At 64.8% G+C, this 56,778-nt stretch carries 50 protein-coding genes, 1 tRNA gene and 1 pseudogene (1 of these 52 only partly in view); 21 read left to right on the top strand and 31 right to left on the bottom strand.

The window, feature by feature from the left end:
- The 6 genes from cobA to BSIN_RS01110 form a co-directional block, all read right to left on the bottom strand.
- On the bottom strand, window positions 1-688 hold the 5' portion of the coding sequence (gene cobA, locus BSIN_RS01135) for a uroporphyrinogen-III C-methyltransferase (protein WP_089339240.1). It extends 77 nt beyond the left edge of the window; only the first 688 of its 765 coding nucleotides appear in the window; its start codon is at window positions 686-688; the stop codon falls past the left edge of the window.
- A 51-nt stretch (window positions 689-739) separates the two neighbouring features.
- Window positions 740-2,056: a sulfate adenylyltransferase subunit 1 gene (locus BSIN_RS01130; protein WP_059520422.1), complete on the bottom strand. Its 1,317-nt coding sequence runs from the start codon at window positions 2,054-2,056 to the stop codon at window positions 740-742.
- 28 nt (window positions 2,057-2,084) lie between these two features.
- Window positions 2,085-3,050 (bottom strand): sulfate adenylyltransferase subunit CysD, encoded by a 966-nt coding sequence (gene cysD, locus BSIN_RS01125; protein ID WP_089339239.1) that lies wholly within the window; start codon window positions 3,048-3,050, stop codon window positions 2,085-2,087.
- A gap of 73 nt (window positions 3,051-3,123) precedes the next feature.
- Complete coding sequence (locus BSIN_RS01120; protein WP_089339238.1) at window positions 3,124-3,867, bottom strand: phosphoadenylyl-sulfate reductase; 744 nt, start codon at window positions 3,865-3,867, stop codon at window positions 3,124-3,126.
- A complete protein-coding gene (locus BSIN_RS01115; RefSeq protein WP_059520425.1) occupies window positions 3,864-4,406 on the bottom strand; it encodes a DUF934 domain-containing protein in 543 nt (180 codons plus the stop codon). Before BSIN_RS01115 ends, BSIN_RS01120 begins: the two co-directional genes overlap by 4 nt.
- A 24-nt stretch (window positions 4,407-4,430) precedes the next feature.
- Window positions 4,431-6,110, bottom strand: a complete 1,680-nt coding sequence (locus tag BSIN_RS01110; protein ID WP_089339237.1) for a nitrite/sulfite reductase — start codon at window positions 6,108-6,110, stop codon at window positions 4,431-4,433.
- Between the two features lie 217 nt (window positions 6,111-6,327).
- On the opposite strand from BSIN_RS01110, the gene BSIN_RS01105 reads away from it, so the two are divergent.
- The 5 genes from BSIN_RS01105 (at window position 6,328) to BSIN_RS01080 (ending at window position 12,173) form a co-directional block, all read left to right on the top strand.
- The gene (locus tag BSIN_RS01105) at window positions 6,328-7,269 is read left to right on the top strand and encodes a CysB family HTH-type transcriptional regulator (RefSeq protein ID WP_059520427.1); all 942 of its coding nucleotides are present in this window, start codon (window positions 6,328-6,330) and stop codon (window positions 7,267-7,269) included.
- Window positions 7,270-7,390: 121 nt separating this feature from the next.
- Window positions 7,391-7,475 (top strand) — tRNA-Leu (locus tag BSIN_RS01100).
- 1,216 nt (window positions 7,476-8,691) lie between these two features.
- Window positions 8,692-9,717, top strand: a complete 1,026-nt coding sequence (locus BSIN_RS01090; protein ID WP_089339235.1) for an alpha/beta hydrolase — start codon at window positions 8,692-8,694, stop codon at window positions 9,715-9,717.
- Window positions 9,714-11,087, top strand: a complete 1,374-nt coding sequence (locus BSIN_RS01085; protein WP_089339234.1) for a phospholipase D-like domain-containing protein — start codon at window positions 9,714-9,716, stop codon at window positions 11,085-11,087. The genes BSIN_RS01090 and BSIN_RS01085 overlap by 4 nt, the downstream gene beginning before the upstream one ends.
- Window positions 11,088-11,615: 528 nt before the next feature.
- Window positions 11,616-12,173 (top strand): Dabb family protein, encoded by a 558-nt coding sequence (locus BSIN_RS01080; protein ID WP_089339274.1) that lies wholly within the window; start codon window positions 11,616-11,618, stop codon window positions 12,171-12,173.
- Window positions 12,174-12,283: 110 nt separating this feature from the next.
- Here the strand turns inward: BSIN_RS01080 and BSIN_RS01075 are convergent, their stop codons facing one another.
- Window positions 12,284-14,473, bottom strand: coding sequence for a prolyl oligopeptidase family serine peptidase (locus tag BSIN_RS01075; RefSeq protein ID WP_159935870.1), 2,190 nt, complete (start codon window positions 14,471-14,473; stop codon window positions 12,284-12,286).
- A gap of 287 nt (window positions 14,474-14,760) precedes the next feature.
- Complete coding sequence (locus BSIN_RS01070) at window positions 14,761-15,645, bottom strand: alpha/beta fold hydrolase (protein ID WP_089339232.1); 885 nt, start codon at window positions 15,643-15,645, stop codon at window positions 14,761-14,763.
- A 114-nt stretch (window positions 15,646-15,759) separates the two neighbouring features.
- On the opposite strand from BSIN_RS01070, the gene BSIN_RS01065 reads away from it, so the two are divergent.
- On the top strand, window positions 15,760-16,647 hold the full coding sequence (locus tag BSIN_RS01065) for a LysR substrate-binding domain-containing protein (RefSeq protein WP_089339231.1): 888 nt from the start codon (window positions 15,760-15,762) through the stop codon (window positions 16,645-16,647).
- 224 nt (window positions 16,648-16,871) lie between these two features.
- On the opposite strand, the gene BSIN_RS01060 is transcribed toward BSIN_RS01065, so the two are convergent.
- Window positions 16,872-17,243 carry a copper resistance CopC family protein gene (locus tag BSIN_RS01060; protein WP_369828086.1) on the bottom strand — a complete coding sequence of 124 codons (372 nt, stop codon included), beginning with the start codon at window positions 17,241-17,243 and terminating at the stop codon, window positions 16,872-16,874.
- A gap of 154 nt (window positions 17,244-17,397) precedes the next feature.
- On the opposite strand from BSIN_RS01060, the gene BSIN_RS01055 reads away from it, so the two are divergent.
- Window positions 17,398-18,114: a pseudouridine synthase gene (locus BSIN_RS01055; RefSeq protein WP_089339230.1), complete on the top strand. Its 717-nt coding sequence runs from the start codon at window positions 17,398-17,400 to the stop codon at window positions 18,112-18,114.
- Between the two features lie 134 nt (window positions 18,115-18,248).
- Entirely contained in the window at window positions 18,249-18,440 is a 192-nt protein-coding gene (locus tag BSIN_RS01050; protein ID WP_089339229.1) for a hypothetical protein, read from the top strand.
- Here the strand turns inward: BSIN_RS01050 and BSIN_RS01045 are convergent.
- Window positions 18,433-19,540: pseudogene (locus BSIN_RS01045) on the bottom strand (NAD-dependent epimerase/dehydratase family protein). The gene BSIN_RS01050 and the pseudogene BSIN_RS01045 sit on opposite strands and share 8 nt — an antisense overlap.
- Before the next feature lie 29 nt (window positions 19,541-19,569).
- On the opposite strand from BSIN_RS01045, the gene BSIN_RS01040 reads away from it, so the two are divergent.
- Both BSIN_RS01040 and BSIN_RS01035 read left to right on the top strand, forming a co-directional pair.
- On the top strand, window positions 19,570-20,601 hold the full coding sequence (locus tag BSIN_RS01040) for a CDP-6-deoxy-delta-3,4-glucoseen reductase (protein WP_059569435.1): 1,032 nt from the start codon (window positions 19,570-19,572) through the stop codon (window positions 20,599-20,601).
- 301 nt (window positions 20,602-20,902) lie between these two features.
- Window positions 20,903-22,087 carry an acetylornithine transaminase gene (locus BSIN_RS01035; protein ID WP_069234879.1) on the top strand — a complete coding sequence of 395 codons (1,185 nt, stop codon included), beginning with the start codon at window positions 20,903-20,905 and terminating at the stop codon, window positions 22,085-22,087.
- A gap of 165 nt (window positions 22,088-22,252) precedes the next feature.
- On the opposite strand, the gene BSIN_RS01030 is transcribed toward BSIN_RS01035, so the two are convergent.
- From BSIN_RS01030 to BSIN_RS00995, 8 genes are all read right to left on the bottom strand, one after another.
- On the bottom strand, window positions 22,253-22,927 hold the full coding sequence (locus tag BSIN_RS01030) for a DUF2278 family protein (RefSeq protein WP_089339228.1): 675 nt from the start codon (window positions 22,925-22,927) through the stop codon (window positions 22,253-22,255).
- 187 nt (window positions 22,928-23,114) lie between these two features.
- Entirely contained in the window at window positions 23,115-23,831 is a 717-nt protein-coding gene (locus tag BSIN_RS01025) for an ABC transporter ATP-binding protein (RefSeq protein ID WP_059520451.1), read from the bottom strand.
- Window positions 23,831-24,604, bottom strand: a complete 774-nt coding sequence (locus BSIN_RS01020) for an ABC transporter ATP-binding protein (RefSeq protein WP_059520452.1) — start codon at window positions 24,602-24,604, stop codon at window positions 23,831-23,833. The genes BSIN_RS01025 and BSIN_RS01020 overlap by 1 nt, the downstream gene beginning before the upstream one ends.
- A 108-nt stretch (window positions 24,605-24,712) precedes the next feature.
- Complete coding sequence (locus BSIN_RS01015) at window positions 24,713-25,882, bottom strand: ABC transporter permease subunit (RefSeq protein WP_059520453.1); 1,170 nt, start codon at window positions 25,880-25,882, stop codon at window positions 24,713-24,715.
- A gap of 14 nt (window positions 25,883-25,896) precedes the next feature.
- On the bottom strand, window positions 25,897-26,847 hold the full coding sequence (locus BSIN_RS01010) for a branched-chain amino acid ABC transporter permease (protein ID WP_059520454.1): 951 nt from the start codon (window positions 26,845-26,847) through the stop codon (window positions 25,897-25,899).
- A gap of 224 nt (window positions 26,848-27,071) precedes the next feature.
- Complete coding sequence (locus BSIN_RS01005; protein WP_089339227.1) at window positions 27,072-27,419, bottom strand: hypothetical protein; 348 nt, start codon at window positions 27,417-27,419, stop codon at window positions 27,072-27,074.
- Window positions 27,420-27,699: 280 nt separating this feature from the next.
- The gene (ispH, locus tag BSIN_RS01000) at window positions 27,700-28,680 is read right to left on the bottom strand and encodes a 4-hydroxy-3-methylbut-2-enyl diphosphate reductase (protein WP_059520456.1); all 981 of its coding nucleotides are present in this window, start codon (window positions 28,678-28,680) and stop codon (window positions 27,700-27,702) included.
- A 2-nt stretch (window positions 28,681-28,682) separates the two neighbouring features.
- Complete coding sequence (locus BSIN_RS00995; protein ID WP_089339226.1) at window positions 28,683-29,138, bottom strand: FKBP-type peptidyl-prolyl cis-trans isomerase; 456 nt, start codon at window positions 29,136-29,138, stop codon at window positions 28,683-28,685.
- 139 nt (window positions 29,139-29,277) lie between these two features.
- Here BSIN_RS00995 and radC point away from each other — a divergent pair, with 139 nt between their 5' ends.
- The 4 genes from radC to nadB all read left to right on the top strand — a co-directional run bounded on the left by radC (window position 29,278) and on the right by nadB (window position 32,478).
- Window positions 29,278-30,075 carry a RadC family protein gene (radC, locus tag BSIN_RS00990; RefSeq protein ID WP_089339225.1) on the top strand — a complete coding sequence of 266 codons (798 nt, stop codon included), beginning with the start codon at window positions 29,278-29,280 and terminating at the stop codon, window positions 30,073-30,075.
- 213 nt (window positions 30,076-30,288) lie between these two features.
- The gene (gene rpmB / locus BSIN_RS00985; protein ID WP_004186391.1) at window positions 30,289-30,522 is read left to right on the top strand and encodes a 50S ribosomal protein L28; all 234 of its coding nucleotides are present in this window, start codon (window positions 30,289-30,291) and stop codon (window positions 30,520-30,522) included.
- 18 nt (window positions 30,523-30,540) lie between these two features.
- Window positions 30,541-30,708 (top strand): 50S ribosomal protein L33, encoded by a 168-nt coding sequence (gene rpmG / locus BSIN_RS00980; protein ID WP_004185395.1) that lies wholly within the window; start codon window positions 30,541-30,543, stop codon window positions 30,706-30,708.
- Between the two features lie 168 nt (window positions 30,709-30,876).
- Window positions 30,877-32,478 (top strand): L-aspartate oxidase, encoded by a 1,602-nt coding sequence (gene nadB, locus BSIN_RS00975; RefSeq protein WP_173678597.1) that lies wholly within the window; start codon window positions 30,877-30,879, stop codon window positions 32,476-32,478.
- A 267-nt stretch (window positions 32,479-32,745) separates the two neighbouring features.
- Here the strand turns inward: nadB and nadC are convergent, their stop codons facing one another.
- The 6 genes from nadC to purN form a co-directional block, all read right to left on the bottom strand.
- Window positions 32,746-33,630 carry a carboxylating nicotinate-nucleotide diphosphorylase gene (gene nadC, locus BSIN_RS00970; RefSeq protein WP_089339224.1) on the bottom strand — a complete coding sequence of 295 codons (885 nt, stop codon included), beginning with the start codon at window positions 33,628-33,630 and terminating at the stop codon, window positions 32,746-32,748.
- The gene (nadA, locus tag BSIN_RS00965) at window positions 33,627-34,769 is read right to left on the bottom strand and encodes a quinolinate synthase NadA (protein WP_089339223.1); all 1,143 of its coding nucleotides are present in this window, start codon (window positions 34,767-34,769) and stop codon (window positions 33,627-33,629) included. The genes nadC and nadA overlap by 4 nt, the downstream gene beginning before the upstream one ends.
- A gap of 303 nt (window positions 34,770-35,072) precedes the next feature.
- Window positions 35,073-36,269 carry a DesA family fatty acid desaturase gene (locus BSIN_RS00960; RefSeq protein WP_059520461.1) on the bottom strand — a complete coding sequence of 399 codons (1,197 nt, stop codon included), beginning with the start codon at window positions 36,267-36,269 and terminating at the stop codon, window positions 35,073-35,075.
- Window positions 36,270-36,422: 153 nt separating this feature from the next.
- Window positions 36,423-37,775, bottom strand: coding sequence for a mechanosensitive ion channel family protein (locus tag BSIN_RS00955; RefSeq protein WP_089339222.1), 1,353 nt, complete (start codon window positions 37,773-37,775; stop codon window positions 36,423-36,425).
- Between the two features lie 15 nt (window positions 37,776-37,790).
- Window positions 37,791-39,053, bottom strand: coding sequence for an RsmB/NOP family class I SAM-dependent RNA methyltransferase (locus tag BSIN_RS00950; RefSeq protein ID WP_089339221.1), 1,263 nt, complete (start codon window positions 39,051-39,053; stop codon window positions 37,791-37,793).
- A complete protein-coding gene (gene purN, locus BSIN_RS00945; RefSeq protein ID WP_089339272.1) occupies window positions 39,050-39,712 on the bottom strand; it encodes a phosphoribosylglycinamide formyltransferase in 663 nt (220 codons plus the stop codon). The genes BSIN_RS00950 and purN overlap by 4 nt, the downstream gene beginning before the upstream one ends.
- Before the next feature lie 124 nt (window positions 39,713-39,836).
- Between purN and BSIN_RS00940 the strand changes: the two genes are divergently transcribed.
- The 5 genes from BSIN_RS00940 (at window position 39,837) to dut (ending at window position 46,101) form a co-directional block, all read left to right on the top strand.
- Window positions 39,837-40,829 carry a bifunctional riboflavin kinase/FAD synthetase gene (locus BSIN_RS00940; protein ID WP_059520464.1) on the top strand — a complete coding sequence of 331 codons (993 nt, stop codon included), beginning with the start codon at window positions 39,837-39,839 and terminating at the stop codon, window positions 40,827-40,829.
- 113 nt (window positions 40,830-40,942) lie between these two features.
- Window positions 40,943-43,780: an isoleucine--tRNA ligase gene (ileS, locus tag BSIN_RS00935; RefSeq protein WP_089339220.1), complete on the top strand. Its 2,838-nt coding sequence runs from the start codon at window positions 40,943-40,945 to the stop codon at window positions 43,778-43,780.
- Complete coding sequence (gene lspA, locus BSIN_RS00930) at window positions 43,781-44,296, top strand: signal peptidase II (RefSeq protein ID WP_089339219.1); 516 nt, start codon at window positions 43,781-43,783, stop codon at window positions 44,294-44,296. It abuts the gene before it with no gap.
- A gap of 64 nt (window positions 44,297-44,360) precedes the next feature.
- On the top strand, window positions 44,361-45,572 hold the full coding sequence (gene coaBC, locus BSIN_RS00925) for a bifunctional phosphopantothenoylcysteine decarboxylase/phosphopantothenate--cysteine ligase CoaBC (protein WP_089339218.1): 1,212 nt from the start codon (window positions 44,361-44,363) through the stop codon (window positions 45,570-45,572).
- Window positions 45,573-45,654: 82 nt separating this feature from the next.
- A complete protein-coding gene (gene dut / locus BSIN_RS00920) occupies window positions 45,655-46,101 on the top strand; it encodes a dUTP diphosphatase (protein ID WP_059520468.1) in 447 nt (148 codons plus the stop codon).
- A gap of 69 nt (window positions 46,102-46,170) precedes the next feature.
- Here dut and BSIN_RS00915 read toward each other — a convergent pair whose 3' ends face one another.
- The 5 genes from BSIN_RS00915 to clpS all read right to left on the bottom strand — a co-directional run bounded on the left by BSIN_RS00915 (window position 46,171) and on the right by clpS (window position 52,030).
- Entirely contained in the window at window positions 46,171-46,953 is a 783-nt protein-coding gene (locus BSIN_RS00915; RefSeq protein WP_089339217.1) for a COG4705 family protein, read from the bottom strand.
- A 178-nt stretch (window positions 46,954-47,131) separates the two neighbouring features.
- Window positions 47,132-47,866: a hypothetical protein gene (locus BSIN_RS00910; protein WP_089339216.1), complete on the bottom strand. Its 735-nt coding sequence runs from the start codon at window positions 47,864-47,866 to the stop codon at window positions 47,132-47,134.
- Between the two features lie 64 nt (window positions 47,867-47,930).
- Complete coding sequence (locus tag BSIN_RS00905) at window positions 47,931-49,310, bottom strand: amino acid permease (protein ID WP_089339215.1); 1,380 nt, start codon at window positions 49,308-49,310, stop codon at window positions 47,931-47,933.
- Window positions 49,311-49,418: 108 nt separating this feature from the next.
- On the bottom strand, window positions 49,419-51,719 hold the full coding sequence (gene clpA, locus BSIN_RS00900) for an ATP-dependent Clp protease ATP-binding subunit ClpA (protein WP_069234892.1): 2,301 nt from the start codon (window positions 51,717-51,719) through the stop codon (window positions 49,419-49,421).
- Window positions 51,716-52,030 carry an ATP-dependent Clp protease adapter ClpS gene (gene clpS, locus BSIN_RS00895; protein ID WP_059520473.1) on the bottom strand — a complete coding sequence of 105 codons (315 nt, stop codon included), beginning with the start codon at window positions 52,028-52,030 and terminating at the stop codon, window positions 51,716-51,718. Before clpS ends, clpA begins: the two co-directional genes overlap by 4 nt.
- A 522-nt stretch (window positions 52,031-52,552) precedes the next feature.
- On the opposite strand from clpS, the gene BSIN_RS00885 reads away from it, so the two are divergent.
- Complete coding sequence (locus BSIN_RS00885) at window positions 52,553-52,759, top strand: cold-shock protein (protein ID WP_059520474.1); 207 nt, start codon at window positions 52,553-52,555, stop codon at window positions 52,757-52,759.
- A 127-nt stretch (window positions 52,760-52,886) separates the two neighbouring features.
- On the opposite strand, the gene BSIN_RS00880 is transcribed toward BSIN_RS00885, so the two are convergent.
- On the bottom strand, window positions 52,887-54,494 hold the full coding sequence (locus tag BSIN_RS00880) for a multicopper oxidase family protein (RefSeq protein ID WP_069234893.1): 1,608 nt from the start codon (window positions 54,492-54,494) through the stop codon (window positions 52,887-52,889).
- 172 nt (window positions 54,495-54,666) lie between these two features.
- Window positions 54,667-55,926 (bottom strand): NADP-dependent isocitrate dehydrogenase, encoded by a 1,260-nt coding sequence (icd, locus tag BSIN_RS00875; RefSeq protein ID WP_059520476.1) that lies wholly within the window; start codon window positions 55,924-55,926, stop codon window positions 54,667-54,669.
- Window positions 55,927-56,197: 271 nt separating this feature from the next.
- Between icd and BSIN_RS00870 the strand changes: the two genes are divergently transcribed.
- Window positions 56,198-56,778, top strand: a 581-nt coding sequence (locus tag BSIN_RS00870; RefSeq protein WP_143757256.1) for a pseudouridine synthase, incomplete at its 3' end; no start/stop codon positions are given.

Genomic DNA, 56,778 nt, shown 5'->3' with positions numbered 1-56,778 from the left:
CGCCGATCATTAACAAGCTCGGCTGAAGCGGATCGAGCCATGCATACGCCGCGCCCGCCGCCATCTCCGCGAGTGTCAGCGTGAGCGTGCGCTCGCGCGGCGTGCTGCAAGCCTCGACAATCGCCACCGGGGTCGAACCGGCGCGGCCCGCGTCGATCAACCGTTGCGCGATGCCGGGCGCACTGTCGCGGCCCATGTAATAGACGAGCGAATCAGCGCTGACCTGCTCGCGAATCTCGCCGCTGCCCGGCGCGCGGCTGTGCGTGGCGAACGCGACGCTGCGCGCGACGCCGCGCAGCGTCAGCGAGCGCTTGAGCGCGGCGGCCCCCGCGAGCGCGGCGGTAATACCGGGGACGATCTCGTAGTCGATCCCGGCCGCCTCGAGCGCGCGCATCTCTTCGTCCGCACGGCCGAACAGCATCGGATCGCCGCCCTTCAGGCGCACGACGAGCGCATGCTCGCGCGCCGCGTCGACGAGCTGCTTGTTGATGAAATGCTGCGCGCTCGAGCGCTGCCCGCAGCGCTTGCCGACCGCGATCTTGCGCGCACGCGGCGCGTGCTCGAGCATCGCCGGCTCGACGAGCGCGTCGTGCAGCACCACGTCCGCGCTCGCGAGCAGGCGCGCGCCGCGCACCGTGATCAGGTCCGCTGCGCCCGGCCCCGCGCCGATCAGATACACCTTGCCCATATGCGTCGATCCTCTTGTCGCGCACTCGCGCCGCGGGTGCGGCGCGATCCGTCACGCGGAAAACGCCCGAATCATACCCGCTGCAACCGTATGGTGGGTGGCCTCGTCGATCAGCACGAACGCGCCCGTGCCCGGATGCGCGTCATAAGTGTCGCAGACGATCGGCTTTTGCAGCGTCAGCGCGACGCGGCCGATGTCGTTCATCTTCAGCTCGTGGCGGTCGGTCGCATGCGACAGCGTATGCACGTCGAGCACCTGCTGAACCGCGCCGATCTTCGTGAACACCGTGTTCGTGGTCTGCTTGAGCAGATACTTGCGCTGCGGCGACAGCGGCGTCTCGTCGAACCAGCACAGGTCCGCCTCGAGCTTCTTGGCCGGCTCGACGGGCTGCGCGCTCGCCACGAACGTATCGCCGCGCGACACGTCGACATCCTCGGCAAGCCGGATCGTCACGGTTTGCCCTGCAAACGCGCGCTCGACGGCCGCGGTGCCGCCCGGCACCGGCGCGATGATCTCGGCGACCGTCGCGACGCGGTTCGACGGCAGCACGGCAATCTCGTCGCCGACCTTCACTGCGCCCGCCTCGATGCGGCCCATGTAGCCGCGGAAATCGTCGGCCGAGCTGCCGTCCTGGCGCGCGACCCATTGCACCGGAAAGCGCAGCGCGTCGCCCGCCTGCGTCTCGACGGGCAGCGCCTCGAGCACGTCGAGCAGGGGCTCGCCCGCATACCACGGCATGCGCTCGCTCGGCGCGACGATGTTGTCGCCCTTGAGCGCCGACACTGGCACGAAGCGCACGTCGGCAAGCCCCAGTTGCTGCGCGAGCTTCACGTATGCGTCGCGGATCTCGTTGAAGCGCGCCTCGCTGTAGTCGACGAGATCCATCTTGTTGATCGCGACGATCACGTGCTGCAGCGCGAGCAGCTTGACGATCGCGCTGTGGCGCTTGGTTTGCGGCAGCAGTTGCGCCACGCCGTTCTCGAGCGTCACGCGCGTCGCGTCGATCAGGATGATCGCCGCGTGCGCGGTCGACGCGCCCGTCACCATGTTGCGCGTGTACTGCTCGTGGCCAGGCGTGTCGGCGATGATGAACTTGCGCTTCGCGGTCGCGAAGTAGCGGTATGCGACGTCGATCGTGATGCCCTGCTCGCGCTCGGCTTCCAGCCCGTCGGTCAACAGCGCGAGGTCGAGCTCGTCGCCGACCGTGCGCTTGTTCTTCGCGCGCGACAGCGCGGACAGTTGGTCGGACAGCACGGCCTTGCTGTCGTACAGCAGGCGGCCGATCAGCGTGCTCTTGCCGTCGTCGACGCTGCCCGCGGTGATGAAGCGCAGCACGCCGAGGTCTTCGTTGGTGTCGATGGTGCTCATGTTGCTCGTGTCCTCGTTCTGCGGTGCGTCAGAAATAACCTTGTTTCTTGCGCTGCTCCATCGCGGCCTCGGAGGTCTGGTCGTCCATCCGCGTCGCGCCGCGCTCGGTGATCTCGGTCACCGCCGTCTCGGCGATGATCTTCTCGATATCGTCCGCGTCGCTCTCGACCGGGCACGTGCACGAGATATCGCCGACCGTGCGAAAGCGCACCAGCGCGTGCTCGCTGGTTTCGCCATCGCGCATCGGCGTGAGCGGCGTCACGGGCACGAGCAGGCCGTTGCGGCGCACGATCTCGCGGCGGTGCGCGTAATAGATCGAAGGCAATTCGAGCTGCTCGCGCGCGATGTATTGCCACACGTCGAGTTCGGTCCAGTTCGAGATCGGGAACACGCGCAGATGCTCACCACGATGCAAACGCGCGTTGTAGAGGCTCCACAGTTCGGGGCGCTGCGATTTCGGGTCCCACTGGCCGAACTCGTCGCGAAACGAGAAGATGCGCTCCTTCGCACGCGCTTTTTCCTCGTCGCGGCGCGCGCCGCCGATCATCGCGGTGAAGCCGTGCTGCTCGATCGTCTCGAGCAGCGTGACCGCTTGCGCGGCGTTGCGCGAATCGGTCTCGCGGCGCAGTACAACAGTGCCGCGCTTGATCGAATCCTCGACGTGCCCGACGATCAGCTCCGCGCCGATCTCGCTCACGCGGCGGTCGCGGAAATCGATCACCTCGCCGTAGTTATGACCGGTGTCGATATGCACGAGCGGGAACGGCAGCGTCGTCTTGCGATTCGCGCCGAGCCCGAACGCCTTGAGCGCGAGATGCAGCACGACGACCGAATCCTTGCCGCCCGAGAACAACAGCGCGGGCTTGCTGCACTCGGCGACCAGCTCGCGCAGGATGTGGATCGACTCGGCTTCGAGCCAGTCGAGATGGCCCATCCGGCCGGACGCCGTGCCGGCGGACGGTGCAAACGCGGATTGTTCGAGCGTCGTGCTCATGGTTTCGATCCTTCTTCTGGGTTCGTGCCGCCCGGCCCCCGGGCGGCACCATAGACAGTCTTGTTATCGGCGATCACGACGCGGACGGCGCATCGGCCGGCAACGGCGTGATCGCAATGTGCAGCCCGCATTCCTTGGAGTCGCGCGACTCCCACCACCAGCGCCCGGCGCGGCTGTCCTCGCCGGGGCGGATCGCGCGCGTGCACGGCTCGCAGCCGATGCTCGGATAGCCGCGCGCGTGCAGCGGATTGACGGGTACGTCGAATGCGCTCAAATACGCCCAGACGTCGGCTTGCGTCCAATCGGACAGCGGATTGTATTTCGCGATGCCGCGCGCGGCATCGCGCTCCTCGACGTGCAGCTCCGCGCGCGTGACCGACTGCTCGCGACGCTGCCCGGTCACCCATGCGTCGACGTGCGCGAGCGCGCGATCGAGCGGCTCGACCTTGCGGATATGACAGCAGCGCTTGCGCAATTCGACGCTGTCGTAAAACGCATTGAGCCCGTGCTCGGCGACATACGCGTCCACCGCATCCTGCCGCGGATGGAACTGCTCGATCTCGTAGCCGTAACGCTCGCGCACGCGCTCGATCATGTCGAGCGTCTGCGCATGCAGGCGGCCGGTGTTCAACGAAAAAATGCCGATCGGCACGCCCTTGGACAGAATCGCGTGCGTGACGAGCATATCTTCCGCCGCGAGGCTGCTCGCGAACTTCACTTTCGCATGGCGCGCGGCGATCTGCGCGAGCAGCGCGTCAAGCTGCGCGATCTTCGCGACCAGCTCGGGCGACAGCGCGTTGGCAGCGGCGGCGCTCATGCGCTCACCTTCGCGTCGGCCGCGCCCGCGCGCCGGCGAAACAACGGCGACGGATTGTCGACCGCGCCCTGATAACGCTGCGTGAATTCGCCGAACGCGTTCAGCGCGTCGTGGATGTCCTTGTCGGCGCGCACGGCGAACGCATCGAAGCCGCAACGCTCCATGTAATACAGTTGATCGCGCAGCACGTCGCCGATCGCGCGCAGCTCGCCCTTCCAACCATATCGCTCGCGCAGCAGGCGCGCGATGCTGTAACCGCGGCCATCGGCAAAGCGCGGAAAGTCGACGCCGATCAACGCAATCCGTTCGAAATCGGCGATCAGATCCGCGGGTTCGCTATCCGGCGCGAGCCATACGCCGAGTTCGTCGCGGCGCTTCGCGGCGGCGAGCGCGTCGCGCGAAGCCTGCCACAGCGCGAGCGGCACGAGCACGTTGCCGGCCGGCAGTGCGCCGGCTTCGGGCAGCGCGCCGTCCTCGGACGCCCTCACGACCTGCCATGCGTCGTCGATCACCGCGCGATTCTTGATAATCAAAGCCATCTGCTGATTCCTTCTCCGCTTGAATTACGCGTGCGCGGTCTGGCGCGCCGCATAGACGCGCTCCTTGAACGGCGCGATGCCAATGCGCTCGTAGGTGTCGATGAAGCGCTCGCCTTCGATGCGCGCATCGACATAAGTGTCGATCAGCTTCGCGATCACGTCCGGCACCTCGTGCGCGGAGAACGACGGGCCGATCACGCGGCCGAGCCGCGCGCCGTTCGCGCCCGTGCTCTGCTCGCCGCCGAGCGACACCTGGTACCACTCGGCGCCGTCCTTGTCGACGCCGAGGATGCCGATGTTGCCGACGTGATGATGCCCGCACGAATTCATGCAGCCCGAGATGTTCAGCGACAGATCGCCCAGGTCGTACACGTAGTCGAGATCGTCGAAGCGCGCCTGGATCGCGGTGGCGATCGGAATCGACTTCGCGTTTGCGAGCGAGCAAAAATCGCCGCCGGGGCACGCGATGATGTCGGTCAGCAGGCCGATGTTCGGCGTCGCGAAGCCGACCGCCTTCGCCTTTTCCCACAGCTCGAACAGATCGCGCTTCTTCACGTTCGCGAGAATCAGGTTCTGCTCGTGCGACACGCGCAGCTCGCCGAACGAATACGCGTCGGCCCAGTCGGCGACCTGCTCCATCTGCGCGTCGGTCGCATCGCCCGGCGCGACGCCATGCTTTTTCAGCGACAGCGTGACGGCCGCGTAGCCCGGCACCTTGTGCGGCGCCACGTTGCGCTCGACCCAGCGCGCGAATGCCTTGTTCTCCAGCAGATGCTGCTCGAACGACGCGTCGGTGTCCGGCAGCTTCTCGTAGACGGGCGGCTGGAAGTATTGCGACACGCGATCGACTTCCGCCTGCGTGAGCGTCGACGGGCCGTCCTTCAGGTGCTGCCATTCCTCTTCGACCTGCTGCGCGAACTTCGCCGGCGACAGCGCCTTCACGAGAATCTTGATCCGCGCCTTGTACAGATTGTCGCGGCGGCCATAACGGTTGTAGACGCGCAGCACCGCTTCGCAATAAGTCAGCAGATGCTGCCACGGCAGGTTCTCGCGGATGAGCGCGCCGACGATCGGCGTGCGGCCGAGCCCGCCGCCCGCGAGAATGCTCGCGACCACTTCGCCGCGCCCGTTCTTCTTCAGATAGACGCCGAGATCATGGATCTGCACGGCGGCACGATCGACCTTCGCGCCCGACACGGCGATCTTGAACTTGCGCGGCAGCCACGCGAATTCGGGATGGAACGTCGACCATTGGCGCAGAATCTCGGCCCACGGACGCGGATCGACTTCCTCGTCCTGCGCGACGCCCGCGAACTGGTCGGCGGTGATGTTGCGGATGCAGTTGCCCGATGTCTGGATGCCGTGCATCTGCACGGACGCAAGCTTCGCGAGAATCTCGGGCGTCTCTTCCAGCTTGATCCAGTTGTACTGGATGTTCGAGCGCGTCGAAAAGTGCCCGTAGCGGCGGTCGTGCTCGCGTGCGATGCGCGCAAGCATGCGCAACTGGTCGCTGCGCAGATTGCCATACGGAATCGCGATCCGGTGCATGTACGCGTGGCGCTGCATGTACAGGCCGTTCTGCAGCCGCAGCGGGCGGAACTCGTCTTCGCTCAATTCGCCGGACAAGCGGCGGCGGACCTGGTCGCGGTACTGCGCGACGCGCTCGTCGACGATCGTCTGATCGTACTGGTCGTACTGATACATTCGGGGACCCCAGGGTTGCTCAACGTGATCGCGCGACGTCCTAGCCACGCCGCGCGCCGAATCTGCACCGCCCGCCGGATGCGGCCATCCGCCCGGCCGCTGCTTTGCTAATGACGATTACAGATATCGATATTTGAAAAACACGAGCAAATCGTAATAAACTCTCTTTATATTTCAAACGACTAAAAAATTCTGTCGATATGCACAGGGGTTATAAATGAACCTGCACCAATTCCGCTTCGTGCGCGAGGCCGTGCGTCAGAATTTCAATCTCACGGAAGCGGCGAAGGCGCTGTACACGTCCCAGCCAGGGGTCTCGAAAGCCATCATCGAGCTGGAGGACGAACTTGGCGTCGAAATCTTCACGCGCCACGGCAAGCGCGTGCGCTCGCTGACCGAGCCGGGGCGCATCATTCTCGCGTCGGTCGAGCGGATTTTGCAGGAAGTCGAAAGCCTGAAAAGGGTCGGAAAAGACTACGCGGCGCAGGATCAGGGCAACCTGACGATCGCGGCCACGCATACGCAGGCCCGCTACTCGCTGCCCGCCGCGATCGCCGAGTTCAAGAAACGCTTTCCGAAGGTGCATCTGTCGATCCTGCAAGGCAGCCCGACTCAGGTTGCCGAAATGGTGATCCACGATCAGGCCGATCTGGCCATCGCGACCGAGGCCATCGCCGACTACAAGGAACTCGTGTCGCTGCCGTGCTTCCAGTGGCACCACGCGGCCGTCGTCCCGGCCGATCATCCGCTGCTCGAACGCAAGCAGCCGTCGCTCGACGACCTGGCGCAATACCCGCTCATCACATACGACGATGCGTTTGCCGGCCGCAAGAAGATCAACCAGGCGTTCGCGCTGCGCGGACTGTCGCCCGACATCGTGCTCGAGGCGATCGACGCGGACGTGATCAAAACCTACGTCGAGCTTGGGCTTGGCGTCGGGATCATGGCCGACATCGCGTTCAACGCCGAGCGCGACCGCAACCTACGCGCGATTCCGGTCGGGCATTTGTTCGGCAGCAACATCACGCGCGTCGCGCTCAAGCAGGGGGCGTATCTGCGCGGCTACGTGTACACGCTCGTCGAGCTGCTGTCGCCGACGCTCAATCGCAAGCTCGTCGAAACCGCGCTCAAGGGCGTGGCCGAGAGCTACGAGCTGTGACGGGCAACGATTATCGCGGCACTTGCCCGGCTGAGGGATTTCAGTGATAATCCTCGTTTCGCTGAGCGCTAACGGTTCAAATTGGTGAGCCATGTTGGCGGCGAGCGGATCAGTGCGGTTTGCCCAGGTGGTGAAATTGGTAGACGCAGGGGACTCAAAATCCCCCGCCGCAAGGCGTGCCGGTTCGATTCCGGCCCTGGGCACCAACCAAGCATAACGCAACACTCTCAGTACATCACGTTAAGTCGTCCTCCAAACGACCTCGTCATCTGCAGCGCCGCCAACCGGCCTTCGCGCACCCAAAGCCGCCCCAACTGGTCCGACTCAGTATGGGGCTTTTTTGTTTGCGCCCCGCGACTCGACACTTCCCCGCATTCCTGCTGAAACCATGGCCAATCCGCGCGCTCGCATACGCGGGCACGCCGCCAACCGCAAACCAGATCAAATCGTGCGTTCGCAGCGCGACGCCCGGCTTATGGCACCGGCGCTTGCGATGCGTTGCTTCAGTACGCGGACCGCGATCGCGCCGATGTGTGCGGCCCCCTTCTCATTCACCTTATTCGCGCGGCCGCTCGAGCCCCCTCGTCAAAGCGCCTGGCAAACCGCGTGCGCCAGCAAACCAAACCAATCCATTCCGATCAACCGGCGCGACGATTTCAGCTTGGCAGCGGCGTCCGTGTTTCGGCCCGCTTCGACACAACGCCGATGCGCCCAACACCAAAGCGTTTGCATTTCGTCACGCATGGCTTTTTCCCATCCGAGCATCGCCGAAAACTCGCCTTCATCGCGGCCCGGCCTTAGAAATTTCATCCACCGCTTTCAAATTGCCATTCTCGCCCTGAGTTATTAATCGAATCGGTCCGACGCCGATCGGCAATCGACAGTCGCGCGGCCGATACAGCCTTCACAACAGGCGGCACCTTTATCAGACCACCTTTCGATGCCGATTGCGCCATGCGAATATCAAATTCGCAATCAACCCATACCACCCAATCGACTTGGCACAGACTAATCACCATTGCGATTGAAGCGATTCTTTTTTAAAGAAACCACACCTCATTCAATCGATATTTAAATCCAATATCGATCCCAAAATTTACAGCCAACCATCAACCTCAAAGAATAACAATCAATAAATCGACTTTATAAATCCACATAAAAATCCGCCGCAAAACCCAAGCCACGCAATCAACCGCGAATCGGTTACGAAGTTAATGCGAGTTCGCCTCGATGGAAAGTTGAATTTTTATTTCTCGAAAATATGAAAGAAATAACGCTTTCTCTGCCGCCCCGCGCGCTACGTCGGAATTTCGCGCCGCCCGACGGCACGCCCTACCCGCGGCGGCACCGGCCCCCGGCCTCGGCGCTTTCGGCCGATCACTCGTCCAGCGCGCATCCGGCCGGTTAACTCATTCGACGTCGATGCGCCCGCTCGCGATTCTGCGCCGGCTATGCGCCGTTGCGCTCACCGGCCTCGCGTTGCCCTGTGCCACGCAAGCCGCCACGCAGCAGCACTGCACCGCGGCGTTCGACGCGTATCGGCTCGGCCTCGCGGCAGCCGGCGTCGCGGACAAGCACTTGCCGTTCATGATCCTCCAGCCCGACAGTCGCACGGACACGGCCGTCTTGTTGATCCACGGGCTGTACGAATCGCCGTACTTCCTGCGCGGCGCGGCGTCGCGCTTCGCGGCGGCCGGCTACAATGTCGTGTCGCTGCTGCTGCCGGGGCATTGGGACGCGGGCTGGCGCTCGATCGACACCGTCACGTATCGCGACTGGCTCGCCACGGCCGATTTCGGTCTGGACGTTGCGCATTGCGTTGGCCAGCACGTGATCGTCGCCGGACATTCGCTCGGCGGCACGCTCGCGCTGTACACGGCGCTCGCGCGCCCGCGCGACGTCGACGCGCTCGTTCTATGGGCGCCCGCAACCGAACTACGTGCGCTGCCCACGCTCGGCGGCGTGATCGGCAAGGCATCCGGCATCGCGGGCAACACGTTTACGCGCAAGCGTGCGGACGCGGACGAAAGCGCGAGGCTGTCCGGCAATCCGGTATTTCAGTTGTACGAGATGATTCAATATCTCGGCCGCACTTACGGCGACGCGATTCCGCTCGACAACGGCAAGCGCCGCGATCTGCCGCTGTCTTATGTGAGGCTCGGCGCGCAAGTGCGCGCGCCGGTATTCGCGATCGTGCCGCTGCGCGATCCCGCCGTCGACGCGCGCGAAACGCTGAGCCTGCTCGCACAGATGCCGCAAATATCCGAACTGATCGTCTATCCGGAGGAAAGCGCCGTGTGGCACGCGAACGTCGCAAAATCGTCCATGGATACGTACCGTTCCCAACCTGGCGACTACAACCCGTCGTTCGATTGGATGATGGATCGGATTCTCGCGTTCACCGCCCGCGTTGCGCCGGCCAATCGCGCGATGTCGGCCGAACGATGAAACCGCGCGCATTCGCCGCCGCATTCGCAATCGCCGCCTGGTCCGCGAACGCCGCCGCGCAATGCGTCGACTGGATCGCCCCCATCGACGACGGCGCGCTGCAGCGCACGCGCGCCGACCTCGTTCGCGCGGCCACGCCGTCGGACGGCATTCGCATCCTGGCATACATTTTCGATACCGACCGCGCGGGCCTCGACATGCTGCGCCGGCTCGTGCAGGCCGCGCAACGCGGCGTGCCGGTGCGCCTGCTAATCGACGGCATCGGCCCCGGAGCCACCCTGCCGATCGAAGACGAGTTGATCGCCGCGCTGCACGACATCGCGCCGCGCTTCGAAATACGCGTATTCCATCCGAAAGCAGACTTCACGAAACTCGCGCGGCGCATGCACGACAAACTGTTCCTCGTTGGCGACACCGGCATCATCGGCAGCAGCTCGACGTGGGATGCAAGCGTCGACGGCTGGCTCATCGAGCGCGACTTGCTGGTGCGCGGCGATCCAGGCCGCCGCGATTCGACGCTGCATGCGATGCGCGCGCACTTCGACGCATTCTGGCGCAGCAACGCGGCCGTCGCGCAGCGACCGGCGGATATATTCGCGCTCGCGTCGCCGTACCACGGCGCACGCGGTTTCAAGACGCTCGAGCCGGCGCTCATCGAGCGCTGGCGCCGCGCGCTGTCCGCCGCGCCCGTCAACGAGCATGCCGACAGCGCTGGCGCGTCGGCGATCGACGACGCGCGCCCCGCCACCGCGTGGCTTGCGCTCGCATGCGACCGCCTGCGCTACGTGCACGACGCGCCGGACAAACGCGCGCCCGGCACGCTCGGCGACATGCTCGCCGCGCTTGCCCGTGCGCATACGGAAATCGTCGTCGTGAATCCATATCTGATCCTCGTGCCCGAGATGCGCGCGCTGCTCGAGCGCAAGCAGCGCGAGGGCGTGCGCGTCGTGCTGGTCGGCGCATCGCTCGGGCGGCTCGCCGCCGAGTTGCCGGCGATCGGCCGCGCATACGCGAACGACTTGCCGGCACTCGCGCGCGCGGGCCTCGAAATACGCGAATATCACGACGATGCAAACCGGATGCTGCACGCGAAGCTCGTTCGGATCGACGGCCGTCGCTATTATGTCGGCAGCTTCAATTTCGATCCGCTCTCAGCCTATTCAAATACTGAAAACGGCCTGTGGATCGATCCCGCCGACGAAACAGACATCCCCCCGCTCGCGCAAACGGTGGCGCTCGCTCTCGCGCATTCAGCCTCGGTCACCGATGGCAAAGGCGGGCTGCTTGCCTCGCCCGATGCGCGTTGCGATGCGGCCGGGTGCGGCAGCGTCTGGCGATGGCTGACACCGCTCGTGCGACGGTTTCTATAGTCGCGCGGCATCGGCGCTCGCCGGGCGGCGCGAATGCGCGCTTACCTGAATATCGGCTCTCCCGTGCGCCGGCGTCGGCGCCGGATTAACTCCGCCAATATATTAATCATATTCTCACAATTCAACTTCCTGGATTAAAACCGCAATCCAATTAATCGAATTAAAATTTAAAAATAATCGCATGTCGTTAACTGTCAACAAGTGCGAAATGCGGGAAAATGCCATTGATAGTTTTTTCCGCCTTTGAGATGATGAAACGGCTGCGCGAATGCGAGTCAAGCGCAGCATGCGTGGTTCTGCGAAAAGCGGAACTTTGAGCGTGCCGGCTTTACCCTGGGTCGGCACGCCTTTTTATTCGCCGCAATGAAACGCGATGAGGCGCGTCAATCAATGCGCACGTCTTTCCGATGGTTTCCGGCGATTTTCCAATTCGCGACATGAATTGCCGAAAACCGATCATTGATATACGGCCGGGCGCCGAACGGTAAAATACGCTGCCGCGCTCAGTCGACCACGCAAGGTATGATCATGAAAATTCTGCTCAATATTGCGCTAATCGTCGTCTGCGGCTTCGTTGTCTCGGCATGCGGAGATGACGACAACGTGATCCCCAACGCAAAGGGTGCCGATGTGTCATCGATTTCGGTTGCGCAACGCTTGAACGACGAACTCAGGGCCGTCGGCGTCGAACGGTTCACCGCATCGGATTACAAGCCCGGCGTAGTGCGTCACATCGTGCTGTTCCGCTATCAAGATACGGTGACGGCCGCGCAAAGGCAGGAAATCACCCAGCGCTTTCTGTCGCTACAGAAAAGCCAGCGCAACGGCGCGCGTTATATCGTATCCATCGACGAAGGGCTGCAAAGCAGCGGCGAAAAAGCCGATCAGGGGCTACAGCAAGGGTTCCTCGTGACGTTCCGCTCGGAAGGCGACCGTAATTTCTATGTCGGGCAACCGATCGTCGCCGATCCGAATTTCTATGACGCGAATCACCAGGCCTTCAAGGATTTCGTCGGCCCGTTGCTCGCGCGCCAAGGCGTTCTGGTGTTCGACTATACCGTCGACCAGACTGCGTCCGGCGCATGAGCCGACCGGCAAGCGGCAAGCCGTGACGTGCCGCGCCGGCCGGCACCCGAACCGGCGCGCCGGCGCCGCGCCGCCGGTCCGAACGATGCTGAAGCATCGCCCGTGCGCCGTCACTTCGGCTGGAACGCGGGCTGGCCCATTTGCCACAGCGCGAACGCCCATTCGTCGGCGAGCAGATTCGCCCGCTGCGATACGCTCGAGCCGATACCATGGCCGGCGTCGTAATCGATGCGCAGCAGCACCGGACGTGCGCTCGCCGTCGCCGCCTGCACCCGCGCCGCCATCTTCAGCATGTGCCACGGCGACACGCGCGGATCGTTCGCGCCGGTGGTGAACATGACCGCCGGATACGGCGTGCCGTCGTGAATATGCGCATACGCGCTCATCGCATACAGCCCGTGAAAGCCCGCCTCGTCGGAACTCGAACCCATCTCGGGCACGTTCGGCGGCCCGTTCGGCTCAGTCTCGAAACGTAGCGCGTCGGACAGGCCGACATCGTCCAGCACGACGCGGAAGAGCCCCGGATCGATGCTCATCGCGCCTCCCATCACGATCCCGCCTGCGCTCGCGCTATTCGCGGCCAGATATGGCCGCTGCGTATAGCGCCGGTCGATCAGATGCTGCGCGGCCGCGACGAAATCGAGCATCGTGTTGATCTTCCATTGCTTCTGGCCCGCGCGATGCCACGCGTCGCCATACTCGCCGCCGCCGCGCAGGTGCGCGACCGCGACGATGCCGCCCTGGTCCAGCCACGCCTGCCACGACGGCCGGTAGGCCGGGTCCATCGATACGCCGTAACTGCCGTAGCCGGTCACGATGGTCGGATGCGAACCGTCGCGCGCCACACCCTTCTTCGCGATGATCGATACCGGAATGCGCGTGCCGTCGTAGCTCGTCGCGAACTCGTCGTGCGCTTCATAGGCGTCGGATTCGAGCTTCGACGGCGCGACGAGGCCGGTATCGACCGCGGCATTGCCGCGGCTGCGCGGATCGAACGCCATCACGCGCGGCGCCTTGACCCAGTTTTGCAGGGTGAACATCACGCCCGGCTCGCGCGGGTCCGCGCTCAGATCGCGCACGGCGCCTGCGAACGGCAGCGTGAGCGTTGCGTTGTCGCGCCCGTCGAACGACACCCGCCTGAGCTGAAAGCTCGCGCCCGCGCGCTCGCCGGCATAGATCGCATCCTGCGCGATCGTAAACGCGTCGAGCACGTTCGGCCCCTGCGGAACGAGCACAGCCGCATGCGCGATATCCGGCCGCGCTGCCGGCGTCGACAGGATCTGGAAGCGCGGCGCATCCTTTTCGGACAGCAGATACAAGCGCTCGCCGCGCAGCTTCACGTCGGTCACGCCGTCCCGAGGCTCGGCGAATTTCTGCCACGGCGTATCGGCGCCGCTCACGCGCTCGAGCGGCGCGACGTAGAACGTATTCGGATTGTCATCCATGTTGCGATTGGCTACCGCCACCGCATACGGCGAATCGGGCGACACCAGCACATAGGTGCCCTGGCCTTCGGGCACGTCGAGCTTGGCCGACACGCCGCGGCCGAACACGGCCTCGTCGCCGTCGCCGTCGGGATGCTCGCCGAGCGTGTGCACGAACGTCACCGCGTTGTACTCGGTGAGCGCGGGCGGCGTGTCGGGGCCGGCCTTCGGGTAACGCAGATAGAAGAACGAACGGTTGTCGTTGCGCCACGACACGACGCAGCCGCTGGTGCGATCGATCGATTCGGCAAGCTGCGCGCCCGTGCTCAAATCGATCACGTGCAGCACGCTCTTTTCCGAGCCGCCTTCGGATACGCCATACGCCACATAGCGGCCGTCCCAGGATGGCGAATACCAGTCGAGTGCGTAATGATGCGCGCTGCCGGGCGCGAGCTTGGCCGGATCGACGATCACGTGTTCCGCGCCATTCACGCCGTCGCGCCACGCGAGCTTCGGCAAGTTGCTGCCCGGCTCCATCAGCCGATAAAACAGGCGCTCGCCACGGCGCGTGAATTCGCCGCGCATCAGATCGCCCGCCATCAGGCTCTGAATCTGCTTGGCGAGCGCGGCGCGCCCGGCAATGCGATCGAGCGTGCGGCGCGTATAGTCGGCCTGTGCCTTCATCCACGCCTGGACTTCAGGATCTTTCAGATTCTCCATGTAGCGGTAGTTGTCGACGACCGGCGTGCCGAAATAGGTTGTCGTGACGGGGCGCACCGGCGCGACGGGCGGCCCGTCGGCCGCGAACGACGCGGCTGCCGCAACGCTCAAGCTCGTGGCGAGCGTCATGATCCAAACGGCTTTCGTTGTTTTCATCTGGGATTTCCCGGTAAGGAGGCGCGGCAAGCGTACTCCGGGTCCTCCCGACCGACAACGTCGCCAAAAATGCGATACGCCAAACGAGCTTGCGGCGCCCGAAAAGATCGCTGAAAGATCGATTCCAGACGCCGCGGCAACGCCCGGCATCGGCTCGAAACCGCGCGCCGGATCACCGTGCCGCATGCGCCCGCTCGCGTGGCGCGCAATGTTTCAACCGCTGCCTGCTGTCACTCGGCTTTTCAAATACCGCATCGTCGTGCCAGCCGCACGCGCCTGCCGCACGCTCACGCGCAGAATTTCAGAATCGCGGCGGCCACCTGCGCCGGCGCCTCGCGCTGCGGGAAATGCCCGATTCCGTCGAGCACGATTCGCTCGTAACGCGCGGCGAACAGCGCTTCGCGTCCGGCGGAGCTGTCCGGATGCGTGCAGGCGTCCGCGCCGCCGTGCAATACGAGCGTCGGCACCAACAGCACGGGCGCGGGCACCAGCCGCGCGTCGTCATCCGCGTAGGCCGGGTCGCCGTGCGCGAGATTCCAGCGCTGCCGGTAGGAGTGCAGCACCACATCGGCCCAGTCGGGCGAGTCGAACGCTTCGGCCGCCTCGTCGAACTCGTGCGGGGCATACCAGCCGGCAGGCGACCAGGTGTCCCACATGAAGCGGGCGACCTCGCGGCGCTCGTCGCGCACCGCGCGTTCGCCGCGCGGCGTCGCCATCCACCAGTGATACCAGTAGTTGCGCGTTTGCTGCAGCGACAGCGTCTGATTCGGATCGTTGGTGCCATACCCGACCGACATCATCACGAGATGCGACGCAGCGCGCTCGCGCAACGCGCACGCGTTCGCCACCGCCCGCGCGCCCCAATCGTGGCCGACGAGCACCGGCGCATCGAGCCGCAACGCGTCGATGAAATCCAGCAAATCGCGCGCCAGTGCGGCGAGCTGCCCGCTGCGCGGCGTCGCGGGATCGCGAAAGCGGGTCGGCGCAAAGCCGCGCAGCGCCGGCGCCAGCACGCGATAGCCGGCGCCGGCAAGCGCCGGCGCGAGCGTCTTCCAGCAAGCCGGGCTGTCGGGCCAGCCGTGCAGCAGAACGGCCGTGCGCTCGCCGGCCGGATTCCATTCGAGATAGGCAACGTCCAGCAACGGCGTCGCCACATAGGCGTATGCAGACATCGGGATCTCCGTCGATCAATACGTTGCCGATGGTAGAACACCGGTTCATTGCGATTCGTGAAGAATCATCGATTATTATTAGAGAATCTCGTTCAATTGCGGGAGCGGATCGCAATGGATACGCTGCTGGAACCGTCGTCCGCGCCGCTCGACATCGGGCTGCTGCGCACGTTTCTCGCCGTCGTCGAAAGCAACGGCTTCGCACTCGCCGCGGAGCGGCTCGCGCTGACGCCATCCGCGGTCAGCGGCCACATCAAGCGGCTCGAGCGGGCTGCGGGGGCGACGCTGCTCGCCCGCACCACGCGCCGCGTCGAGCTGACGCCGGCCGGCCAGACGCTCCACACGTATGCGCGCAATATCGTCGAATTGGAGCGCGACGCGCGGGCGCGGCTGCGCGGCTCGCCGCTCGACGCACGGCTGCGCATCGGCGCCTCGGAGGACTTCGCCGGCACGTGGCTGCCGCAGGTGCTGCATGCGTTTGGCCGCCGGCATCGCCGCACGTCGATCGAACTGAAGGTCGGCATCACCGTGGATCTGCTGCGCGAGCAGGCGCGCGGCAAGATCGACGTCGTGCTCGGCAAGGCATGCGAGCGCGTCGACGCCGCCGGCGAATTGCTGTGGGAGGAGCCGCTCGTGTGGGCCTACACGCCCGCCGCCACGCTCGAGCCGGCCGGCACGCTGCCGCTCGCGCTCTTTCCCGAGCCGTGCGTCTATCGAGAGGCAGCGGTACGCGCGCTGAGCAGCGCGCAGCGGCCGTGGCGCATCGTGTTCGAGAGCGCCAGCATGACGGGTTGCGTGTCGGCGGCGCTCGCCGGATTCGCGCTCACGGTGCTCGCGCGCAGCCAGTTGCGCGACGGCCTGCGCGAATACGGGTCAAACGACGGCTTGCCTACGCTGCCCGCGGCGCGCTTCTACGCGTTCGCACACCGGCCGACGCCCGCGAGCGAGGCGCTGATCGACGCGGTTCGCGAAAGCGGCGCGCGCCGCCGATTCGGAACATGACGGGCCGACGGGCCGCCGGGCCGACGAATTGACGGGCTGCGCACGCATGCGTGGAACATCCGCGCGCAACCCCGGCGCGGCCGGCCGCCCGCCGGCATACCGCGCGCGCGGCCGATCGGCCGCGCCGCGCAGCGGAGGATCACTGCTTGAACGATTCGGGCCAAGCGGCGCAGGCACAGCGCCGGGTCACCGCTCGGCCGATTCGGGCGCCGCGGCGCGCCCGTTCATTTCACGCTGAACTTGTAGCTGCCTTGCGTGCGATGGCCGTCGGTCGCAACCGCCACCCATTTGACCGTGTAGGCACCCGGTTGCAACGGTTTGAGCGCGACCGACATGTGCTTGCGGCTGGCATCGACGATCGATTTGTCGGTCGTCACGAGCACGCCTGCCGCATCGACAACCGCGATCGAGCTGAATGCCGGCTCGAGCGTCTCGGTGAAATTGATCACCACATCGCTAGGCGCCGCAACCACGGCGTTCGCGGGAGGCTGAGTCTGCTCCGGTTTCGCATGGGCCGACGCAAAGCCCGGCAACGTGAGCGCAAGCGCGGCGGCGATGCCGCCGCGCGCCATCAGCATGATCTTCTTCGATGTCATTGGATACCTTCATTAAAACGACGAAACAAACGACCAAACACGGCGCGCCGGTGCGAACCGCGGCCGTCAGCTTACCAGCGTTACGCGCGCGTGCACCCCTGCGCGAACGTACCGGCGCATGCCCGCTTGATACGCTTGATACAATGCGCACGCCATGGATCTCGAAAGCATTCTGTTTACGCAAGGCTTCGGCTCGCGCCGCCAATGCCGCGCGCTCATCGACGCGGGACGCGTCGCGATCGGCGGCGCGACGTGCGCCGATCCGCAGGCATCGTTCGATGCCGACCGACTGATCTTCGAAGTCGACGGCATCGCGTGGCCGTACCACGCGCGCGCGTATCTCGCGCTCAACAAGCCCGCCGGTTACGAATGCTCGCGCGAGCCGCAGCATCACCCGAGCGTCTTCAGCCTGCTGCCGCCCCAGTTCGCCGAGCGCGGCGTCCAGTGCGTCGGCCGGCTCGACCAGGACACGACGGGCCTGCTGCTGCTGTCCGACGACGGCCAATTCGTTCACGCATACACGTCACCGAAGCGCAAGGTGCCGAAAACCTATGCCGCCACGGTGCGCCACCCGCTCGACGGCGCGCAACTCGACGCGCTGCGCGCCGGCGTGCTGCTGCACGGCGAGCCGAAGCCCGTCGCCGCGATTGCCGCGCATGCCAGAGAAGAACGACTCCTCGAATTGACTATCGCGGAAGGCAAATACCACCAGGTCAAACGCATGGTCGCCGCAGCGGGCAACCGCGTCGACGCGTTGCACCGGATTCGCATCGGCGGCTTCGCTCTGCCAGAGGATCTCGCGCAAGGCGCGTGGCGCTGGCTCGACGCATCCGAGCTGGCCGCGTTGCGCAATACAGCGAAAACCCTGTAAGGGAAAGCCCGCACGGCCTGCGCACGAGCGGCTCCGGGCTTGCTGCTTCGCAGCATGGCAGCCTCGAAAAGCCTCGCTATACTCAAATCACAAGCACAAAACATGAGTACAGGGTTTTTCTGGTTTGGGGAGGCATGATGATCATCAGCAGTCCGATTGAAATTTCGTCCGTGATCCTCGCGTTCGCGGCGCTTGGTGCGATCGTGATCGGCGGATTGCTCACCGCGATGCATTTGAAGCACAAATATCACCCGAACCTGATCGGCGCGATGATCGGCGCGCTGTTGTGCTTCCTGCTGATCGAGGCGCTGCCGGCGCTTACTTGAGCGCGTCCGGCCCGGCGGTGGCGCGCAGGAACGCGTCGACGCTGGGGTAGCGCAGCATGATGCGCAATTCGTGCTTCATGCGCGCGTTCACGAGCCGCCGCGATTCGCGCATGAACGAAAGCAGCGTCGGATCGAGCCGCCGCTGCGCGTCGGCGCGCGTAATACGCGGCGGGCTCGGCTTGCCGAACGCACGCGCGACTCGCTCGAAATACTCCGCCATCTTCATCTCGGTGTCGTCGCACGCATGCACGGCCCGCGCCGGCTTGCCGCGCACGGCCGCGCGCAGCAGGATCGAAGCGAGATCGTCCGCGTGAATGTGATTGGTGTAGACGTCGTCGGCATCGACGAGCGCTGGCGTGCCCTTGTCGAGCCGCGCGAGCGGCAGCCGGTTTGCCGCGTAGATGCCCGGAATGCGGATGATGCGCGCAGACAGCGCGCCGCGCGCGGTCGCGCGGCGCAATTGGCGCTCGGCCGACACGCGCCGCCGCGCACGCGGGTTAGCCGGCCGCACCGGCCGCGTTTCGTCAACCCACGCGCCGCCGCAGTCGCCGTAGACGCCGCTCGTGCTCGCGTAGACGACGACCGGCCGCGACGGCACGTCGGGTACAATATGCGAGCGCCGAAACCGCGGCCGAAATGGCTGCCGAATCGCTGTCACGGCGGCCTGCTTCGCGCGCCATTTGCCGTATGCACGGCCCGCCTGCGCACCCGCCAAGCGGCGCGGCACCCGCCGCGGCGATGCCAACGCGGCGATCAGCGCCTGCGTGCGGCGATCGGCGTCGCCCGTCGCCTGCGGCGGCGCGAGATGCAGCACGGTATTCGCGAGCCGGGAAAGACGCGCGAGTGTCGCCGGCTCGTCGAGATTGCCGACGAGCGGCACGGCGCCCGCCGCGCGCAGTTCGGCGCGACGTGCCGGCTGGCTCGTCAGCGCGACGATGCGCAGGTTCACGCGCCGCGCGCGCAGCTGAGCGACGCAGCGCATGCCAACATCGCCGCAGCCAACGATCAGCACGCGCGAGCGGCGCAGGATTCGTGTCGCAATCATGGTGTACCGGTTGATTCCTTCGGGATGCATTGTAGCTGCCGTGCCTGAATCGCACGGTCCCCACATACTGTTCTCAACGGACTTATGGCTTTTAACGTAACCATCAAGCAAAGCGGCCGGCAATTCCAGGTCGAGGCCGACGAAACCGTGCTCGCGGCAGCGCTGCGTCAGAACGTGCATTTGCCGTACGGTTGCAAGAACGGCGCATGCGGCTCGTGCAAGGGCGCGGTCACGCAAGGTCAGATCGAGCAGGGGCCGCATTCGGCGTCGGCGCTGTCAAACGACGAACGCACGCGCGGCCTGGCGCTGATGTGCTGCGCGAAACCGCAAAGCGACCTCGAAATCGACGTGCGCGAAATCGCGGGCGTCGACGGCGTGCAAGTGAAGAAGCTGCCCTGCCGCGTCGCGGCGCTCGAGCGCCGCGCGGACGACGTGATCGTGCTGAAACTGCAGCTTCCCGCAAACGAGCGGCTGCAGTACCTCGCCGGTCAATACATCGAATTCATCCTGAAGGACGGCACGCGCCGCAGCTACTCGATGGCGACACCGCCGCACGAGGACGGTCCGATCGAGTTGCACATCCGCCACATGCCGGGCGGCAAGTTCACCGATCATGTGTTCGGCGCGATGAAGGAGCGCGATATCCTGCGCTTTGAAGGCCCGCTCGGCACGTTCTTCCTGCGCGAGGAATCGGACAAGCCGATCGTGCTGCTCGCCTCCGGCACGGGCTTCGCGCCGATCAAGGCGATCATCGAGCATGTAAAGCACCTGAAGCTCGAGCGTCCAATGACGCTTTACTGGGGCGCGCGCCGCAAGAAGGATCTGTATCTGCTCGACGTCGCCGAACAATGGGCGGGCGAAATCCCGAACTTCAAGTTCGTGCCGGTGCTCTCCGAGCCCGACGACAGCGACGGCTGGACGGGCCGCACAGGCTTCGTGCACCGCGCGGTGATCGAGGATCTGCCGGATCTGTCGGGCCATGAGGTGTATGCATGCGGCGCGCCGGTGATGGTCGAATCGGCGCAGCGCGACTTCACGCAGCATCATGGTCTGCCCGCGGACGCGTTCTACGCCGATTCGTTCACGAGCGCCGCGGACCTCGCGCATACGGTCTGAGTGCCTTGCGCCGGCATGTGCGCGCAGATCGAACCGCCGCGACACCGAATTGCCGCGTCGCGGCGGTTTACTTGAAGCCAAGCGTGCCTTAAGCTTGCGCCCATGAACCGTTTCCAGTCCACGCTTCGACGTCGCCGCCCGCTTCCCGTCCCGGATGCCGCCGGCTCGTCACGGACTCGCGCCTAACCCGCTTCCGTGTTACGCGCAAGCTGTTCGAACCACCCAGCCACGGCATGCACCGTGGCTTTTTTGTTGCTTTTCATTCCGCTTCATTTCGCCCCCCTGCCCGGAGCCCGCCGCCATGCCGTTGACCGATTACCCGATCGACTCGCTGATGTACATCACGAACCGCCCCGACATCGTGTTCACGCACGGCAAGGGATCGTGGCTCCACGACCATACCGGCAAGCGCTATCTGGACTTCATCCAGGGTTGGGCGGTCAATTGCCTCGGCCACTGCAACGACGGCCTCGTGCACGCGCTGCAGGCGCAAGCGGAGAAGCTGCTCAACCCTTCGCCCGCCTTCTACAACGAACCGATGGCCAAGCTCGCGGCCCTGCTCACGCAGCATAGCGTCTTCGACAAGGTATTCTTCGCGAACAGCGGCGCGGAAGCGAACGAAGGCGCGATCAAGCTCGCGCGCAAGTGGGGCCGTCAATACAAGAACGGCGCCTACGAGATCATCACGTTCGACCATGCTTTCCACGGCCGCACGCTCGCGACGATGTCGGCAAGCGGCAAGCCCGGCTGGGATACGCTCTTCGCCCCGCAGGTGCCGGGTTTCCCGAAGGCCGAGCTCAACGATATCGCGTCGGTCGAAAAGCTGATCGGCGACAAGACAGTCGCCGTGATGCTGGAGCCCATCCAGGGCGAAGGCGGCGTGATTCCGGCGACGCGCGAATTCATGCACCAGTTGCGCGCGCTGACGAAGCAGCACGGCCTGCTGTTGATCGTCGACGAAGTGCAAAGCGGTTGCGGCCGCGCCGGCACGCTGTTCGCATACGAACTCGCGAACGTCGAGCCGGACATCATGACGCTCGGCAAGGGCCTGGGCGGCGGCGTGCCGCTCGCGGCGCTGCTCGCGAAGGCCGATGTCGCGGTGTTCGAGGCAGGCGATCAGGGCGGCACCTACAACGGCAACCCGCTGATGACGGCGGCGGGCCATGCGGTGATCTCGCAGCTCGTTGCGCCCGGCTTCCTCGAAGGCGTGCGCGCGCGCGGCGAATATCTGAAGGAAAAGCTGCTCGAGCTGTCCGACGAGCGCGGCTTCGAAGGCGAACGTGGCGAAGGCCTGCTGCGTGCGCTGCTGCTCGGCAAGGACATCGGCCCGCAGATCGTCGAGAAGGCGCGCGACATGCAGCCGGTGGGCCTGCTGCTGAACGCCGCGCGGCCCAATCTGCTGCGCTTCATGCCGGCGCTCAACGTGAGCATCGACGAGATCGATCAGATGCTCGCGATGCTGCGCTCGGTGCTCGATTCGCTTTGATGAGAGCGTGCCGGCGCGCGCACCGTGCGCAGCCGGCCCGCTCTCGATGGGCGGGCGGAACTCGCGCACCGCGATATCGACACCGCGCGCGCCGTGCGGCGCGCCGCATTTTCCGAATACTCGAATGGGCCGCGCGGGCAGCGCGCGACCCATGCGCGCCGCGCGTCACGCCGTGATCGGCCCCGAGCCCGGCTGCGGATTGCCGAGCGCGTCGGTCGGCACCGCCTGCTGCTCGAATGCCGCGAAATAAGCGGCCCACTGCTGGTTGCCATCGATACAAACCATCAGCGCGCCATCCTGCCACACATCGTTGTGATCGGTGCCGTCGTCCCCCGCGCGGTGCAGATAATGCGCGCCGGACGACCCCTGGTTCATGTGCGTGTCGTGAATGCCGTTGCCTTCGCTGTAGGTCCGGCCGAACACGTAGAAATCGAGACCTTGCTGTTGCGCCTGGTTGACGAGACGCAGCACCGACGGTATCGGCTCCGCATGCTCGGAACCGTCCATCACGTCGCTCAGGCGCCACGCGCCTGTCTCGCTCAGGATGTCGCTGCGCATGTAGTCGAGCGCGGGCAGCGCGTCGCGGCCGGTGAGATCCGTGTAGCCCTCCTGCGCCGCCGCGAGCGTGCCGGTAATCGGATGATGGAAATCGTAGACGAGCTTGTATTTGAGCAAGTCGTCTGCATCATTGGTGCCGACATTGATCGCGACATCCCAATCGCCCGTCGGCAACGCGAGCGTCAGATGCACATGATATTGCGTCTCGGCGCCATGCCCGGCCGCCTTCAGCCCCGCCACCGCTTTCACCTTCGCCTTTACGAAACCGTAATCCAGACTCATGCTTCGCCTCCCAGTTCGGGGTTATCGCACGCGCGACATACGCGCTGCGTGAATGGATTCGGCAGCGCGCGGGAAGTTCGCCGCGCCTGCGAACGCCCGATAGGAAAAAGGCCGTCACGACGAGCGGTGACGGCCTTTCGAAAGTATCGGAACGCAATGCGTCGCCGTGCGCGGCGCGATCATGCGCTCACTCGCCGAGGTACGCCGCGCGCACCTTCGGATCGTCGAGCATCTGCTTGGCGTCGCCCGACATCGTGACCGTCCCGGAATCCATCACATAGCCGCGATCGGCTGCCTGCAACGCGAGGCGTGCGTTCTGCTCGACGAGCAGCACCGTGAGCCCCTCCTTCGAGATCTCGCGCACCACCTCGAAGATCTTCTCGACCATGATCGGCGACAGCCCCATCGACGGCTCGTCGAGCAGCAACAGCTTGGGCCGGCTCAGAATCGCGCGCGCCATCGCGAGCATCTGCTGCTCGCCGCCCGACAGCGTGCCCGCCAGCTGCGTCGCCCGCTCCTTCAAACGGGGGAAAAAGCCGAACATCCGCTCCACGTCCTGCTTGATGCCGTCGCTGTCGTTGCGCAGGTATGCGCCCATCTGCATGTTTTCGACGATCGACATCCGCGCGAAGATGCCGCGCCCTTCCGGTACCATCGCAAGGCCGCGCTTGAGCAGCTCGTGCGTCGGCACGCCCTTGATCGACTGGCCGTCGTACTCGATGTCGCCCGCCGAATACGGCTTGAGCCCCGTGATCGCCTTCATCGTCGTGGTCTTGCCCGCGCCGTTCGCGCCGATCAGCGTGACGAGCTCGCCCTGACGGACTTCCAGATCGACGCCCTTGACCGCCTGGATGCCGCCGTAGTTGACCTGCAAGCCTTTGATTTTCAACATTGCCGCTGCCATCAGTGCACCCCTGCGCCGAGATAAGCTTCAATCACTTTCGGGTCCTTCTGCACGTCCTGCGGCAGCCCCTCGGCGATCACCTTGCCGTAATCGAGCACCGTCATCCGATTGCACAGCCCCATCACGAGCTTCACGTCGTGTTCGATCAACAGGATCGTGCGGCCATCGGCACGGATTTTGTCGAGCAGCCGTGTGAGTTCGACTTTCTCGGTCGCGTTCATCCCTGCCGCCGGCTCGTCGAGCGCGAGCAGTTTCGGATCGGTCGCGAGCGCGCGGGCGATCTCCAGACGCCGCTGATGGCCGTATGACAGATTGCGCGCAGTGTAGTCCGCATACTGCAGCACGCCGACGTAATCGAGCAGTTCGATCGCGCGCTCCCTGATCTCGCGCTCTTCCTTGCGCTCGGCGGGTGTTTGGAACACCGCGCCGATCAGGCCGTGCTTCGTGCGCACATGGCGCCCGACCATCACGTTCTCGAGCGCCGTCATTCCGCCAAACAGACGGATATTCTGAAACGTTCGGGCGATGCCCGCTTTTGCGACCTGATGGACGGCGGTTGGCGTATAAGTTTCGCCGTCGAGCTTGAACTCGCCGGAGTCGGGCGTGTAGAGCCCGGTGATCACGTTGAAGAACGTGGTCTTGCCCGCGCCGTTCGGACCGATGAGACCGTAGATTTCGCCTTCCCGAATCTGGAGGCCGACATCGGACAGCGCCTGCAGGCCGCCGAAGCGTTTATTCACGCCTTTGACGGACAGACGAATTTGTTCGCTCATTACCTTCTCTCCTGTGTCGGCAGGAGTTAGCGCTTCAGCACTTGCCCCTGCCCCATGCAACGCTGTCGGCGGGCGTTAGCGCTTCAGCGCTCACCCCACCCGCTCCCTTCAAGCGCGCACCGGCTTCTTGCCGCCGCGTTTCGCCAATTTCGCGATCTTGTCCTCATGCTTCGGCGCGGGCCACAGGCCCTCCGAGCGATACAGCATGATGACGACCATCGCGAGGCCATACAGCGCCTGACGGATCACTTCGGTATCGACAACGTCGTGGCCGAACAGCATGTGTTGCAGCGGACTCATCGTCGAGCGCAGAAATTCGGGGAACACGGCGAGCAGCACGGCGCCGAGAATCACGCCCGGAATATGTCCCATGCCGCCCAGCACGACGCACGCGAGCACGACGACCGATTCCCAGAACGTGAACGATTCCGGCGACACGAAGCCCTGAAACGCGCCGAACATCGCGCCCGACAGACCGCCGAACGACGCGCCCATGGCGAACGCAAGCAGTTTCACGTTACGGGTGTTGATGCCCATCGCCTTCGCGGCGATCTCGTCCTCGCGGATCGCGGCCCACGCGCGGCCGATCCGCGAGTGTTGCAGCCGTGTGCAGACCCAGATCACGAGCAGCGCGCAAAGCACGAACAGGTAGTAATACAAATAGACCGAGGGCAGCGAGAAGCCGAAGATCTCATGCGTCTGCGCGAAGTTGAAACCCGCCACCTTGACCGGATCGACGCCCGTGATCCCTTGCGGCCCGTTCGTCACGTTGACCGGACGATCCAGGTTGTTCATGAAGATCCGCACGATCTCACCGAAGCCGAGCGTGACGATCGCGAGATAGTCGCCGCGCAGACGCAGCGTCGGCGCGCCGAGCAGAATGCCGAACACCGCCGCGAGCGCCATCGCGATCGGCACGATGACGAGAAACGGCACATGCAGGCCGGCAGGCGCGAGCTGCGCGATCCAGTCGAAATGCGACGTCAGATGCGGCGAACTCAACAGCGCCGCGGTATAAGCGCCCACCGCGTAGAACGCGATGTAGCCGAGGTCGAGCAGCCCCGCGAAGCCGACGACGACATTCAGCCCCAGCGCGAGCATCACGTACAGCATCGCGAAATCGAGCACGCGCACCCAATAGTTGCCGCCCGTCGCGCCGATGATGAGCGGCGCGGCAATCACAAGCGCGGCGGTCAACACGCCGACAGTGACCGTCTTCGCGGTATGACGCTCGTCGACGAGCGTCGCGGACGTTTCGATCGGTTGAATCGATGTCATGTTGTTCTCCCCCGTTACGCGCGATCGGCGACACGTTCGCCCAGCAGGCCCGACGGCCGGAACACCAGCACGACGATGAGCACGATGAACGCGAACACGTCCTGATAGTTACTGCCGAACACCCCGCCCGTCAGATTGCCGATATAGCCGGCGCCCAGTTGCTCGATGAGACCGAGCAGCACGCCGCCCACCATCGCGCCGCCGAGATTGCCGATCCCGCCGAGCACGGCGGCCGTGAATGCCTTCATGCCGGGAATGAAACCCATGTAGAAATGCACGTTGCCATACTCGGACGCGATCATCACGCCCGCGAGCGCGGCCAGCGCCGAGCCGATCATGAACGTCGCCGAAATCACGAAGTTCGGATTCACGCCCATCAGACTCGCCGTGCTCGGGTTCTCGGCGATCGCACGCATCGCGCGGCCAAGCTTGGTCTTGTGCACGAGCAGCAGGAGCCCGCCCATCACCACGAATGCGACGATGATGATCGTGATCTCAGTCAGAGAAATCACCGCGCCCGGATTGTTCTCGCCCGCCTTGATCACGCTGATCGGATCGGTCGGCAGAAGCTGCGGAAATGGCAGCGGATTGCGCGACCAGATCATCATCGCGGCCGTCTGCAACAGGATCGACACGCCGATCGCGGTGATCAGCGGCGCGAGGCGCGGCGCGCGGCGCAGCGGCCGGTACGCGACGCGCTCGACCGTAAAGCCGACGCACGCGCAAACGAGCGCGGCAATCACGAGCCCGATGGCCAGCGTCGCGATGTGGCCCAGCCCGGGAAAATGGTTCTGCAACACGGTGATCGCGGAGAGTGCAACCATTGCGCCCACCATCAGCACATCGCCGTGCGCGAAGTTGATGATGCCGAGAATGCCGTACACCATCGTGTAGCCCAACGCGATGATGGCGTAGATGCTGCCGAGCACCAGCCCGTTGAGAATCTGCTGGATGAAAATATCCATTTAAAGCTCCTTGGTCCGTGCCGTCCGGACGATGCTCGGCCACGCGGATAAGCGATGGAGTCGCACCGTTTCGGCGGACACTGCGGGTCCTGAATCAATACCGGTAGGTGATGTCGCCCCGGCGCTCAGCGCGCGGATCGTATGCCGCGCGCTGAGCGCCGGGATAGAGGCGGAAACGGCGCCGCACGGATTTTCGGCACCACCACGAATCCCGTTTGAAATTCTCACGACTTGAGGACAGTGTGCTGGACCTCCTTGAAGTCGTAGAGCGTCCGGGCCCGCGCCTTCCGGCCGCGCGGACGGAGCATCGGATGAACCGCCGCGGCCAAATGAAGGCGCGCCGGGGCGTCGGCGCGCACGCCGGCAAGCAACCGAACCCGCGCGCGAACGCATACATGCGGAATGGACATCGCAACTGCGCGCGCGGTGAACCGCGCGCAGCCGGCCCCGGCGCGCATGCCGCGCCGAAAAACCCCAGGCATCGCCACCTCGTGACGGCACGTGACGGCGCATACCGCAAAAAGCGCAACCGCAGCGCCGTCGAACTCGGCGCAAGCCAACTTCCGATGCATCAAAACAGGTCTCCAGCGCCTTGCCCAATTCGTGTTTCAAGGCCCCAGGCCTGAAAACGGGCGAATTGTAACTCTATTTATAGAAGCGCCAATATTCCTGATTCGACAGGGTTTTCCTGCATTGCAACCTTTTCCGGGAAGGCCATTTCAATTTAAATAGCAACTTGGTTGCACCAATTTAACGCCATCCGGTTGCTCCACAAAGACCCCATCAAAACAAAAGCGCGCCCGAAGGCGCGCTTTCACGCTACAACCCGAGAGGCGAGCAGCCGTCGCCGGATCAAGCGGCAGGCGGCAGATTCAAGCCGCGCGGCAGCGGGAACGAAACGTTTTCCTCGATGCCCTCGAGCGCACGCACGTTGGTCACGCCAAGCTCGCGCAAACGCGCGATCACCGCCTGCGCGAGCACCTCGGGCGCCGACGCGCCCGCCGTCACGCCGATCCGGCGCTTGCCAGCGACCCACGCCGGATCGATCTGCTCGGGCGCATCCACCATGTACGCGACGACGCCGCGCTTTTCCGCGACCTCGCGCAAACGGCTCGAATTCGAACTATTCGGACTGCCGACGACGATGACGACATCGCATTGAGGCGCCATGAATTTCACCGCATCCTGGCGGTTCTGCGTCGCATAGCAGATGTCCTGCTTCTTCGGTTCGCGAATCGCAGGGAATTTCTGTTTGAGCGCCGCGATGATCTCGGCCGCGTCGTCGACCGACAGCGTCGTCTGCGTGACGAGCGCGACGCGCTCCGGATCGGGCAGTTCGAGCCGGTTCACGTCCTCGACGCTCTCGACGAGATGCATCCCGCGCTCGACCTGCCCCATCGTGCCCTCGACCTCCGGATGCCCCTTGTGGCCGATCATCACGATATCGACGCCATCCTGACGCATCTTCGCGACCTCCACGTGCACCTTGGTGACGAGCGGGCAAGTCGCGTCGTAAATGCGCAGCCCGCGTACCGCCGCCTCGTCGCGCACCGCCTTCGATACGCCGTGCGCGCTGAAGATCACCGTGTTGCCGGACGGCACTTCGGCGAGTTCCTCGACAAAGATCGCGCCTTTTTTCTTCAGATCCTCGACGACATACTTGTTGTGGACAATTTCATGGCGAACGTAGATCGGCGCGCCATGCATCGCGATCGCGCGCTCGACAATCTCGATCGCCCGATCGACGCCCGCGCAAAAACCGCGCGGTTGAGCGAGCAGGATCTCGGCATCGGCCGCAGCAACCTGGCCGGACAGCGTATCGATGGAGCTCATGATTACAGAATCCCGATGATTTTCACTTCGAACGTGAGCGCCTGGCCCGCGAGCGGATGATTGAAATCGAACAGCGCCGACGTCTCGCCGACCTCCTTGAGCACGCCAGCATAACGGCCGCCGCCGGGCGCGTTGAACTCGACCAGATCGCCGGGCGTGAAATGCTCGCCGACCATCGCGTTCTCACGCAGCGTGGCCATCGACACCCGCTGAATCAGCTCCGGATTGCGCGGCCCGAACGCCTGCTCGGGCGCTAGCCGGAAAGTCGAATGGTGCCCCGGCTTGAGTCCGATCAGAATCTCTTCCAGCGACGGCGCGAGTTGCCCGGCGCCGAGCAGCAGCGTGGCGGGCCTGTCGGTAAACGTGTTGACGATGTCGGCGCCGTCGGCCAGGGCGAGCCGGTAATGAAGCGTGACGTGGGAACCGGGCTTCACTTCTGCAAGGTCGATGAGACTCATGGTGGTACTCGTTCAATCGGCGCCTGAAAAACGCGGGCGGCGCGGTACAAAGCCCCTATTGTAAGTCACCCTCGGCGATCGGGGCGGCAGATGGCGTCATTTGCGCCGCCGCCATCGCCCGGCCAATGGAGCCAGCAAGATGCAGCACGACCTTCTGATGATTGGCGAAGACACCGACGAGCCGCCGCAAGAATGGCGCGCAGCGGCGGTCCCGCCCGCCGCGGCCGCGCTCACGGCCTGCCGCGCCGCAACGCCCACGGCCGCGCCGATGTCCGCGCGGCGTGGCGGCGATCTGCCGCGCGAACGCTTGCTCGAACGCGGCCCGGCCGCGCTATCCGATGCGGAACTCATCGCGCTTTTGCTTGGCACCGGCCTACCCGGCCACGATGTCTTCGCGCTTGCGAACACGCTGCTCATGCGCTTCGGTTCGCTGCGCGCGCTGCTCGACGCGGCGCCCGGCGATTTCAAGGGCCTGCGCGGCATCGGCAATGCGCGCGCCGCAATGCTCGTCGCAGTCGTCGAGCTGGCGCGGCGCGCGCTCGCCGAAAAGGCGCGCGAACGGCCGCTCGTCGATTCGCCTGGCGCGCTCGAGGATTACTTGCGGCTCATGATCGGCACACAGCCGCATGAGGTGTTCGTTTGCCTGTTCCTCGACGCCCGGCACCGTGTGCTGCGAACCGAGGAAAGCGCGCGCGGCTCGCTGACGCGAATGGCCGTCTATCCGCGCGAAATCGTGCGGCGCGCGCTCGCCTTGAATGCGGCCGCGCTCATCGTCGCGCACAATCACCCGTCGGGCGCGGTGCAGCCCAGCGCCGCGGATCGGCGGCTCACGCACGTACTGCGCGATGCACTCGCGCTTGTCGACGTGCGGCTGTCGGACCATCTCGTCATCGGCGCAAACGATACGTTCTCGTTCGCGCGAGCGGGCTGGCTCTAGCATCGACGGGCCGGGCGGCCTGCCCGAACCCGCCGACAAATTGGGTTTGATTTTCCTGAGGTTTTTCTGTTAGAATCGCCGTCTGACTTTTTTCCAACCAGTTCTGAAGCCGCTTTAGCGGTCCTGCAAGCCTGTTTTGTCCATACCGGCACAAGCTCGCGGAAACCGTCACCGGCGATTGAACCCCGAATTCAGCGTATTAGGAGTGCTCTCATGGCACGCGTATGCCAAGTGACTGGGAAAGCGCCGATGAGCGGCAACAACGTTTCCCACGCGAACAACAAAACGAAGCGTCGCTTCCTGCCGAATCTGCAAAACCGCCGGTTCTGGGTGGAAAGCGAAAACCGTTGGGTGCGCCTGCGCGTCTCGAACGCCGGCCTGCGCCTGATCGACAAGAACGGCATCGATTCCGTGCTCGCTGACCTGCGCGCACGCGGCGAAGCCTAAGCCCCAAGGAGCACTACCATGGCGAAAGGCGCACGCGACAAAATCAAGCTCGAGTCGACCGCAGGCACGGGTCACTTCTACACGACCACGAAGAACAAGCGCAACATGCCGGAAAAGATGGAGATCATGAAGTTCGATCCCGTCGCGCGCAAGCACGTGGCATACAAGGAAACCAAGATCAAGTAATGCTCCGGTTTCCACGAGCCTGACGATGACGAAAAGCCCCGCAATCGCGGGGCTTTTTACTTGAGCCGCCGTCCGCGCTCCGTTCTGAAGCGGTATGCTCTGCACTTCCCGTTCGCATGGCGCGCGGCGGGAAAGATAAGACGGAACGCACAAGCAACGGAGATGCAGATGAATTTCGATGTGGCGATTGTCGGCAGCGGCCTCGCCGGCCTGTCGGTCGCGCTCAATCTCGCGCAAACACGCCGCGTCGCGCTGATCGCGAAGCGCTCGATGATGGAAGGCGCGAGTGACAACGCGCAGGGCGGCATTGCCGCCGTGCTCGACTCGGCGGACAGCGTCGAAAACCACGTCAACGATACGCTGATCGCAGGCGGCGGCCTGTGCGATGAAACGGCGACACGCTACATCGTCGAGCACGGCCGCGAGGCGATCGAATGGCTGATTTCGCAAGGCGTGCCGTTCACGAAGGACGATGCGGCCGAGCTGGGCTTCCACCTGACCCGCGAGGGCGGTCACAGCCACCGCCGCATCATTCATGCGGCCGACGCGACCGGGCATGCCGTGCTCGCGACGTTGTCCGAGCGTGCGCGCAGCCATCCAAACATCACGTTCTTCGAGGATCACCACGCGATCGACCTGATCACGTCGGATCGCCTCGGGCTGCCCGGCCTGCCCGGGCGGCGCTGCGTCGGCCTCTATGCGCTCGACGTGCAAAGCGGCCGCACGGTGACGATCGAAGCGCCACACACGGTGCTCGCGACGGGCGGCGCCGGCAAGGTGTATCTGTATACGACGAATCCGGATACCTCGACCGGAGATGGCATCGCGATGGCATGGCGGGCGGGCTGCCGAGTCGCGAACATGGAATTCATTCAGTTCCATCCGACCTGCCTGTTCCATCCGTATGCCAAGTCGTTCCTGATCACCGAGGCCGTTCGCGGCGAAGGCGGCGTTCTCCGGCTACCGGACGGCACCCGCTTCATGCCCGAGCATGATCCACGCGCCGAGCTTGCGCCGCGCGATATCGTCGCGCGCGCCATCGATTTCGAGATCAAAAAGCGCGGTATCGATTGCGTCTACCTCGACATCAGCCATCAGCCGGAGGCATTCCTGCGCGAGCACTTTCCGATGATCCACGCGCGCTGCCTCGAATTCGGCATCGATATCGCAAAAGAGCCGATTCCCGTCGTGCCGGCCGCGCACTACACATGTGGCGGCATCGTCACGGATTTGGCCGGCCGCACGGATCTCGCGGGGCTCTACGCGGTGGGCGAGACGTCGTACACCGGCCTGCACGGCGCGAACCGGCTCGCCAGCAATTCGCTGCTCGAATGCCTCGTGATCGGCCGCGCCGCCGCCGCCGCAATCGAAAGCGCCGGCTACGATTCGGCCACGCATGGCCCGCTGCCTGCGTGGGACGAGAGCCGCGTATCGGACCCGGACGAGGAAGTCGTGGTCGCGCACAACTGGGACGAACTGCGCCGCCTGATGTGGAACTACGTCGGCATCGTGCGCACGGACAAGCGACTCGAACGCGCGAAGCACCGGCTGAAGCTGCTGCGCAACGAAATTCACGACTATTACTCGAATTTTCGCGTGAGCCGCGATCTGCTCGAACTGCGTAACCTGGTCGATGTCGCGTCGCTGATCGTCGACAGCGCGCGGGCGCGGCGCGAAAGCCGCGGCCTGCACTACAGCCGCGACTGGCCGCACGCGCTGCCGAAAGCGTTGCCGACCGTGCTTACGCCCACGCGGCGGGCAACCCAATAACGGCGCGCCCGGCCGCGCACGCCCACTGCGTCGTGCCGTGCACGCGATGAAACAAGGCCGCCGGCACATCACGCGCCGGCGGCCTTGTTTCATTTGCCTAATGCATGTCGAAACGGGGCGTCACTTTCTCGAAAAAATCGAAGCAACCACCGGCAGCGCGAAAGATCGACCGGACGCCGCGGCGCAGCCGCAATTCGCCCGGTCTTTATCAAGCCGCCGCCCGCGCCGGCCCAATCATTCCTGCCGGACAGCGCGGCCCCACCGCGCCTATTCGACGATGCGCATCGAATAATCGGTCGCGCGCACGTCTTTCGTCAGCGCGCCGATCGAGATCCGGTCGACGCCCGTTTCGGCAATCGCACGCACCGTGTCGAAATTCACGCCGCCCGATACCTCGAGCACCGCGCGGCCGCCGGCAATGCGCACCGCCTCGCGCATCGCATCGAGCGTGAAATTATCGAGCAGCACCGACTGCGCGCCATGCGCGAGCGCGGTGCGCAACTGGTCGAGCGTCTCGACCTCGATCTGCACCGACACCTGCGCATCGAGCGCGAACGCCGCATCCAGCGCCTCGCCGACGCCGCCCGCCGCCGCGATATGGTTTTCCTTGATCAAAATGCCCGCATAGAGCGCGAGCCGCTGATTCGCGCCGCCGCCTACGCGCACCGCGTACTTCTGCGCGAGCCGCAGGCCCGGCAACGTCTTGCGCGTGTCGAGGATGCGCGCGCGCGTATCGGCGATCCGGTCGACATAGCGGCGCGTTGCCGTCGCGACGCCCGACAGCAATTGCAGGAAATTGAGCGCATTGCGCTCGCCTGTCAGCAGCGATCGCGCCGGGCCGCGCAAGTCGCAGACGGTCGAGTCCGGCGTCATCCAGTCGCCTTCGCGGTAGCGCCACTGAACCTCGATCGCCGGATCGACCGCGCGCATCACCGCATCGAACCACGGCACGCCGCACAGCACCGCTTCTTCGCGCACGATCACGCGCGCGGCACGCACCGGGCCATCCGGCACGAGCCGTCCGGTCTGGTCGCCCGCGCCGACGTCCTCGGCAAGCGCATCGGCGACGTTACGCGCGAGCGCCGCGTCGAACGCGGCGCCGTACTCGCGCGAGATATCCGCAAACAGCGGCGACACTGCATGTCTGGTCATGCCGGCCCCACGTTCGCGAAAAGTTGCTGATCGCGCTGCAAATCGCCGCTTGCCTGCACGCGCTGCTTGTGACGCGCCGCGAAATCAAGCATCCGGTGAATCGGCACGCGCGCGCGCTCGGCAATGGCGGAATCGACGAAGATTTCGCCGTGGCCGTGCTCGAGCGCATCGGCCAGATTCGACAGCGCGTTCATCGCCATCCACGGGCAATGCGCGCAGCTCTTGCAAGTCGCGCTATTGCCGGCCGTCGGCGCCTCGATGAAAACCTTGCCCGGCGCCGCGAGCCGCATCTTGTGCAAAATACCGAGATCGGTCGCGACAATGAAGCGCTGCGCATCGAGCTTCACGGCCGCGTCGATCAACTGCGACGTCGAGCCGACCACGTCCGCGAGCGCGACGACGCTTTCCGGCGACTCGGGATGCACGAGAATCTTCGCATCCGGATATTCGTCGCGCAGCAGTTCGAGCTCGACGCCCTTGAATTCGTCGTGAACGAGGCAGGAGCCCTGCCACATCAGCATGTCCGCGCCGGTCTTCTTCTGGATATAGCTGCCGAGATGCCGGTCCGGCGCCCAGATGATCTTCTCGCCGCGCGCATGCAGATCGGCGACGATCTCGAGTCCGATCGACGACGTGACCATCCAATCGGCGCGCGCCTTCACCGCGGCGCTCGTGTTCGCATAAACGACCACCTGACGATCGGGATGCGCGTCGCAAAACCGCGAGAACTCGTCCGCCGGGCAACCCAGGTCGAGCGAGCAGGTCGCATCGAGATCGGGCATCAGCACGCGCTTACCTGGGCTCAGAATCTTCGCCGTCTCGCCCATGAAGCGCACGCCGGCAACAACGAGCGTCTGCGCGTCGTGGTCGCGGCCGAAGCGGGCCATTTCGAGCGAGTCGGCAACGCAGCCGCCCGTTTCGTCCGCGAGCGCCTGCAGATCCGCGTCGACATAGTAATGCGCGACGAGCACAGCCTTTTCGCGCTTGAGCAGCGTCTTGATCCGCGCCTTCCATTCATCGCGTTCGCCGGCTGCGAGCGGCGCGGGCACTTTCGCCCACGCCTCACCGACGCCGCAAACCGCTCCTGACGCGAGCGGCCTGTCGTATTCGATGGGTTTGATCCCGATCGCCGATTGCATCTTCAATCTCCTGTCGAGCAGGCGCGGCGTTTCAGTGCCGCCTCTGCTCCCATGCCGCGATTGACCGGCGCCAGCGCTTAGGCGCCTGTTCCAGCCCTGCGACGGTGTGCCGATCGGAGTGAACGCATCGTGCTGAACGCCCCATGCGTCACACCCCAATCCCATGCCACGCCCCTCCTCCCGTGGGCGGCCCACCCAATCATCAGTCCAGCGCAGGCGAGCCGTTCGAACGGGAACAAAAAAACCCCGCCAGCGCGGGGTTTGTGACGTCCGGAAATTTTAATCGATTTCGGTCTGGACGGCTTATGCGTAGCGGCTCAGGCGTGTCGCGAACTCCTGCAGCGCCTTGATGCCGCTTTGTTCGGCACGATGGCACCAGTCCTGCAACTGGGCCAGCAACTGCTCGCGCGACGCATTCGAGCGCTCCCAGATCGACGCAAGCTCGGCGCGCAGTTGGAAGAACGTATGCAGCTTCTGGCTGTTCGCGAAAATCTCCGGCAGCAGGCGCTTCTGCGGCTCGTCGAGGCCCGCCTCGTCCTTGTGGAACCACTTGCGCGCGCCGTGCATCAATTGGTACTTCTCGCGCGCGCCCAGCTCCTTCAGATGCGCAAGCTCCTGGCGGTACGCACGCTTCAACGTCTTCGCGTAACGCGCCATCACCTCGTAGCGGTTCGACAGCACCGCCTGCAGCGTTTCCTGATCGAGCACCGTCTTGCGTGCGGCCAGGCGCGGCGTCGGCGCGATCTTCTTCACTTTGGCGAGCCCGAACGCGGACATGATGCGGATGTACATCCAGCCGATATCGAATTCGTACCACTTGTTCGACAGCTTCGCCGACGTCGCGAACGTATGATGATTGTTGTGCAGTTCTTCGCCGCCGATCACGATGCCCCACGGAAACAGGTTCGTGCTCGCATCGGCCGAATTGAAGTTCCGGTAGCCCCAGAAGTGGCCGAGGCCATTGACGACGCCCGCCGCCCAGAACGGAATCCAGATCATCTGCACCGCCCAGACAGTCAGGCCGACGAGGCCGAACAGCGCGACGTCGATCACCATCATCAAGCTCACGCCGAGAATCGGATATTTCGAGTAGACATTGCGCTCGAGCCAATCATTCGGCGTGCCGTGACCGTACTTGCGCATCGTCTCCTCGTTCTTCGCCTCCGCGCGATACAGCTCGGCGCCTTCGAGCAGCACCTTCCAGATCCCGCGCGTTTGCGGGCTGTGCGGATCTTCCTCGGTTTCGCACTTCGCATGATGCTTGCGATGGATCGACGCCCACTGGCCCGTCAGCATGCCCGTCGTCATCCACAACCAAAAACGGAAGAAATGGCTCACGACCGGATGCAAATCGAGCGCGCGATGCGCCTGGCAGCGGTGCAAATAGACGGTCACGCCGACGATCGTCACGTGCGTGACGGCCAGCGCGAACAGCACGATCTGCCACCACGAGAAGCGCAGAAGCCCGTTGGAAAGGAAATCGAGCAGGGAATTCAGCAAGGCGTTACCTGTGAGAGTAGTCAGGCCGCCGACTCAACCGCGACCCATGTCAAGAAAATGAAAGCACACTGCGTAGTAGGACGGAATTTTACTGCATCCGTTCCAAGTCTCTGTAAAAAATGAACATTTCTTGTTGCAACGCAATGCGCGGCGCTACGCGTCGCGCACGGACCGGTCCGCCGGCACGCCATTCGCGCCCGCCGCCGCGAACCCGTCCGGCAATCCGACCACGCGCACCTCGCGCTGCGGAAACGGAATCGAGATCCCGTGCTCGGAGAAGAGCCGCCAGATGTTGCGATTGACCGCCGAACGCACGCCCGCCGTTCCCCTGGCCGCCTGATCGATCCAGAACGCAAGCTCCAGATCGACGCCGTCCGCGCCGAAGCCGACGAGGTAAGGCGTCGGCGCCGGCTCCACGAGCACGCGCTCGACGCCCTTCGCCGCGTCGGCCAACAGCGCAAGCGCGCGCTCGACGTCCGACGTATACGCAACCTGCACCGCAACCTTCGCATAGCCGTGCGTCAGATACGACGACTGGTTCTGCACAATGTCGGTGACCAGTTTTTCGTTCGGAATCAGCGTCTCGTTGCCGTCGAGGCCGCGCACGACCGTGTAGCGGGTACGAATCTGCGTGACGACGCCCTGCTGGCCGCCAACGTTGATCGCATCGCCCAGCCGCAGCGATCGATCAAGCAAAATGATGAAGCCCGACACGTAATTGCTCGCGATTTTCTGCAGACTGAAACCGAGTCCGACGCCGAGCGCGCCGCCGAACACGCCGAGCACCGTCACGTCGATACCGACGAGCGACAGCCCGATCAGGATCGCCGCGAACACGAGGAATGCGCGCCCAGCCCGCGACAGCACGACTTTCAGGTTCGCGTCGAGCGTTTTCGCGCGCGTCAGGCGCTCGTCGAGCACCGAGCCGAGCCACATCGCGAGCATCAGCGTCACGCACAGCCACAGCACGCCCGAGATCACCGACATGAGCGTCAGATGCGCGTTCGCCACGCGGAATTGCACGCTGTCGAGCCATGCGATCACGTCGCGCTGGATGCCGAGCACGGTCAGCGCCATGGCTATCCAGACGACGGTCGACACGATCTTCTCGACGATCGACAGCCACGCATGCGTGTGGCCGTCGCGCGCGAACACGCGGCGCGCGGCGAAGAACAGCACGTAAATAACGCCGATCCCGATGAGCGGCACGAGCGCAAGCTGCAACAGCGACGTCGGCATCAGGCCATCGAAAACGAGCTGCGCAAGCCACATGAACATGCCGCCGACGAGCGGAAACAGCGCACGGTTCAGGCTGAGCGAGCCCGCGCCGGGCATGCGGCCGGCCGCGCGGCGGCGCGCGTCGAGCCGGCCGCGCAGATAACGCGCGACGAGCCATGCGAGCGCGAGTGCGCCGAAAAATGCGACGGCCTGCCAGATCATCGCGGGCTGGCTGAAATCGCGCACGACGGCCTCGAGCCGCCGGGTCAGCAGATGATTCGTCATCATGCGTGCCGCCCCCCGCTACTGCGCGCGCCGCTCGAGAACCGCGGCGAAGAAGCCGTCGGTCGCATGCCGATGCGGCCAGAGCGACAGGTAATCGCCCGTATCGAGCGCGATCCGCTGCTCGGCGAACACGCGGCTCGCAGGCGTCAGCACGAACTCGGGATGCGCATCGAGGAACGCCGCGACGATTGCGTCGTTCTCCGCATCGAGCACGCTGCAGGTCGCATAGACGAGCCGGCCGCCCTTTTTCACGAGACGCGCGGCGCTCGCGAGAATCGACGCCTGTTTCGGCGCAAGCTCGGCAATGGTCTCGCGCGTCTGCCGCCACTTCAGATCCGGATTGCGGCGCAGCGTGCCGAGCCCGCTGCACGGCGCGTCGACGAGCACGCGGTCGATCTTGCCCGCGAGGCGCTTGATCTTCGCGTCGTGCTCGCTGTCGATCAGCACCGGATTCACGTTCGACAGGCCGCTTCTCGCGAGGCGCGGCCTGAGCTTCGCAAGACGCTTCTCGGACACGTCGAACGCATACAGCCGGCCCGTCGAGCGCATCATCGCGCCGAGCGCGAGCGTCTTGCCGCCCGCGCCCGCGCAGAAATCGACGACCATCTCGCCGCGCCGCGGCGCGACGAGCGAGCACAGCAACTGGCTGCCCTCGTCCTGCACTTCGATCAAGCCGTCCTCGAACAGCTTGAGCTTCGTGAGCGCCGGCTTGCCGACGACGCGCACGCCGGACGGCGCGAACGGCGTCGCGCCCGCCTCGATGCCGGACGCGCGCAAAGCGTCGATCACCTGATCCCGGGTCGTGCGCAGCGCGTTCGCGCGCAAATCGAGCGGCGCCGGATAATTGACGGCCGCGGCGAACTGCGCGAGTTCGTCGGCGCCGATTCGCTGCGCGAGCATCTGGTGGATCCAGTCGGGCAGGTTCGTGCGCACCCGCAGCGGCAGGCTCGCCGGATCGATTTTCGCGACATGCTCGAGCCACGCCGCCTCGGCCTCCGACACGAACGGCCTGAGCGCGCCGCGCCCGGCCGTCTGCATCAGGCCGAGCAGCGCCAGGCGCCGCGCGGGCGCTCCGCAGCCGCTCTCGGCCAGATGCGCGTACTCCATCTTTCGCCGCAGCACCGCGAACACCGCCTCGGCGATCACGCCGCGCTCCGCGTGGCCGAGCTTCGGATGCGCGCGGAAAAAGCGGCTCGTCACGACGTCGGCCGGACCCGCGAACTTGAGCACCTCGGCAAGCAGCGTCTCGGTCTGCCCAATCAGAAAACCATGCAGCTTCATACGCCCTCACCCGTCGAAATATCGGTCGCATCCGCGAACAGCCAGCGCGCGCAGCCCGGCGCCAGCACCGCGCGCCCGTCCACGAGCCGCACCTGCTCCTGGACGAACCAGCGCACCACGCGCGGATACAGCACATGCTCGGCAGCCAGCACGCGCGCGGCGAGCGCGTCGGCGTCGTCGCCCGCGACGACGGGCACGGCCGCTTGAGCGACGATCGCGCCGCTGTCGAGTTCCGGCGTCACGAAATGAACCGTCGCGCCATGCACCGCGACGCCTGCGTCAAGCGCCTGCTGATGCGTGTGAACGCCCTTGAAGCTCGGCAGCAGCGACGGATGGATGTTCAGCATCCGGCCCTCATAGCGTGCGACGAATGCCTGCGTGAGAATACGCATGAAGCCGGCGAGCACGACGAGATCGGGCTCGAAGCGGTCGATCTCGGCCGCGAGGGCCGCATCGAAGCTGTCGCGGCTGTCGAAGCCGCGGTGGTCAACGAGCGCGGTCGCAATGCCGTGCGACGCCGCGAATGCCAGGCCTGCCGCGCCCGGCCGGTTGGAAATGACGGCGGCGACCTCAGCAGGCCAACCGTCGCGCGCGCACGCGCGCACGACGGCCTCCATGTTGCTGCCGCGCCCGGAAATCAGGATGACGAGTTTCTTCATCCGCGGAATTTTACCATTCGGCCCCGCCGTTTCCGGCATCACGAGCCGCCCGCGCGCACGAACGTTTATAATTATCTGCTTTGCGGCGTCCGGCCGCTCACTTCCCACGCTGTCATCCGCTAACGTGAAAGTCTTCCGCGGCCTGCCCAACGACGAAAGCCGCGCCCCGTGCGCGCTGACGATCGGCAACTTCGACGGTGTCCATCGCGGCCACCAGGCCCTGCTCGCGCGCGTGCGCGCAGCGGCGGACGCGCGTGGTCTGCCCGTCTGCGTGATGACGTTCGAGCCCCATCCGCGCGAATTCTTCAATCCGGCCGGCGCGCCGCCGCGCATCGCGATGCTGCGCGACAAGCTCGAGGCGTTGCGCGAGCACGGGGTCGACCGGGTCGTCGTCGAGCATTTCAATCACACGTTCGCGAGCCAATCGCCGGATGCGTTCGTCGAGCGCACGCTCGTCGACGGTCTGCACACGCGCTGGATCATGGTCGGCGACGATTTCTGCTACGGTGCGAAGCGCGCCGGCAGCTTCGCCTCGCTAAAGGCGGCGGGCGAACACTACGGCTTCGAGGTCGAGCAAATGCAGACGCTCGCCGGCGCCGACGGCCAGCGCATCTCGAGTTCCGGCGTGCGCGCGGCGCTCGCCGCGGGCGATCTCGACGCCGCTGCGGCCGCGCTCGGCCATGGCTACGCGATCAGCGGGCATGTCGTCCACGGCCTGAAGCTCGGCCGCGACCTCGGCTTTCCGACGCTGAATCTGCCGATCGCGCACAAGCGCCCCGCGCTATCCGGCATCTTCGTCGTGCAGGTGCACGGCATCACGCCCGAGCCGCTGCCCGGCGTCGCGAGCCTCGGCGTGCGGCCAACCGTCGACGATTCGGGCCGCGTGCTGCTCGAAGTGCATCTGCTCGACTGGCACGGCAACGCATACGGCAAGATCGTGCGCGTCGAATTCCTGAAGAAGCTGCGCGACGAGGCGAAATTCGTCGATCTCGAAACGCTCGCGCGCGCGATCGCACAGGACGTCGCCGACACGCGCGCGTACTTCGCCGCGCACGGCCGCGCGCCGGGCAGCCGCGCAACCGGCTTCGCGACGTCGGCCACCGACCGAATTAGCTGAAGCGCCGCCGCCCGTCTCGCCGGGCGCCCCGCCCGCCGCGCCGCCCGATCCCGGCGCCGCGCCCACGATACACGACGCGCGAGCGTCCTCGAGATTTTCAAAGCGATCCCGACATGAGCAACAAAAAAGCCGATTCGAAACCGCAGGCCAAATATCCGGTCAACCTGCTCGACACGCCGTTCCCGATGCGCGGCGATCTGCCCAAGCGCGAGCCGCAATGGGTCGCGGACTGGGAAGCGCGCGGCGTCTACGACAAGATCCGCGAAGCGAGCCGCGGCCGGCCGAAATTCATCCTGCACGACGGCCCGCCGTATGCGAACGGCGACATTCACCTCGGTCACGCGGTCAACAAGATCCTGAAGGACATCGTCGTCAAGTCGCACAACATGGCGGGCTTCGACGCGCCTTACGTGCCCGGCTGGGATTGCCACGGCATGCCGATCGAAATCCAGATCGAGAAACAGTTCGGTAAATCGCTGCCTGCGGCCGAGGTCATGAGCCGCGCACGCGCGTATGCGGGCGAGCAGATCGACAAGCAGAAGGCCGGCTTCAAGCGCCTCGGCGTGCTCGGCGACTGGGACAATCCATACAAGACGATGAATTTCGTCAACGAAGCCGAGGAAATCCGCGCGCTCGGCAAGATCATCGAAAAGGGCTACGTGTACCGCGGCCTGAAGCCGGTCAACTGGTGCTTCGATTGCGGCTCGGCGCTCGCGGAGGCCGAAGTCGAATACAAGGACCGCACCGATCCGACGATCGACGTGCTGTTTCCGTTCGCCGAGCCCGACAAGACCGCGCACGCGTTCGGCCTCGCCGAGCTGCCGCGCGCCGACGGCGGCATCGTGATCTGGACGACCACGCCGTGGACGATTCCCGCGAACCAGGCGCTCAACCTGCATCCGGAGATCGTCTACGCACTCGTCGACACCGAGCGCGGCCTGCTCGTCATCGCCGAGGAGCGCGTGCCGGCGTGCATGAAGGACTTCGGCCTGAGCGGCCGCGTCGTCGCGACGACGCGCGGCGACAAGCTTGCCGGCCTGCGCTTTCACCATCCGCTTGCCGCCGCGCATCCGGGCTACAAGCGCACGTCGCCCGTCTATCTCGGCGATTACGTGACGACCGATACCGGCACGGGCGTCGTTCACTCGTCGCCTGCCTACGGCATCGAGGATTTCACGTCGTGCAAGGCGCACGGCATGACCGACTCGGACATCATCAATCCGGTGATGGGCGACGGCCGCTATATCGAATCGCTGCCGCTGTTCGGCGGCCTGTCGATCTGGGACGCGAATCCGAAGGTCGTCGAGGCGCTGAAGTCCGCCGGCACGCTGCTGCGCAACGAGCACTACTCGCACAGCTACATGCACTGCTGGCGTCACAAGACGCCGATCATCTATCGCGCGACGTCGCAATGGTTCGCCGGCATGGACGTGACGCCCGCGAGCGGCGGCAAGACGCTGCGCGAGACCGCGCTCGAAGGCGTCGACGCGACCGCGTTCTATCCGTCGTGGGGCAAGCAGCGCCTTCACAGCATGATCGCGAACCGCCCGGACTGGACGCTGTCGCGGCAGCGCCAATGGGGCGTGCCGATGGCGTTCTTCGTCCACAAGGAAACCGGCGAGCTGCACCCGCGCACGCTCGAGCTGCTCGAGGAAGTCGCAAAGCGCGTCGAGCAGGCGGGCATCGAGGCGTGGCAGACGCTCGATGCCCGCGAGCTGATCGGTGACGACGCGGACCTCTACGAAAAGAACCGCGACACGCTCGACGTATGGTTCGATTCAGGCACGACGCATTGGCACGTGCTGCGCGGCTCGCACAAGGATCAGCTGCAATTCCCGGCCGATCTCTACCTCGAAGGCTCGGACCAGCACCGCGGCTGGTTCCATTCGTCGCTGCTGACCGCATCGATGCTCGACGGCCGCGCGCCGTACAAGGCGCTCCTCACGCACGGCTTCACGGTCGACGGCGAAGGCCGCAAGATGAGCAAGTCGCTCGGCAACGGTGTCGATCCGCATGAAGTCGCAAACCGGCTCGGCGCGGAAATCATCCGGCTGTGGATCGCATCGACCGACTATTCGGGCGAGCTTGCGATCTCGGAGGAAATCCTCAAGCGCGTGACGGAAGGGTATCGCCGGATCCGCAACACGCTGCGCTTCCTGCTCGCGAACCTGTCGGACTTCGATTACGCAAAGGATGCGCTGCCCGCAAGCGAATGGCTCGAGATCGACCGCTACGCGGTTGCCTTCGCCGCGAAGCTGCAGGCGGAGCTGCTCGCGCATTACGACAAGTACGAGTTCCACCCGATCGTCGCGAAGCTGCAGACGTTCTGCTCGGAGGATCTCGGCGGCTTCTATCTGGATGTGCTGAAGGATCGCCTCTATACGAGCGCGGCCGCGTCCCGTGCGCGGCGCGGTGCGCAAACGGCGCTCTATCACCTCACGCAGGGCCTGCTGCGCGTACTCGCGCCGTTCCTGTCGTTTACCGCCGAGGAAGCCTGGCGCGTGTTCCAGCCGTCGAGCGAAACGATCTTCACCGAAACCTATTACGCGTATCCGCAGATCGACGGCGCCGACGCGCTCGTCGAAAAATGGGCGCTGTTGCGTGACGTGCGCGGCGCCGTCACGAAGGCGCTCGAGGAAGCGCGCACCGCGAACCGCATCGGCTCGTCGCTGCAGGCCGAAGTCGTCGTGCGCGCGTCGGGTGCGCGCTACGACGCGCTCGCGAGCCTCGGCGACGACCTGAAGTTCGTGCTGATCACGTCGGCCGCGGCGCTCGCGAAGGTCGACGGCGAAGCCGACGAAGGCGTCGACGTCGCGGCGTCGACGTATCAGAAATGCGAGCGCTGTTGGCATTATCGCGACGATGTCGGCGCGCACGCCGATCATCCGACGCTCTGCGGCCGCTGTTTCTCCAACCTGTTCGAAAACGGCGAAATCCGGAGCGCGGCTTAAATGGCGAAAACCGTGTCCAACGCAACCCAATCGAAATCCACGAGCGGCGCGCTCGCGCCGTGGCTCGGCCTCTCGCTGATCGTGATCCTGTTCGATCAACTGACGAAGATCGCCGTGCTGCGCACGCTCGCCTATGGCGTGCTGCATCCGCTCGCGCCGTTCTTCAATCTGACGCTGATCTACAACCGCGGCGCGGCGTTCGGCTTTCTCGGCACGGCAAGCGGCTGGCAGCGCTGGGCGTTCACGGCGCTCGGCCTCGGCGCGACGATCGTGATCTGCTACCTGTTGAAGCGCCACGGTCGTCAGCGTCTGTTCAGCCTTGCGCTCGCCCTGATCCTTGGCGGCGCGCTCGGCAACGTGATCGACCGGCTGCTGTACGGTCACGTGATCGACTTTCTAGACTTCCATGTCGGCGCGTGGCACTGGCCCGCGTTCAATCTCGCCGACTCGGCGATCACGATCGGCGCGGTGCTCCTCGTCTACGACGAGCTGCGCCGGGTGCGCGGCGCGCGCTGAGCGCCGGCACTGCGCGCAACGGCCGGTGCGCAGCGCGCCGGCCGCCCGCTTACGGAGGCCCCAATTGGCACACGCAGAACTCGCAGGAAAACACCTCGTCGTCGGCCTCACGGGCGGCATCGCCTGCTACAAGATCGCCGAACTCACGCGCCTGCTGACCAAGGCCGGCGCGACCGTGCAAATCGTGATGACCGAAGCCGCGACGCAGTTCATCACGCCCGTCACGATGCAGGCGCTGTCGGGCCGCCCCGTCTATACGAGCCAATGGGACGCGCGGGTGCCCAACAACATGGCGCACATCGATCTATCGCGCGAAGCCGACGCGATGGTGATCGCCCCCGCGTCGACCGACTTTCTCGCCAAGCTCGCGCACGGCTTCGCCGACGATCTGCTGTCGACGCTCGCCGTCGCGCGCGACTGCCCGCTGCTCGTCGTGCCCGCGATGAACCGTCAGATGTGGCAAAACCCGGCCACGCAACGCAACGCGGCGCAGCTTCGCGCGGACGGCGTCGCCGTGCTCGGGCCGGATTCCGGCTCGCAGGCGTGCGGCGAAACCGGCGACGGCCGCATGCTCGAGCCGGAGGCGATCTACGAGGCGATCGTGTCGCACTTCCAGCCGAAGGTGCTCGCGCACCGCCGCGTGCTGATCACCGCGGGCCCGACGTTCGAGCCGCTCGACCCGGTGCGCGGACTCACCAACCGCTCGAGCGGCAAGATGGGCTTCGCGCTGGCGCGCGCCGCGCAACAGGCGGGCGCCGACGTCCATTTGATCGCCGGCCCCGTTTCGTTGCCGACACCGTGGGGCGTGTGGCGCGAAGACGTGCAAACCGCTCAGCAGATGTACGACGCGGTGATGCATGCCGTGCCGAACGCCGACGTCTTCATCGCGGTCGCCGCGGTCGCCGACTGGCGTGCGGCGCAGCCCGCCGAGCACAAGATCAAGAAAACCGCCGATCACAAGATGCCGGCGCTGTCGTTCGTCGAGAATCCGGATATCCTCGCGAGCGTCGCCGCACAGCCCGACGCGCCGTATTGCGTCGGCTTCGCGGCGGAAAGCGGCGATCTCGACATGCACGGCGAGGAAAAGCGCGCGCGCAAGAACGTGCCGCTTCTGATCGGTAATCTCGGGCCGCTGACGTTCGGCCTCGACGACAACGAAGTCGTGCTGTTCGAAGCCGGCGGCACGACGCGCTTGCCGCGCGCGAACAAGATGACGCTCGCGCACGCGCTCGTCGCCGAGATCGCCAAGCGGCTGCCCGACACCCGCCTCATCTAACGCCGGCCGGGCTTTCGCCCGCCGTCACGCGGCCGTCTCCATGCGGCCGCGCCTTTGAACCTCCGACACCGACTGTCACCGCATGAAACTCGACCTGAAGATTCTCGATGCGCGAATGCGCGACTACCTGCCGCACTACGCGACGCCGGGCAGCGCCGGTCTCGACCTGCGCGCGTGCCTCGATGCGAGCGTCACGCTGAAACCGGGCGACACGGCGCTGATCCGCACCGGCCTTGCGATCCACGTTGCCGATCCCGGCTATGCGGCGCTGATCCTGCCGCGTTCGGGCCTCGGTCATAAACACGGCATCGTGCTCGGCAATCTCGTGGGCCTGATCGACTCCGATTACCAGGGCGAACTGATGATCTCGACGTGGAACCGCGGGCAGAGCGAATTCGTGCTGAATCCGTTCGAGCGCCTCGCGCAGCTCGTGATCGTGCCCGTCGTGCAAGCGACGTTCAATATCGTCGACGAATTCGCGCAAAGCGAGCGCGGCGCGGGCGGCTTCGGCAGCACCGGCCGGCATTGAGCGCTCGATGAAAGACGCGCGCGGGCGGATGACCGCCCGCGCGCGTGCCGCCCTGCGCTGCGACGCCGCTCACTCCTCGAGCGCGCGCTCCTGCCAGCCGACCCGCGGTGCACGCTCACGCTTCACGCGCGTCGATTCAACGATCGTCGCGTAGATCACGAGCGCGATCAGCACCCCCGCGAGAATCGCCGACGAGCCGATCGTGCCGAACCCCAGCCCGCCCTTGGCGGGCGGCTTCGTCAGCAAATCACCGAGCGTCGCGCCGAACGGTCGCGTCAGCACGAACGCAGCCCAGAAGAGAAATACGCGCGAAACGTTCGTCCAATAGGTCGCGAGCACGATCACGACGAGCAGCCCGCCGATCAGCATTGCGCCGCCCGCGAAACCCAGGCCCGAACTGTCGGCGAGAAAATCGCCGAGCGCGGTGCCGAGCGTGTTCGAGAACAGGATCGCGATCCAGTACAGCACTTCGACCTTGCGGGTGCGGATCTGGTCGACCGACAACGATTCGCCCGACCACCGCCAAACGGCGAAAATCGTCAGCAGAATCGCGACCAGAATCGCCGAGCCGGCCGCGTAGCCCAAGCCGAGCGTGCGGTCCATGAAATCGGACATCGTCGTGCCGGCCGTGCTCGTTGCCACGATCACGGCCCAATAGATCACCGGGCGATAGCGTGCCGTCGCGAGCTGCGCGACGAGCGTGACGATGAAAAACGAAAAGAGGATCAACGAGCTGTACAGATAGCCCACGTTGAGCGTCATCGACAGCAAATCGCCGCCCGTCTCGCCGAGCGTCGTCGCACAGATCTTCATCACCCAGAAGGCGAGCGTGATCGCGGGAAGTTTATTCATACGAGCCTCAGGAATAATCAGGGGCCGGACAGACTGCGATGGGCCGCAGCAATAGGCCGCGATGGGTCGACGCGCCAGCCTAGCCGTCCGAATACCGCATATGAGGCTCGAATACTATGCGATGCTCGCTTAACAGCACATTAAGGTCGATCACGCCAACCGGCGACAATCGCGCGAATTAACGCATCCTGCGCAGAATCCCGCCCGGATTCGCACCACGAATGAAACAATCCCGCGCGGCGACCACCAGATAATCGTCGAGACGCCGCACATCGAGATCGCAGGCGGCGCCTGACGCCTGCGGGCGCAGCAAGGTTGCGTCGACGTCCGACACGGATTTCATCATCAGCAACATTTCCATGCGCGTCGTCGCCGCCGCGCCGCCGAACGAGTAACTGACACGCTCGCCATGCACGATCAGCTTGCGCGCGCCGTCGCTGCTGCGCCAATCGCCGTCCCAGCCGGACGCGCGCGCCGGTCCGGCAGCCGGCTTCAGATGCGAGCGCACGAGCCAGCCGGATGTCGCCTCGCCCTGACGATCGATATAAGTCGCATACACCATGCCGTCCATCCACATGTCGCCTTCCGGCGACTCGGCTACGATCACCCGGTTGCCTTTCGCCAGATAGCGGCCGCTGTTCGTGAAACGGAACGACACATGCTCGGCATCCGCCTGCCGCTCGAAAAAAGGCGTCTTTGGCGCTTGCACGCTGGCAAGCCAGGGTGTGGTATCGAGCAGCGGCACGGCATCGCGGTTCACCGACGCGCGCGCGAGCGCGCCGAACGGCGCCGCCGGCCACGGCAGCATCGCCGCGCCGACGACCACGCCGGCCGCCACAAGCCTCACGATACGCGGCAGCACGCCGGCTTTTGCCCGCGCCCCGCCCGCCGCGTGGTTCTGTTTATCGCCCATACTGCCTCGCTTCGAATTATTCTGCGATACGGCGCTCTTGCGGCACCTTCCGTGCGTGCGCACACTAACGGATGTGCCGCTCCCGATAATACAAACGATAAGCCAGCGTAAGCAGCACGATGAACACGATGCCGACCACCATCGTCATCTGGAATTCGGGCGTGAATGCTGTCGTGACAAGCACCGCGCCGACGAGCGCCGCGCCGAGCAAACTGCCGGCCGGATGCAGCCACATCCGGAACGCCGGTGTCGGCCCGCGATAGCGCGTGCGGAAAAACAAATGCGTGACGAAGATCATCAGCCACGTAAATAGCGCGCCGAACATCGCAATGGCCATCAGCAGCGTATAAGCGGTTTGCGGATATACCGCGACAACCACCGCCGCAACCGCAATACCGCTCGACGATACGACGAGCGCCGCCACCGGCACGCCGTTCGCACCGATGCGGCCGAACATCGCCGGCGCGAGCCCCGCGCGCGACAGGCTGAACATCATGCGCGTCGTCACGTAGAGTTGGCTGTTCATCGCGGACAGCGCCGCCACCAGCACGACGAAATTGATCACGCCGGCCGCATAGGGCACGTGCGTCGCGGCCATCACCTTGACGAACGGGCTCTCATCGGTGCCGGCTTGCGTCCAGGGCACGATCGCCAGCATCAGCGACAGTGTGAGTAAATAAAACAGCACGAGGCGAAACACCGTCGAGCGAAATGCGCGCGACACCGCACGTTGCGGATCGCGCGCCTCGCCCGCCGCAATCGCAACGGTTTCGATGCTCATATAGCTGAAGATCGCGACGATCACCGCGACCCAGGTGCCCCATGCGCCTTTCGGGAAAAAACCATCGTGCGCGACGTAGTTCGCCGCGCCGATGCCGGACGACGCCGGTGCCGTGCCAACAAGATAGGCTCCGAGCACGACGAAAGCGACGATCGCCGCGATCTTCAGCATGGAAAACGCATACTCGACCACACCGTACAATGTCACGCTCGCCATGTTGACCACGATCAACGCCGCCGAGAAACCGATGACCCAGTACCAGCCGGGCACCCCCGCAAACCAATACTTCATGAAGACGGCGATCGCGCTGATCTCGGTGCCAACGGCGAACACCACCGCCAGCCAATACGCGTAACGGACGAGAAATCCGGCGAGCGGACCGACATAGTGCTCCGCATATGCGCCGAACGAACCCGACGTGGGATGCGCGACCGTCATCTCCGCAAGCGCGCCCATCAGCAGCAGCGCGATCAGCGCGCCGACCGCATATGACACGAGCACGCCAGGCCCCGCGAGCTGGATCGCGAAGCCGCTGCCCAGAAACAGCCCCGTGCCGATCGCGCCGCCAATCGCGATCATCGCCATCTGGCCCGACGTGAGCCCGCGCCTCAAACCCTTCTCACGCTCGACGATCGAATCGAACGTCCGTTCTTGTACCGTCAAATCAAACTCCCGAATCCATATTCGTTGATATTCGTTGACTGCCTTCAAATAAAACGAAACGGCGCGGAGGACTTCCCGCGCCGTTTGTTCAAAGTGAAACGATGACTGTTATTCGACTTCCACCGTTTCTTCGTTGGGCTTGCTAGGCGGCGTCGCCGTCTTGTCGAACGACAGTTGCACCTTGTCGTCGCCGTCGACATCGACCGTCACCCGGCCGCCACTGACGAGCTTGCCGAACAGCAACTCGTCGGCAAGCGCGCGGCGGATCGTATCCTGAATCAGCCGCTGCATCGGGCGCGCGCCCATCAGCGGATCGAAGCCGTGCTTCGCGAGATGCTTGCGCAGCGCATCGGTGAAAAGCGCTTCGACCTTCTTCTCGTGAAGCTGCTCTTCAAGCTGGATCAGGAACTTGTCGACCACCCGCATGATGATTTCCTCATCGAGCGGACGGAAGCTGATGGTCGCGTCGAGCCGGTTGCGGAATTCGGGCGTGAACAACCGCTTGATGTCGGCCATCTCGTCACCGACTTCGCGGCGCGTCGTGAAACCGATCGTCGCCTTCTGCATCGACTCGGCGCCCGCATTCGTCGTCATGATGATGATGACGTTGCGGAAATCCGCCTTGCGGCCGTTGTTGTCGGTCAGCGTGCCGTGGTCCATCACCTGCAGCAGCACGTTGAAGATATCCGGATGCGCCTTCTCGATCTCGTCGAGCAGCAGCACGCAATGCGGCTTCTTCGTCACCGCCTCGGTGAGCAGCCCGCCCTGATCGAAACCGACGTAGCCCGGCGGCGCGCCGATCAGACGGCTCACCGCATGCCGCTCCATGTACTCCGACATGTCGAAGCGAATCAGCTCGATGCCGAGCGTGAACGCCAGTTGCCGCGCGACCTCGGTCTTGCCGACGCCCGTCGGACCGGAGAACAGGAACGCGCCGATCGGCTTGTCGAGCTTGCCGAGGCCCGCGCGCGCCATCTTGATCGCGGCCGCGAGCGCATCGATCGCCGGATCCTGGCCGAACACGACGCTCTTCAGATCGCGGTCGAGCGTCTGCAGCTTGCTGCGATCGTCCTGCGACACGCTTTGCGGCGGCACGCGGGCGATCTTCGAGATGATTTCCTCGATCTCGCTCTTGCCGATCGTCTTCTTCTGCTTCGATTTCGGCAGCACGCGCTGAGCCGCGCCCGCCTCGTCGATCACGTCGATCGCCTTGTCGGGCAGATGGCGGTCGGTGATGAAGCGCGCGGACAATTCCGCGGCGGCCGACAGCGCGCCCGACGAATACTTGACGCCGTGATGCTCCTCGAAGCGCGACTTCAACCCGCGCAGAATCGCCACCGTCTGCTCGACGGTCGGCTCGGTCACATCGACCTTCTGGAAGCGCCGCGACAGCGCCGCGTCCTTCTCGAAAATGCCACGGTATTCGGTGAACGTCGTCGCGCCGATGCACTTGAGCGTGCCCGACGACAGCGCCGGCTTCAGCAGGTTCGACGCATCCAGCGTGCCGCCCGATGCGGCACCCGCGCCGATCAGCGTGTGAATCTCGTCGATGAAGAGAATCGCGTGCGGGCGCTCCTTCAATTCCTTGAGCACCGTCTTCAAGCGCTGCTCGAAATCGCCGCGATACTTCGTGCCGGCAAGCAATGCGCCCATGTCGAGCGAATAGACCTGGGCGTTCGCGAGAATGTCAGGCACCTCGCCGCGCGTGATCCGGTACGCGAGCCCTTCGGCGATCGCGGTCTTGCCGACCCCCGCCTCGCCGACGAGCAGCGGGTTGTTCTTGCGGCGGCGGCAGAGCACCTGCACGACGCGCTCGACTTCGGACTCGCGCCCGATCAGCGGATCGATGCGGCCGTCCTTCGCCATTTGGTTCAGGTTCTGCGTGAACTGCGCGAGCGGCGTTTCTTTCTGCGCGTTCGTATCGTCGGCTTCGGCGTTCGCATCGGCGGGCTTCGCGGATTCACCGGTGCTCGTCTTCGCGATGCCATGCGAAATGAAGTTGACGACATCGAGACGCGTCACGCCCTGCTGCTGCAAATAGTAGACCGCGTGTGAATCCTTTTCACCGAAGATCGCGACGAGCACATTCGCGCCCGTCACTTCCTTCTTGCCGTTCGACGTCGACTGCACATGCATGATCGCGCGCTGGATCACGCGCTGGAAACCGAGTGTCGGTTGCGTGTCGACGTCATCGGTGCCGGGCACCGTCGGCGTATTGTCGTGAATGAAATTGCGCAGGTTCTGACGCAGGTCTTCGATGTTCGCGGCGCACGCGCGCAACACCTCGGCCGCTGTCGGATTGTCCAACAGCGCCAGCAAAAGATGCTCGACCGTAATGAACTCATGCCGCGCCTGGCGCGCTTCCATGAACGCCATGTGCAAGCTGACTTCCAATTCCTGGGCAATCATGCTTCCTCCATCACGCACTGCAGCGGATGCCCTGCCTGCCGCGCATGGGTAACGACTTGCTCGACTTTGGTCGACGCGATGTCCCGCGTATAGACCCCACAAACCCCCCGCCCTTCGCGATGCACCTTCAGCATAATCTGTGTGGCCGTTTCGCGATCTTTCTTGAAATACTCCTGGACGACCATGACGACGAACTCCATCGGCGTGAAATCGTCATTGAGGAGCACCACCTTGTACATCGAAGGCGGCTTGAGCTGCTGCTCCTTGCGTTCCAGGACGGTACTGTCCTGCTTGTCCGGGATAATCGCCATACACCCATTCTAAACAACTCGGACAGGCCCGCAATCCTGTCATTAACCGACTTGACCAGCCGGCGCCCTCCCCCGGCCTCCCGGTGCCGCGCGCGGGATAAATCTGCCGCGACGGCCGCAAACCGGTTTGCGGTACCGGCCTGCGTTCGTTGCGCGCGTCACGCCAGATCGAGTATCCCACATTGCGCGCTGTCGAACGCTTGTCACCCGTCTCCGGTATGTAAGACGATTATGCGACTTTTCAAGCGGCCTCGCTTGCGCGGATGCTGCAAAGCAAAGCGGGATAAACCCTGAAAAATGGGTTCTTTACAACGTCCCCGTATACGTCTAAAAATTTCCTTGACACTCCAATAAAGAGCGCCAACAATCAAGCTGGCACTTTTTTCAATTCGTCTTCGACAATATCTTTGACAATTGGGAAAGGCCGAGGTGAGCTTGTGAGGGGGGAACGGCTGCGTAGGTCGTTTAGCTTTTCGAGCGTGCTCGTTGTAAGTAGCGACTTGTGTGACAGGGGAAGTAGGTATGGCAACTGGTATTGTCAAATGGTTCAATGACGCGAAGGGCTTCGGTTTCATTACGCCCGACGAAGGCGGCGAAGATCTGTTTGCACATTTCTCGGCAATCAACATGCAGGGCTTCAAGACCCTGAAGGAAGGCCAGAAAGTGAGCTTCGAAGTCGTCCAAGGTCCGAAAGGCAAACAAGCGTCAAATATCCAGGCTGCTTCTTAAGAGCTATCTGGATAAAGAATCGAAAGCCCGGCTTCCAGCCGGGTTTTTTTTGCGCCGATTTTTGTTCCTGCCAACGCGGCCGCAACCAATGCGCGCTGGATTACAAAATATCCGCCGCCCGTTTATTTCAAATCACTTTCAGAACACCCATCATACCGAGATCCTCGTGTTCGAGAATATGACAATGAAACATCCGCTCGCCACGCTCGGTTTGTGTCACCAGAATCCGCACGGTTTCCCCATCGCCGACATTGACCGTGTCGCGCCATGCGCGATAAGGCTCCGCCACCTTTTTACCCGCCGTTTCGCGCTCGATTACCTGGAATTGCGTGCCGTGCAGATGAAACGGATGGTCCATGTCGGTTTCGTTGCGGATCGTCCATAGCTCGACGTCGCCGCGCCGGCTCGTGAAAGTTGTGCGACGCGGATCGAATGTTGCGCCGTTCACCATGAAACGCATGCCGGCCGGCCGGCCGCGCGTGTTCCCACGCATCATCGCGTCCATGTCCATCTCTTCGGCAAAGACCACTTCCTTGCGCGCCGCCGGCTCGCCCAGCGCGGGCACCGCACGCAGCGTGGCGGGCATCTCGCGCGGCGCGACGCCAGGCTCGAACGAAACGTCGGCAAGCGTCAGTGCACGCTCGGGCGCGGGCGCGCTTTCATGCGCGCCGTGCTGCATCGACATCTTGCCGCGATCGTAGCCAAGCGCGGTCAGTGCCGCGCGCGACGCCGTCGCGCCCGCGCGCACGACCAACTCGGCACGCTCGCCCGGCGCAAGCAGCAGCGACGTCATCTCGCGCGGCGCGCCGAACAGGCCGCCGTCGGTGCCGACATGCGCAAAGCTGCGGCCGTCGTCGAATGCGATCAGCAGATAGCGCGCGTTGCACGCGTTCCAGATTCGCCAGCGTTCGTCGCCGGTGAGCACGATCCGTGGCCGCCGCGCACCGTTGACGAGTACGTACTGCCCTTCGCGGCCGTTCATCCAATCCATCATGTCGTTCGGCGCGATCGCGCCGTCGGCCGCAAGCTTCAGATCCGAAACGAAAAGCTGCCGCTCGGGCCAACCGGCGAGCGGATCGTCGGCGGCGCGCACGACAATCGGCCCCGCGAGCCCGCGAAACACCTGCTCGGCCGTATACATATGCGGATGCGGGTGATACCAATACGTACCCGCGCTTCCCTTGGGCAACGTGAAGCGGTAGACGCGCGTCGCGCCCGGCGCGACGAGATCGGTCGGATTGCCGTCTTGATCGGGCGGCACCGGCAATCCATGCCAGTGAATCGTCGAAGGCTGCGGCAGCCGATTGACGAAACGGATCTCGACGGCGTCGCCCTCGCGCAAATCGATGAGCGGCCCGACAACCGGCCCTTGCGTGCCCGCGCCGTATTGCCAGAATGTCGTTGCCGGCGCACCCGGCAGCATCGCCCGCGCGATGGGCTCGGCCGTGAGCGTCGCGCGGAACACGCCCGGCTCGCGGCTTTCGTTCGCGAGCACGCGCAGCGGAGCAAGCGGCGCGCCTGCGGGCAGAGCATCGGGCGCGGCAAGCGCCACGCGCGCCGGCGGCGCAACGGCCGGCTTGCCGCCGTGAGCGCCCGCGCGCTTGGGCTTCATATCCGGCATGTCGTCCATTCCCGCCATGCCATGCATCGAATGATCGGCCGCTGCCGAGCCGCGTGCGAACAACGATGCGGCCGCCGCCGCGAGCGCGTGGGTCAAGAATTGTCTGCGCAACATCGACTTTGTCCTCTTTTCACTCTGCCAAAACAGACATTTCGACGACGATACACCAGCGTCGCGCTCGATGCCCAGCCGAGCGCCGCGTGAAGATGCGGCACCCGAAACGAAAACACCCCGGCGAGCACGCGGCCTGCCGGGGTGTCGTTTGACGTCGACAACGCCGATGCGCTTACTGCATGTTTTCGATCAGCACTTGACCGAAGCCCGAGCACGACACTTGCGTCGCGCCTTCCATCAGACGGGCGAAGTCATACGTGACGCGCTTTTGCAGAATCGATTTCTCCATCGCCGCGATGATCACGTCGGCCGCTTCGGTCCAGCCGAGGTGGCGCAGCATCATTTCGGCCGACAGGATCTCGGAGCCGGGGTTCACATAGTCCTTGCCCGCGTACTTCGGCGCCGTGCCGTGCGTCGCCTCGAACATCGCCACCGAATCCGACAGATTCGCGCCCGGCGCGATGCCGATGCCGCCGACCTGCGCGGCGAGCGCATCCGAAATGTAGTCGCCGTTCAGGTTCAGCGTCGCGATCACGTCGTATTCGGCCGGACGCAGCAGGATCTGCTGAAGGAACGCGTCGGCGATCGAATCCTTGATCACGATCTCGTTGCCCGTCTTCGGGTTCTTGAACTTCATCCACGGGCCGCCGTCGATCAGCTCCGCGCCGAATTCCTTCTGCGCGAGCGCATAGCCGTAGTCACGGAATGCGCCTTCCGTGAACTTCATGATGTTGCCCTTGTGAACGAGCGTGACCGACTTGCGGTCGTTGTCGATCGCGTACTGGATGGCCTTGCGCACGAGCCGCTCGGTGCCTTCCTTCGACACCGGCTTGATGCCGATGCCCGACGTTTGCGGGAAGCGGATCTTCTTCACGCCCATCTCTTCCTGCAGGAACTTGATGACCTTCTTCGCCTGCTCGGACTCGGCCGCCCATTCGATACCCGCGTAAATATCCTCCGAATTTTCGCGGAAAATCACCATGTTGGTCTTCTCCGGCTCGCGCACGGGCGACGGCACGCCTTTAAAGTACTGGATCGGGCGCAGGCACACGTACAGGTCGAGTTCCTGGCGCAGCGCGACGTTCAGCGAACGGATGCCGCCGCCCACCGGGGTCGTGAGCGGCCCCTTGATCGACACGACATACTCCTTCAGCACCTGCAACGTTTCGTCCGGCAGCCAGACGTCCGGGCCGTAGACCTTGGTTGCCTTCTCGCCCGCGTAGATTTCCATCCAGTGGATCTTCTTCTTGCCGCCATACGCCTTTTCGACCGCCGCGTCGACGACCTTGATCATCACCGGCGTGATGTCGAAGCCCGTGCCGTCCCCTTCGATGTAAGGGATGATCGGCTGATCGGAAACGTTGAGCGAAAAATCCTGATTGACGGTGATCTTGTCACCGCCTTCCGGAACCTTGATGTGCTGATACGGCATGATCGACTCCAGTGATAGGGCTGAGCTGATGAGTATCTAGTTGTGCGCAGCCGGGCGCGCGGCGCCGGCCCGGCGCCGGCAAGCCGCTATTCTAGCGCTCCAACGGCAAGGGGCGGCGCGAGATGACGGGGGATCAGCGCGCGGGGCTCGCGCAAGCTTTTGCTTAGGTCTTATATAAGACAAAAGACTTGCCGTTCCGTATTATGCATTAAGATTCCGCCATTTGCCATACAACGCAGCCTGCGCCACGACGCGCGGGCTCCGTACCACCATGCGCCTCATCGCTCTCAACAAGCCGTTCGGCACGATCTGCCAATTCTCGGCGCACGACACCCGCCCATCGCTCGGCAACTGGGTGAAGACGCCCGGCGTCTACCCGGCAGGCCGGCTCGACGCCGACAGCGAGGGGCTGCTGCTGCTCACCGACGACGGCGCGCTGCAGGCGAAGATCGCCGAACCCCGTCACAAACTGGTCAAGCGGTATTGGGCACAAGTCGAGGGCGCGCCGACAGACGAAGCGCTCGCGCAATTGGCGCGCGGCGTCAATCTCGGCGATTACGTGAGCCGGCCATGCCACGCGCGCATCATCGCGCCGCCCGACGCGCTCTGGCCGCGCACGCCGCCGATCCGCTACCGCGCGGCGATCCCGACCACCTGGATCGAACTGGAGATCGCCGAAGGCAAGAACCGCCAGGTACGGCGCATGACCGCCGCCGTCGGCTTTCCGACGCTGCGTCTCGTGCGCGTCGGCATCGGCGCGCTCGACGTGTTCGCGCTCGGCCTCGCGCCCGGCGAAACTCGCGAGCTGCCGCCGCGCGCGCCGTGGAACGGCTTGCCGCAGCGCGGCCAACC

Origin of the sequence: Burkholderia singularis (assembly GCF_900176645.1) — a bacterium.
GTDB classification, from domain to species: domain Bacteria; phylum Pseudomonadota; class Gammaproteobacteria; order Burkholderiales; family Burkholderiaceae; genus Burkholderia; species Burkholderia singularis.
The sequence above is the reverse complement of the archived record's forward strand: the minus strand, read 5'-3'. Positions and strand labels throughout refer to the sequence as shown.

What these genes read in the sequence shown, in the direction of transcription:
- BSIN_RS00950 (WP_089339221.1), bottom strand. Translation starts at nt 39,053, where the DNA reads ATGAAGCTGCATGGTTTTCTGATTGGGCAGACCGAGACGCTGCTTGCC.
- BSIN_RS01060 (WP_369828086.1), bottom strand. Translation starts at nt 17,243, where the DNA reads ATGACATCGAAGAAGATCATGCTGATGGCGCGCGGCGGCATCGCCGCC.
- BSIN_RS01025 (WP_059520451.1), bottom strand. Translation starts at nt 23,831, where the DNA reads ATGGCAGCGGCAATGTTGAAAATCAAAGGCTTGCAGGTCAACTACGGC.
- BSIN_RS00880 (WP_069234893.1), bottom strand. Translation starts at nt 54,494, where the DNA reads ATGTTGCGCAGACAATTCTTGACCCACGCGCTCGCGGCGGCGGCCGCA.
- BSIN_RS00915 (WP_089339217.1), bottom strand. Translation starts at nt 46,953, where the DNA reads ATGAATAAACTTCCCGCGATCACGCTCGCCTTCTGGGTGATGAAGATC.
- BSIN_RS01120 (WP_089339238.1), bottom strand. Translation starts at nt 3,867, where the DNA reads ATGAGCGCCGCCGCTGCCAACGCGCTGTCGCCCGAGCTGGTCGCGAAG.
- BSIN_RS01110 (WP_089339237.1), bottom strand. Translation starts at nt 6,110, where the DNA reads ATGTATCAGTACGACCAGTACGATCAGACGATCGTCGACGAGCGCGTC.
- BSIN_RS01090 (WP_089339235.1), top strand. Translation starts at nt 8,692, where the DNA reads ATGCGCCCGCTCGCGATTCTGCGCCGGCTATGCGCCGTTGCGCTCACC.
- BSIN_RS00955 (WP_089339222.1), bottom strand. Translation starts at nt 37,775, where the DNA reads ATGATGACGAATCATCTGCTGACCCGGCGGCTCGAGGCCGTCGTGCGC.
- BSIN_RS01085 (WP_089339234.1), top strand. Translation starts at nt 9,714, where the DNA reads ATGAAACCGCGCGCATTCGCCGCCGCATTCGCAATCGCCGCCTGGTCC.
- nadB (WP_173678597.1), top strand. Translation starts at nt 30,877, where the DNA reads ATGAATTTCGATGTGGCGATTGTCGGCAGCGGCCTCGCCGGCCTGTCG.
- BSIN_RS01030 (WP_089339228.1), bottom strand. Translation starts at nt 22,927, where the DNA reads ATGAGTCTGGATTACGGTTTCGTAAAGGCGAAGGTGAAAGCGGTGGCG.
- BSIN_RS01105 (WP_059520427.1), top strand. Translation starts at nt 6,328, where the DNA reads ATGAACCTGCACCAATTCCGCTTCGTGCGCGAGGCCGTGCGTCAGAAT.
- BSIN_RS00995 (WP_089339226.1), bottom strand. Translation starts at nt 29,138, where the DNA reads ATGAGTCTCATCGACCTTGCAGAAGTGAAGCCCGGTTCCCACGTCACG.
- dut (WP_059520468.1), top strand. Translation starts at nt 45,655, where the DNA reads ATGAAACTCGACCTGAAGATTCTCGATGCGCGAATGCGCGACTACCTG.
- BSIN_RS01040 (WP_059569435.1), top strand. Translation starts at nt 19,570, where the DNA reads ATGGCTTTTAACGTAACCATCAAGCAAAGCGGCCGGCAATTCCAGGTC.
- BSIN_RS01005 (WP_089339227.1), bottom strand. Translation starts at nt 27,419, where the DNA reads ATGCATCGGAAGTTGGCTTGCGCCGAGTTCGACGGCGCTGCGGTTGCG.
- BSIN_RS01075 (WP_159935870.1), bottom strand. Translation starts at nt 14,473, where the DNA reads ATGAAAACAACGAAAGCCGTTTGGATCATGACGCTCGCCACGAGCTTG.
- BSIN_RS01065 (WP_089339231.1), top strand. Translation starts at nt 15,760, where the DNA reads ATGGATACGCTGCTGGAACCGTCGTCCGCGCCGCTCGACATCGGGCTG.
- BSIN_RS01015 (WP_059520453.1), bottom strand. Translation starts at nt 25,882, where the DNA reads ATGACATCGATTCAACCGATCGAAACGTCCGCGACGCTCGTCGACGAG.
- BSIN_RS01080 (WP_089339274.1), top strand. Translation starts at nt 11,616, where the DNA reads ATGAAAATTCTGCTCAATATTGCGCTAATCGTCGTCTGCGGCTTCGTT.
- BSIN_RS01070 (WP_089339232.1), bottom strand. Translation starts at nt 15,645, where the DNA reads ATGTCTGCATACGCCTATGTGGCGACGCCGTTGCTGGACGTTGCCTAT.
- BSIN_RS01130 (WP_059520422.1), bottom strand. Translation starts at nt 2,056, where the DNA reads ATGAGCACCATCGACACCAACGAAGACCTCGGCGTGCTGCGCTTCATC.
- BSIN_RS01020 (WP_059520452.1), bottom strand. Translation starts at nt 24,604, where the DNA reads ATGAGCGAACAAATTCGTCTGTCCGTCAAAGGCGTGAATAAACGCTTC.
- BSIN_RS01035 (WP_069234879.1), top strand. Translation starts at nt 20,903, where the DNA reads ATGCCGTTGACCGATTACCCGATCGACTCGCTGATGTACATCACGAAC.
- BSIN_RS00910 (WP_089339216.1), bottom strand. Translation starts at nt 47,866, where the DNA reads ATGGGCGATAAACAGAACCACGCGGCGGGCGGGGCGCGGGCAAAAGCC.
- BSIN_RS00885 (WP_059520474.1), top strand. Translation starts at nt 52,553, where the DNA reads ATGGCAACTGGTATTGTCAAATGGTTCAATGACGCGAAGGGCTTCGGT.
- rpmB (WP_004186391.1), top strand. Translation starts at nt 30,289, where the DNA reads ATGGCACGCGTATGCCAAGTGACTGGGAAAGCGCCGATGAGCGGCAAC.
- clpS (WP_059520473.1), bottom strand. Translation starts at nt 52,030, where the DNA reads ATGGCGATTATCCCGGACAAGCAGGACAGTACCGTCCTGGAACGCAAG.
- icd (WP_059520476.1), bottom strand. Translation starts at nt 55,926, where the DNA reads ATGCCGTATCAGCACATCAAGGTTCCGGAAGGCGGTGACAAGATCACC.
- cysD (WP_089339239.1), bottom strand. Translation starts at nt 3,050, where the DNA reads ATGAGCACGACGCTCGAACAATCCGCGTTTGCACCGTCCGCCGGCACG.
- ileS (WP_089339220.1), top strand. Translation starts at nt 40,943, where the DNA reads ATGAGCAACAAAAAAGCCGATTCGAAACCGCAGGCCAAATATCCGGTC.
- nadA (WP_089339223.1), bottom strand. Translation starts at nt 34,769, where the DNA reads ATGCAATCGGCGATCGGGATCAAACCCATCGAATACGACAGGCCGCTC.
- rpmG (WP_004185395.1), top strand. Translation starts at nt 30,541, where the DNA reads ATGGCGAAAGGCGCACGCGACAAAATCAAGCTCGAGTCGACCGCAGGC.
- lspA (WP_089339219.1), top strand. Translation starts at nt 43,781, where the DNA reads ATGGCGAAAACCGTGTCCAACGCAACCCAATCGAAATCCACGAGCGGC.
- BSIN_RS01010 (WP_059520454.1), bottom strand. Translation starts at nt 26,847, where the DNA reads ATGGATATTTTCATCCAGCAGATTCTCAACGGGCTGGTGCTCGGCAGC.
- radC (WP_089339225.1), top strand. Translation starts at nt 29,278, where the DNA reads ATGCAGCACGACCTTCTGATGATTGGCGAAGACACCGACGAGCCGCCG.
- BSIN_RS01055 (WP_089339230.1), top strand. Translation starts at nt 17,398, where the DNA reads ATGGATCTCGAAAGCATTCTGTTTACGCAAGGCTTCGGCTCGCGCCGC.
- clpA (WP_069234892.1), bottom strand. Translation starts at nt 51,719, where the DNA reads ATGATTGCCCAGGAATTGGAAGTCAGCTTGCACATGGCGTTCATGGAA.
- nadC (WP_089339224.1), bottom strand. Translation starts at nt 33,630, where the DNA reads ATGACCAGACATGCAGTGTCGCCGCTGTTTGCGGATATCTCGCGCGAG.
- purN (WP_089339272.1), bottom strand. Translation starts at nt 39,712, where the DNA reads ATGAAGAAACTCGTCATCCTGATTTCCGGGCGCGGCAGCAACATGGAG.
- BSIN_RS01050 (WP_089339229.1), top strand. Translation starts at nt 18,249, where the DNA reads ATGATGATCATCAGCAGTCCGATTGAAATTTCGTCCGTGATCCTCGCG.
- ispH (WP_059520456.1), bottom strand. Translation starts at nt 28,680, where the DNA reads ATGAGCTCCATCGATACGCTGTCCGGCCAGGTTGCTGCGGCCGATGCC.
- BSIN_RS01115 (WP_059520425.1), bottom strand. Translation starts at nt 4,406, where the DNA reads ATGGCTTTGATTATCAAGAATCGCGCGGTGATCGACGACGCATGGCAG.